This window comes from Haloterrigena gelatinilytica, from assembly GCF_013342145.1.
Classification (GTDB): Archaea; Halobacteriota; Halobacteria; order Halobacteriales; family Natrialbaceae; genus Haloterrigena; species Haloterrigena gelatinilytica.
In genome coordinates this window covers 3,740,681-3,797,518 of record NZ_JABUQZ010000001.1, presented here as the reverse complement: position 1 = coordinate 3,797,518, position 56,838 = coordinate 3,740,681, and the positions used below count along the sequence as shown (strand labels likewise).

Here is a 56,838-nt window from a genome sequence, read left to right as displayed (position 1 = left end):
GCCGACGTTCGAGAGCGAGTGCGACGGCGACCTGAGATCGCTACCCGCATCAGCTACATCGAGTCGAGCGACCGCCGAACGGCCTCGAGCGGAGCGCGCCACTCGCCCGGCGGTCGGGACGCGCTCGCGTGCATGCATTCGCGACCGGACATGTTTTCTCCCTCGCACGCGAGGGTCAGGATATGCAGGCTTCTATCGACGCGGTTCGCGTCGCGGGAACTCCGGAGGGACCGGTTCCGGTAGTGGTCCTCGCCGTCGAGGGCGAGGACGACGTGGTTCCGATCTTCATCGGCTTCAACGAGGCGACGAGCATCGCCCGCGGCCTCGAGGCCGACGATATCGGTCGTCCGCTGACCCACGACCTCCTCCTGGACGTGATGGAGGAACTGGGCAGCCGAATCGATCGCGTCGTCATCAACGAGATCGAGCAACGCGAGGACGGCCAGGGCGGGACCTACATCGCCGACCTCCACGTCCAGACGCCCCGCGGCGAGACCGTCATCGACGCCAGACCGAGCGATTCGCTGGCGCTTGCAGCCCGAACCAACGCGTCCATCGAGGTCACCGAGGACGTCTTCGCCGACGGCCGCGACGAGAGCGAAAAGTTCGAGCAACTCGAGGATATTCGCAACGTATCTACACCGCCTCGCTGTTCACCCACGAGAAGGGCGAGAACGCGGTGCTGGAGAAACTCGGCGAGGAGTCGACCGAACTCGTGCTCGCGGCGAAAGACGACGACCGCGAGGAGGTCGCCTACGAGGCCGCCGACATCGTCTACCACTTGCTCGTCTTGCTCTCGATGAAGGAGATGAGCCTCGAGGACCTCGAGGCCGAACTCGAGGCCCGACGGTAAGGACTCGAACGTCGATCCGACGTTCATAGACCGTTTCGATCGTCTCTTTCATCGCGGTCATCTCACCGGCGCCGTTCGGCCCGAGAACGTTCGACGAGATACTTCGGTGGAAAATCGAGCGCGATCGGGCGCGGTGGATACCTTAATGAACCGGCAGGTTCCACCGTTCCGTTGTGAACGCGACCGGTCGGTCCGCCCCTCCGCGGGCCGGCCGCTTCGACGCCGAATCGATCCCGCCCTGAACCGACCGCCGCCGGCGATCCAGCAACTCGAGGTGTTACGACGTGCCAGATCCCCCCGACGAACCGACGGACGACGGCCCCGACTATCGACAGCTCTCGGTCGTCGCGCTCGCGGCGCTGGCGATCGTGCTCGCGGCGTTTCTCGCCCCGGCCGGCAGCGGGATCACGAGTCCCGACGCCAACGTCGATCCCGATGCCGACCCGGACACGAACCCGAACGTCGATCCGGGATCGGCCCCGGCCGAGCCGGAGGGCGACGGCCCCGACAGCATCCCGAATCTCGACATCAACTGGGACGGACTGCTCGAGTGGACCGAGTTCGACTGGCTCGAGAACGGCGACCGCGACGCCGAACCCGACGACAGCGTCGACCGCGGGATCGAGCGGGGCGACGGGCCCTCCACATCGGCGTGTGCGATCTGGCTGGACCGCGAACCGACGCCCGGCAGCGAGGTGACGGCGCGGGTCCAGTACGAGGGAGAGCCCGTCGCCGGCGCCGACGTCTGGTACGACGACGACTACGTCGGGAAAACGGACGAGCAGGGGCGCGTGACGGGAACGGTCCCCTACGTCGAGAACCTGAACGTCCGCATCGAGTCGGACGAGTATCCGGCGTGTTCGGGGACCGCGGAGACGGCGAGCGCGACGGCGTCCGCGACCGCGCTACTCGGCGCCGGCCCGGGAACGAGTCCGAGCCCGTTGCCGACCGACTCGACGGCGAACGCGCCGGCGCTCGCGAGCGCTCAGGAAGTCGACGAGGTCGACAACGGCAGCGTCGAGTACGAGGTCGAAGGAGAGGTCGAAATCGCCGTTCGCGGACAGCCGGACCCGGGCGAGTCAGTGACCGTCGAGGCGTCCATCGAGGGCGTCCCGATGGCCGACGCGAGCGTGACGATCGACGGCGAGGAGGTCGGCGAGACGAACGCGGACGGACTCGCGGTCATCGACGTCCCCGACGACGGCACCGAATCGTTCGAACTCGGCGTCGCCCGCGGCGATTTCGCCGGAACGACGACCGTCGACGTCCGACTGCTCGAGGTGGCGCTCTCCCCCGAGGGGCTGGCGCCGATCCCCGGAAGCCCCGGCGTCCTCGAGGCGACCGTCGACGACGAGCCGGTCGCGGACGCCGAGGTGCGGGTCGGCGGCGAGAGAATCGGCACGACGGACGACGACGGCCGTCTCGCCCTCGCGTTACCCGTCGACCCGACGACGGCGATCACGGTCAGCACGGCCGATCGGACAGAGACCGTGAGTCTCGCCGGCCAGTACGGCAGCGTCGCGGTCGTTCTCGGCGTCGCCGTCGTCGGACTGACCGTCGTCGCCGCCCGGACTCACGGCAGGCGCGGCGCGGCCGGCGTCCTCGGCGCGACGGGGGCGACCCTGGTCGTCCTCGCCGTCGAGGCGTTCTACGGACGGGCCGCCGGCACCCTCGCCCTCTTGACTCTCGGTGCGCTGGCGCTCGGCGTCACCTCCGTCCGGAGCGGTCGAACGATCCTCGACGCGCGGCCGTCCCCCGGCGACGCCGCGGACGACGCCCTCGAGTGGATCGTCAACCGACTCCTCGGGCTGGTCGCCCGCCTCGAGCGCGTCGTCGACTGGCTCCGCGCGCGGCTCGCGGCCGCTCGAGCGTGGGCCTCGTCGCTGCCCGATCCGGCAGGGCGCTGGCCGCGGCGTTCGGCGGCTGGCTGGCCGCGCTCCCGGCGCGGGGCTCGCGATCGGCCGTCGCCGGCTCGAGACGCTTCGACGGGTTCCGTCGACGGCGGTCATCGGCGTCCTCGCCGCCGGTCCCGCCGTCGCCGCCGGCTACGTCGTCGACGGGCCGCGGGGAGCCGCCGTCGTCGCGGCCGCGCTCGGAGTCGCGGCGCTGCTCTATCGGGGTCGCGGCGAAGACGAGCCTGAGAAGTTCGAGGACGACGGCGACGGGGACGAATTCGTCGAACGGACGGGCGCCGCGCCCGACACCGCGCCGGAGACCGACGAACGCCTCACGTTCCGCGAGCTGTGGCGGGCCTTCGCCCGACGGGTCGCCCCCCGCCGGTGGCGCCACTACACGCCCGGCGAGGTCCAGCGCGCCGCCCGCCAGCAGGGGTACCCCGACCGGCCGGTCGACGAACTGACGACGCTGTTTCGGGAGGTCGAGTACGGCCGCCGCCCGCTCTCGAGCGGCGTCCGGGATCGGGCCGATACAGCCTACGCGGCGCTCCTCGAGACGGAGTCTGACGACGGTGGTGACGACGCGGACACCGAGGGCGGCGCAGCCGAGACGGACAACGCAGGCACCACGACCAGCGCAGCCGACGGAGGCGGCACGGATGAAACGAATAACGCGGATGATTTGAACGGATCGACGGTCGACGACGCGACCGATCGCGATCCAGGGGGTGAACGGCCGTGACGCGCCGCGAGTGGCTGCTCGTGGTCCTCGGGATCGCGTTCGTCGCGGCCGGCCTCCTGTTCGGCCTCGAGGCGCAGCCGGTGTGGGCGTGGACGGCGAGCGTCGCGTTCGGGGTCTTCGTGCTCGCGCTCGTCGCGATCGCGGTCGGCGGCGCGAAGATCCGCGGCGCGCTCGATACGACGGCCGACGTACCGCCCGTCTCGTGGGCGCCCGGCGACTCGTTCGCCGCGCCGACCCCCGAGCGGAGCGATCGGACCCCCGAACTCTCGAGCGACGAGCTCGCGTCGGTGATCGAGCGAGCCGGCGAGCGAGCGCGCCACCGCGAGACCGTCGAAGACGGCCTCGAGGTGGTTCGCCCGCCGCTCCGGGAGGCGTTGGGCGAGGCCCTCGTTGCGGGCGGCCAGTCGCGGGAGGCGGCGAAAGCGACGCTCGCGGACGGCTCGTGGACCGACGACCGACTGGCCGCGAGCGTCCTCGAGCCGTCGATCGACCCCCCTGATCGACCGCTGCGCGAGCGGTTCCGAGCGTGGCTCTTCCCCGAGCGAGTCGCCCGCGAGCGCAGTCGGCGGGCGATGAGTGCCGTCGCCGGGGCCGCCGACGAGGTCCTCCCGTCGGTCCCCGGCCAGTCGGCCCCCCGGACGAAGCCCGTCTTGCAACCGCGACTCGAGGAACTCCGGCGCGGTGCCGACGGCCGACTCCAGCGGGCCGTCGATCCGGCGGCGACCGTCCGCGGGCCGCGACCGCCGCGGCCGCGGTTCGCGTCCGAGGACGCCGACAGTAGTAACGAGAGCGGCGCGGATCCTCCCGAAACGGACGGGCCAGACGGGCAACGCGAGGTGGCGGACCGATGAGCAGACGGCTGCGCTGGCGCGGTGCGATCGCGGCGACGGTGGTACTCGTCCTCGCCGGCCTGCTCGACGCCAGCCCCGTCCTGTTGCTCGCGGCGATCGTCCCGCTCGTTTACGTGGCCTACGGCTCGCTGTCGACCGTCTCGGTGCCCGAGGGACTCGCGGCGGTCCGCGAGGTCTCGCCGACGCCGGCGGCGCCCGGCCGCCCCGTCACCGTGACGCTGACGGTTCGAAACGAGTCGGATCGGACGGTCACCGACTGTCGACTCGTCGACGGGGTCCCCGAGGAACTCGCCGTCCTCGAGGGATCGCCGCGGGCCGGCGCGACCCTCGAGCCCGGCGAGGAACGCCGCCTCGAGTACATAGTCGTCGCCCGGCGCGGCGAGTACGAGTTCGACGCGCCGGAGTGTCGCGTTCGCGGGCTCGGCGCGAGCGCGGTCGCGACGACGCGGCTGTCGACCGCGGGCGCGGACCGGCTGGTGTGTCGGCTCGACGCCGACGCGCCGCCGATCGAGGAGGTCGGGCGCGGCCGGATCGGACAGCTGACGACCGACCGACCCGGCGAGGGGCTCTCCTTCCACTCCGTTCGCGAGCACCGGCCGGACGATCCGGCCGACCGGATCGACTGGCGTCACTACGCGAAACGCGGGACGCTCGCGACGATCGACTACGAGCGTCAGGTCGCGGCGACCGTCGTGCTGGTCGTCGACGCCCGCCCGTCCAACGCGGTCGTCGCAGGGCCCGGCCGCCCGACCGCCGTCGAGTTCGCGGCCTACGCGGCGATCCGGACGCTGACCGATCTGCTCGGCCACGGCCACGACGTCGGCGTCGCCGTCATCGGTCGCGACGGCGACGGGCCCGCGGGCCTCCACTGGATCGAACCCGCGAGCGGCCGCGAGCAGCGCACGCGCGCACTCGAGGTCGTCCGCTCGGCGACGGCGGACGAGTCCTCGAGCGGGCGGTTCTCGCGAACGTCCTCGGGGAGACAGGACCGCGGGCAACTGCCCCGCCAGGTCCGCAAGGTGCTCGAACTCGCGCCGGCGGGAGCGCAGGTGGCGCTGTTCTCGCCGGTGCTCGACGACCGGTCGGTCACGGCGGTCGAGCGCTGGCGCGGGGGCGGTCTCCCGGTCGTCGTGCTCTCGCCCGACGTCGTCCCGGCCAACACCGTCAGCGGCCAGTACGAACAGCTCCGGCGGCGGACCCGGCTGGCCCGCTGCCAGGCGCTGGGCGCCCGGACCTTCGACTGGCGCCGCGGGACGCCGCTGCCCGTCCTCATCGAACACGCCTTCACGGCCGACGCGCGGCTCTCGAGCGCTCGCCTCTCGGGCGGATCCGGCGGCGGTGGCCGGAACGGCGGCGAAGCCGGCAGCGAGGGCGAGTTCGGGGCAGATAGCGAGACCGCACCCGAGCCCGAGAGCGTAGATTCGACGGGGTCCGCAACGGGCGAGTCGGAATCGGCGACGGCCGAGTACGCGTGGCGGTCGCCGGCCGACGACTCCGCGGGAGCCGAACGCGAGGGAGCGGTCTCGGCCGACGGCGACGGCGCCTCGCCGCGACGGGGAGGTGATCGGTAGATGGCCATCGCCGGCCCGCGCCTCGACAGTCCGTCGGCGATCGGCGACGAGGGCAGACCGCGAGCGGCGAGCCTCTGGGTGGCCACGCTCGTCGTCGTCGCCGTCGTCGGCGGGATCGGTATCCGGACCGGCGAGCCGTCGCTGTTGCCGACGCTGGCCCTCGTCGCCGGCGGCGCCGTCGCCGGCGTCGCCCTGCTCGAGCGCGACTCCTTCGCCCGGCTGTTCGTCGGCCACCTCCTGCTGGTGACCGCCGGCTCGGCGCTCGCGGTGCTCGTCGTCGTCGGACCGTTCCTCGACCGGGCGCTGTTCGTCGTGGCCGCCTGCGCGCTCTCGCTGGTCGGCGTCGCGGCGGCCTGGGCCGACGTCGGGAGCGACGACGTCGCGCGGGCGGTCAAGAGCGCGGCCGCGACCTACGTCTCGATGCTCGTCAGCGCGATCGTCGTCGCGGTGCTGCTCGCCGTCGCCCTGGTCGGCCGAGTCGCCCTGCAGTGGGTCACCGGGCCGGCGGCGCCGCTGATGTCCGTTCTCGGCTTCCTGGCGGTCGTGTGGGCGACCGCCGCCGCGATCCTGGTCGGCTACCGACGGCTTCCGCTCCGACAGTTGACGCCCCGGTCCCGACGCGAGCGCCTCGGGGCGCGACTGGAGCTCGTCCACCGGGGCCTCCGGTGGACGCTCTTCGGGCTCCCCGTGCTGGGGATCGTCCTGACGGCGCTCTGGACCTGGGGCGGGCTCGGCGGCGTCGTCCGAGAGCTCGGCCTCGGGGCGCTGTTCCGGCGGCTGTCGTCGCCGTTCGTCGTCTGGCCGCTCGTCGCCGTCGGGTTCGGAACCGCACTCGCCGGAACGCTGGCCGGCGCCGCGCGGCGCCTGACCCGTCAGATCAGCGTCGAGTCGACCCGGAGCGCCGTCGCGATGACCGTCGGCGTCGCCATCACGGTCGTCGGCGTCGTCTGGGCCGTCCTCCTGTTCTTCGGGCTGGTCCGGGGCGTCCCGCGGCTGGCCTGGGGACTGACGACCTCCGGTGCGCCGGTCGCCGCGCTGTTGCTGGCCGGACCGCTGGCGCTGTTCGTCGTCGGCGGTGCCGCCGTCCTCGCCGACGGGCTGGAGTTGCTCCCGACTCGAGCGACCGGCCCGGCCGTCGCCGCGACGGGGCTGCTGTTCGTCGCGATCGGGCTGGGCGGGGGCGAACCCGTCCTGACGTTCGCGACCGTCGCCGGCGCCTTGCTCGTCTGGGACGTCTCGACGTTCGGTCTCGGGCTGACCGCCGAGCTCGGCCACCTCCCCGACACCCGCCGCCTCGAGCTGTTCCACGCCGCGGTCGCCGTCGGCGTGGCGCTGGGCGCCGTCCTGCTTGCGGCCGGCCTCGAGGCGCTGCGGTCGGGCGCGTTCGCGGGGATCGGCACCGCCGGGGGCGCCGTCGTGATCGCGTTCGGCGCGGTGCTGTTGCTGGTGCCGTTGCGCGGGTAGCGGTTGGGCTCCGACGGGACCGATCAGGGGATTGATGTTCACCGAGTATCACGTTCGCGTATGGACGAGTCGAACGTGACGCCCGCCGACGCCGAAGCCACCGTCCGCGACGTCGTCGGGCGCATCGAGGAAGCCGCCGTGGTCGATCACGGCGTGCTCTACGCCGTGCTCTCGGCCGTGTTCGCCCGCGGCCACGTCCTGCTCGAGGACGTGCCGGGGACGGGCAAGTCGGTCATCGCCCGGACGATCGCCGAGTCGATGGGCCTGGAGTTTACGCGCATCCAGTTTACCCCCGACCTGCTGCCCTCCGACGTGAGCGGGTCGACGGTCTACGACGAACACAGCGGCGAGTTCGAGTTCTCGGAGGGACCGGTGTTCGCCAACGTCGTGCTGGCCGACGAGATCAACCGCGCGCCCCCCAAAACGCAGGCCGCGCTGCTCGAGGCCATGGAGGAACGCCAGGTCAGCGTCGACGGGACGACCTACGACCTGCCCGAGCCCTTCGTCGTGATCGCGACCCAGAACCCGATCGAACAGGGGGGAACCTTCCGCCTCCCGGAGGCCCAGCGCGACCGCTTCAGCGTCAAGACCTCGCTCGGCTACCCCGACGTCGACGGGGAGATGGGACTGCTCGAGCGGCGGGCGAACCGCCGGACGCTGTCGCCGAGCGTCGAGCCGGTTATCGATCCGGACGCGGTCCTGGCGATCCAGGACCTGACCGAAGACGTGACCGTCGACGAGAAGCTCCGGCGCTACATCATCGACCTCGCGCGGGCGAAAAACGCAGGCCGCGCTGCTCGAGGCCATGGAGGAACGCCAGGTCAGCGTCGACAGGACGACCTACGACCTGCCCGAGCCCTTCGTCGTGTCGCGACCCAGAACCCGATCGAACAGGGGGAACCTTCCGCCTCCGGAGCCCAGCGCGACCGCTTCAGCGTCAAGACCTCGCTCAGCTACCCCGACGTCGACGGGGGATGGGACTGCTCGAGCGGCGGGCGAACCGCCGGACGCTGTCGCCGAGCGTCGAGCCGGTTATCGATCCGGACGCGGTCCTGGCGATCCAGGACCTGACCGAAGACGTGACCGTCGACGAGAAGCTCCGGCGCTACATCATCGACCTCGCGCGGGCGACCCGCCGGGACGGCCACGCCGAGATCGGCGTCTCGCCGCGGGGCGTCCAGCGAGTCTTCGAGGCGGCCCGCGCCGCGGCGGTCATCGACGGCCGATCCTACGTCACGCCCGACGACGTGAAACGGCTCGCCGAGCCGACGATGGCCCACCGGATCGTGCTCACGACCGAGGCCAGCGTCGAGGGCGTCGCGGGCGGCGATATCGTGCGGCGCGCCCTGCGGTCGGTCGACGTGCCGGCGGTGTCGCCGGACGCGAGCGAGCCCGACGCTGCCGACGGCGACGACCTCGAGTCCACAGCCGAACCCGACGCTGTCGCCGACCCCCGGTCGACCGCTGACGGCGCGTCCCCTACTACCCCGTCGTCCGACGACTCGAGCGACGAATCGGACGCTTCGTGGACCGACTCGGGCCAGAACCGCGATTCCGACGGTGCGACCGACGAGGCGACTCAAGGGGACGACGACTCGCCGTGGCCGTGAGAGCGATCGGGCCGGACGGGTACCGCTCTCGATAGCGAACTTTTCCGCCGTATACGAGCGTTCGCGGCCGTGCTGCGGAATTCACCCTTGCAAACGCCCGTCATAGCTTGATGGCTATCCTCGGCATCGGTTCGCGTGATGGCGCTTCAACAGATCGACCACGCGGACGACCACATGCAGGAGTGTATCGACAACTGTCTCGAGGCCGCGCAGGTCTGCGAGTGGTGTGCCGACGCCTGCGCGGACGAGGACGGGATGGCCCGCTGTATCCGGCTCTGCCGGGACGTGGCGGACGTCGCGTCGCTGCACGCGCGCTTTATGGCCCGCAACTCGGGCTACCACGAGGAACTGGGCGAGATCTGCGCCGACCTCTGCGAGGAGTGCGCCGAGGAGTGCGAACAGCACGACCACGACCACTGTCAGGCCTGCGCGGAGATCCTGCCGGAGTGTGCCGAGAGCTGTCGGGAGATGGCGTCGGCCTGATCCGGAACCGGGAGGCGGCAACCGACGCTCTCGTGACAGGCTCGGGTCAGGAGCACTGCGCTTACGTTTCAGCGGGTTGTCGATACTGTGCCGCGTTCTTTTGTACGTCGAGGATCTTCCTCTGATACGATTCCGGTGAGACCGATTGCCCTCCACTCTCGATTGACGGTCCGACCACGCGACAGTACTCGGACCGGTCCGGATTCCAACCCGATCTACCAGATTCTATGAGTGAAACAACGCGGAACCCCGGCGACGACGAAGAACCGGCGCTCGATTGCGAGCTCGAGCGGCCGAGCGACCGAACTGACTTCCCCGACTTCCGCGGTCCGGTCGCGCCCCTCGAGGGCCACGAGACGGTCGACCACTTCGGACTGATCTACGAGACGCACGCCGAACGGTTCGCGGCGGTCGGTCCCTACGTCGCACAGGGACTCGAGCGCGGCGAACGCTGCATGTACATCCGCGCGGACAGTTCGCGCGAGGAGGTACTCGACGCGCTGCGAAACGGTGGAATCGACGTCGACGCCGCACTCGAGTCGGGACAGCTCACCGTCCACACCGTCGAGGAGACGTATCTCGACGGCGGCGCGTTCGACGTCGACGAGGGGTACGACCTCCTCGAGCGCGCCATGGAAGAGGCGCACGCGGAGTACGAGGGGTTCCGCGTGACCGCCGAGGAGACGTGGCTCGCCGACGACGAGCGCGCACAGGAAGCGTTCATGAGCTGCGAGGCGCACGTAAACGACCTCGTCGACGGCGAGGAGAGCACGGCCCTGTGTCAGTACGACCGCACCGAGTTGCCTCCGGAAATCATCGAGGACGTCATCCAGACGCACCCCTATCTCATCTACGACGGCACGGTCTGCCAGAACGTCTTCTACACCCCGCCCGAGGAGTACTTCGGTCCCGACCGTCCCGCCCGGGAGAACGAACGCAAACTGCAGACGCTGGTCGATCGCACCGACGCGGAGGCGACTCTCGAGACCGAGGAGTGGGCCCAGCGGCAGCTGTACGCGATCGCCGCGGATCCCCACCAGTCGTTCGAGGAGAAGATCGACGACCTCCTCGCGTTCGGCCGCGAAGTGTTCGACCTCGAGATCGGCGGCATGGCCCGCGTCGATCCGGCGACCGACTACTATCGGATCGAAGCGATCAGCGGCGACCACGACGGGCTGGAGGTCGATACGGAGATCCCGCTGTCGGAAACGTACTGCCACGAGGTCGTCGAGAACGGGCCGGCCGACACCGTCCCCATGCCGACCGAACTGTCGACGGTCACCGGCGAACTGCCGGAACAGAAGTCCCGCGCGTCCGACGACGTGCGGGCGTATCTCGGCACCTGCATCCCGATCGAGGGCGATCTCGATCGGACGTTCTTCTTCACCTCCTCGGATCCGTCGGACGGCGCGTTCTCCGATCGGGAGCGGACCTTCCTGCGGTTGATGGGCCAGTGGGTCAAGTACGAACTCGAGCAGCGCCGCCACGAGCGGCTCCTGCGGGACCTCAGGTCGGCTGGACCGACGACCCCGCCTACGAGCGGTTCGGCCTCGACGCCTACTTCGCGACGACCGTCCACGCTGGCGGCGAGGAGTACGGGACGCTGTGTTTCGGCTCCGAATCGCCGCGGGACCGATCCTACAGCGACGGCGAGCGCACGTTCCTCGACCTGATGGGACAGTGGTTGAGTTACGAACTGGAACAGCAGCGACGCGTTCGCTACCTGCAGGAGAGCTACGAGATCACGTCCGATCCCGCGCGCACCTTCGAGGAGAAGTTACAGGCGTTGTTCGACCTCGGGAGCGAGCAGTTCGGCCTCGACGTCGGCGGCATGGCCAAGGTCTTCCCCGACGACGACCGGCTCGAAGTCGAATACACGAGCGAGGAGTGCGGTCCGTTTCGGCCCGGGCTCGAACCGCCGCTATCGGGAACGTATTGCGGGGCGGCGTACGGCGCGGACGGCCCCGTGACCATCACCGATCCCGTCGCGGAAGGCTACGACGGATACGCGTACGAGGAGCTCGGGTTCGAAGCGTATCTCGGCACGCACATCGAGGTCGATAACGGGCACGACCGCTTGTTCTTCTTCACGACCACCGAGCCGCGCACCCGCCCGTTCACGGACGCCGAGCGCACCTTCCTCGACCTGATGGGACAGTGGGTGAACTACGAGCTCGAGCGACGGAAACACAGGCGATCGCAGGAGAAGCTGTACGAGATCACCGCCGACAGCGATCTCTCGTTCGACGAGAAGACCGAGCGCCTGCTCGATCTGGGTCGCGAGCGGTTCGACCTCGAGATGGGATTCCTCCTCGAGAAACGGGGCGACGAGTTCCGCGTCGTCAAGACCCAGGGGACGGCCCTCGAGGAGGGCACCGCGCGGGTCTCGGCGAACCCGGGTAACTACTGTAAGCGAACGATCACGATGGAGACGCCGCTGGGCGTCGAGGACGTCACGGCGGTCGGCTGGGACGACGATCCGCTCTACCGCGAGTACGATCTGGGCTGCTATCTCGGCACGAAGGTGACCGACGGCGACGGCGTCTACGGATCGGTGTGCTTCTCCGATACCGACGGTCGAGACCGGGAGTTCACCGACGCCGACTACGCCTTTCTCGACCTGATCGGCCAGTGGGTCAGCTACGAACTCGAGCGCGACGAGCGCGAACGCCGACTCGAGCGGTCCAACGACCGTCTCGAGGAGTCGAACAAGCGACTGGAACAGTTCGCCTACGCCGCCTCCCACGACCTGCAGGAACCGCTCCGGATGGTCTCGAGCTATCTCCAGTTGCTCGAGCACCGATACGAGGACGCCCTCGACGCGGAGGGCGAGGAGTTCCTCGCGTTCGCCGTCGACGGCGCCGATCGGATGCGCGAGATGATCGACGCCCTGCTGGCGTACTCCCGCGTCGAGACGCAGGGCGATCCGCTGGAACCGGTCGCCCTCGAGGACGTCTTCGAGAGCGTCCGCGAGGACCTCCGCATGCGGATCGAGGGGTCCGACGCGACGATCACCGCCGATTCGCTGCCCCGCGTCCAGGGCGACGCCAGTCAGTTGCGACAGGTGTTCCAGAACCTGCTGTCGAACGCGATCACGTACAGCGGCGACGAACCGCCCCGCGTCCACGTCGACGCCGAACGACGCGACCGGGAGTGGGTGATCACGGTCGAAGACGACGGAATCGGCATCCCGGCCGACGAACAGAACCGCATCTTCGACATCTTCGATCGTCTCCACAGTCGCGAGGAGTACGACGGGACGGGAATCGGCCTCGCGCTGTGCGAGCGCATCGTCGAGCGCCACGGCGGCGAAATTTGGGTCGAGTCCGAGCCCGGCGAGGGGTCGGCGTTCTCATTTTCGCTGCAGCCCACGGCCGCCGGAAGCTCGTAGGCCATCGCTTCGAGTCCATTCTCGGTCCGCGACTGACGATCATCGCGACGAACGGAACGATCCCGCTCAGCCTCTGACGCCGTCGAACACTGCGACAGTGGAGAACTCGACGTTCTGCACCGGATTCCGTTGGTATGCGCGTTAAGGAGGACCGTTTTGAACGTCCGGACGATCTCGAAACGTCGGTATCAGTCGCCTCCACAGTCGGCGAGAGTGCCGCCGTCCGGCGACCGATTCAGGAGGACAGGGTCGTCACCCACTCGTCGTCGAACGGGGCGAGTCGGTACGTGTACTCGCCGCTCGAACTGCTCTCGTTCGTGACACGGATCTCGCGACTCTCGCCGGCGGCGATACCGACGTCGAGTCGCGATTTCGTCGCCGACGTCAGTTCCCACCACTCGTCGTCGTTTTCGTACTGGAAGACGCCTCGGAATCGGCCGTCGACGTCGCTCGTGTTCCGAATCGTCGCGGTGATATCGTAGGCACCCGACGCCTCGGCCGGCGCGTCGACGGACTCGAGTTCGAACGTGGGGAAGGCCGGCCCGTCCTCGCCCTCGAGCGGTAGTTCCCACTGGAGATCCGCTGCCGACTCCGACGTGCGGTGGTAGTCGAGGGTCGCCGTCCCGGCGGCGGCCGTCGACTCGAGCTGACCCAGCAGCCAGAAGTCGACGGTGACGCCCGTTCCGAGCAGCGTTTCGCCGCTCCCGACCAGTGGGTCGTCATCGATGACCGCGCTCTCGAGGGACTGATCCGCCAGCGACGTGTAGAACTCGCTCTCGCTGAACGCGAACTCCGCCGGCGAGAGCGATACGGAGCTCGTACCGACGTTCTCGAGTTCGAGTTCGAAGACGACGAGCGTTGCATCGTCGGGCGAGGTGAAGACGCGTCCCGCGTTCTGGGTCGCGAACAGCTCGGAGACGTACTCCTCGTAGAAGAGGCTCGATTGGTAGCGGACGTCCGTCAGCGTCGCTCGAAGCCCGTCGCCGAGCGAGAGCGTCTCACCGACCGCGGCGGTCAGCGGTTCGATCGACAGTTCGTGGTCGACGTCGGCCTCGGAGAGTTCGAACGCGCACTCGGTGACGTGGTCGACGGAGAACGGACCGAAATCCGCCGTCGCCGTCTCGTCGGGGGCGACATCGGTGAGTTCGACCGACTCCTCGAGGTCGATCGGCCCCTCGGTAGCGACCAGTTCGTCCTCGTAGTCGCCGGCCGCACCGCCCTCGTTGGTCGCGGATACCGTCACCGTGAACTCGCCGTCGACGGTCGTCGACCCCGCCGTCGAGATTCCGATATCGGTGAACGACGGCTCTCCCGACTCCTCGCCGTTGCCTCCGTCCTCGGTATCGTCAGGATCGTCCGCGCTGGTTTCGCTACAGCCGGCGAGCGTGCCGCTCACCACGATACCTCCCATCGCGAGATACTCGCGTCGATTCATACACCTTCCTGTCTATTGTCGAGATATAACTGTTATCATTAAACTCACTTATTCTGACTATAGGGCGTTCGAGGAGAGATGAACGTTCGACCTCGAGACTCCGACTGAACTGCCGGCGAGCAGAAAACAGAAGCTATCGGATACGGTAATAGCGGAAATATTGTCAGTTATCTACCTCATTTCGGTACCGTGACTGCTGCCCGTATCGATGACCGTCCCGATGACGGTCACGGGTTGAGAACGCCGCCGACGGCCCCCGCGAGCGCGCTCTCGAGGGCCATCACCAGCGAGATCGCGACGGCGAGCGCGAAGATACCGAGGCCGGCGGCGCCGGAGATCGCGCCCCCGATTGGGCCGAGCGCGAGTCCGGCGAGGCCGACGGCGACGCCGATCAGGAGGCCGCCGATGATGCCGCCGAGCGAGCCCGCGAGCAGTCCGTGCCAGAGGCCGCTGCCGAGGCCGCCGCCGGCCACGTAGCCGGCGACGAAGCCGCCGATCAGCCCCGCGGCGAGTTGGCCGATGCCGGGGACGACGAGGCCGACGATTCCGAGGACGGTCGCGAGCAGGAAGCCGATAAACACGGCGCGCCAGTTGGTCATACAGAGAGAGAGGGGCCGAGCGACGATAAGGAGACGGCGCGTATACTGCGACCGTTCATCAGTGGCCCGGGTTCGCAGGACGACCGCGGCGAATCCGCCGACCGGAACCGGTCGCGCGATAACGAACGACCTTTTAAGAGCGCGCGTCGTACGTATCGCTATGATTTTCGAAGACCTTCCGACGACGCCCACGTCGGAAGAGCTGATCGACAAGGCATTTTCGCGGGCGGCGCGGGCCGGCAAGGCCAAACGCGGCCTCGAAGCCCAGCAGTCGATGCTCCAGACGGCGGCCAACATCATCTCGGACAACTTAGAGAACGTCGTGACGGCGTGGCCGGACTTCGAGTACGACGCCCACCCGTTCTACTACGAACTCGCGGACGCGATCGTCGACGTCGACAAACTCCGCCAGAGCCTCTCCGAAGTGATGTGGGCCAGCCGTAAGGCCCGCGAAATCCACGAGGAGTACCAGCCCCGCCTGCGCAAGACCGACGTGGACACCGCGCGCAAGCACCGCAAGCAGGCCTTCGCTCGGCTCGCGGACATCGTCGAGCAGATCGACGACCACCTCCTGTACATCAACGAGTCGCGAAACGACCTGCGGGATCTGCCGGAGATCGACCCCGACGAGCCGACCATCGTCGTCGCCGGCTACCCCAACGTCGGCAAGTCCTCGTTCGTCAACGACGTCACCAGCGCCCGCGGCGAGACCGCCTCCTACCCCTTCACCACGAAGGGGATCGGCCTCGGACACTTCGAGCACGAGCACCTCCGGTACCAGCTCGTCGACACGCCGGGGCTGCTCGACCGTCCGCCGGCCGAGCGCAACGAGATCGAGTCCCAGGCGGTCAGCGCCATCGAGCACCTCGCGGACTGCATGCTCGTGATGATCGATCCCAGCGGCGAGTGCGGCTATCCCCTCGAGTCCCAGCTCGAGCTTCGGGACTCGATCGTCGACCAGTTCGAGTCCGTTCCGGTCCTCACCGTCGCGAACAAGATCGACCGCCGGGAGGTCTGGGACGAGGACCTGCTCGAGGAACTGGACGCCGACTACACCATGAGCGTCGAGACCGGGGAGGACGTCGAGACGGTGCTCGAGGCGGCCATCGAGGCGGTCGACTACGAGCCCGAACTCCCCTTCGAGGAGTGACCCGACGGCTCCCGCACCGATGAGAGGCCCCGGACTCCTCTGGATGCTCCAGACCGCCGCCGGCTTCTCGATGGCCGGCCCGATGTTCTTTCTGGGCCTCGAGTCGGTCCGAACGGGGCAGTACGAGTGGGCCGCGTTCTACCTGACGCTGGGCGCGCTGGTCTGCTACTTCCCGACGTACCTCGTGAACCGGATCGGCGGGCCGCGAGCCTGGATTCGACGCCGGCTCGAGCGGCGCGGACGGAAAACGGAGACGGACGGCGGCGACGACGACCGGTCGGACTCGAACGCGGACGACGCCGCGGAAAGCTCGCCGTTGAGCCGCCTCGAGCGCCTCCGCGATCGGTGAGCGGAGTCTCCGATAGCATCCCGTCGCCGCGATTCGGTTCGGCTACTCCTCGACGCGGATCAGGATCTCGTCGGTGTCCCACCCGACGTCGAGCGTGACGGTGGTCTCACCGGTTTCGTGCAAGTAGAGCGTCGTCGAGTCGGTTCCAGCCGCGTCGGTCGTCCCGTTCTCGGGGTCGACCGTCGCGACGGTCTCGTTGGAACTCGCGTACGCGACCGATTCGTTCGGCTGGTCGAGTTCCGTCGCCATCTCGAGCGTCAGTTCGCCGCCGCTCTCGCTCAGGGAGACGGTACAGTTCTCCGCGGTACAGTCGTCGGCGGTCCCGTTCTGTCCGTCCGGGCTGGTCCAGTAAGCGATTCGGTGCTCGAACTCGAGGCGATCCCGGGCGCCGTCGGCGTCGACGACCGCGCGGTGGATCCCCGGATCGAGCGACGCCGGTGCGGTCAGCTCGAGGACCGCCCCCTCGCGCCAGAGGGAGTCCCCTCGCTCGAGAACGCTGGTCTCGACGGACCGCACGTACTCGCCGTCGATCAGGAGGTCGGCGGCGTCGGCCTCGAGCGAGCCGCCGCCGACGTTCTTGGCGTATATCGTCACGTTGTCGGCGGTCTCGTTGTACGTCGTCCCGGCCTCGGGATGGTTGATGAGCGAAATTTCGCCGTCGATCGTCGCGACGTCCCGTGCGCCCTCGTCCTCGACGGATTGGGCGTACAGCCCGGCCTCCGTGGCGATGCTGCCCGCGAACAGCGTCGCGGCGCTGATCGCGGCGGTGAACAACAGTAACTGGACGACGGAGGCTCGGACCATCGGCGGAGGGTTCGACGAAACGACGGGCCGGGAACGGGATAATCCTACCGGCCGTCGACCTCCGGGTCGCCGGCGACCGGAGTCGGAGCGAGCGCGAGAGCGAAATCGATCAGAATGGGCGGCTCAGCGCTCGAGGAGCCCGACGTACCTGACCTGGACGTCGACCTCCTCGTCCGTGTGCTGGTTGATCCGCTCGTGTAACCGATCGGCCAGCTCGGGCGGCGCTTCGCCTGGCGGGCCGCCGACGGTGACGACGACGCGTTGCGGCCCGATGAAGGGATAACTCTCGTCCATAACCACGTCGAACTCGAGGAGCTGGTACTCGGCGAACTCCTCCTCGGAGAGGACGCGTTGGGCCTCGTCGTTGGCGTTTTCCTCGAACGTCGAGACGGTGTACGACGAGTAGGTGATGGCCCCGAGGAAGACGGCGAAGACGAGGACGATCACGGCCAGTCCGAGCACTCGCCTGCGAACGCGTTGTTCCGTCTCGCCGAGCGAGAACAGGTTTTCCGGGCGATAACCGGCCCACCACAGCGTCAGGAGCCCGGCGAGATTCACCGAGAGCACGTTTACCAGTACGAGCACGGTCGCGCCGATGGCGGCGGCGGGTTCGCCCCACGCGATCGCGATGCCGGCTGCCGCGGCCGGCGGGATCAACGCCGCCGCGATCATGACGCCGACCAGGGCGACGGCGGTTCCCGTCGCGATGCTGATGATCCCCGCGACGCCGGCGCCCAGCGCGATCGCCAGCGAGAGCAGGTCCGGCGCGAGCCGCTCGGAGATCTCGCCGACCGTGCTGATGTTGAGCCCCGGCGGCACGATGTTGGTTACCCTGACTAGCAGGGCGAAGATCGCCGCCGCGCCGATCGCGAGGACGATCCCGAGGATCTGGTAGACGAGGCTCTCCTTGAACAGTTCCTCGTCGTCGATCACCGAGCCGACGCTCAGCCCGAGCGCCGGCCCGATCAGCGGCGCGATCACCATCGACCCGACGACGACGGCCGGCGAGTCGAGGAACAGTCCCGCGGTGGCGACGACGGCGCTGATGACCGTCATAATCACGTAGACCGCGAACGTCGGCGTCAGCGAATCGGCCTCGGACTGCAGCTCTTGTCTCGAGATGCGGTCGGTCTCGACGTCGCCGTTCTCGTACTCCTCGCGGAGAGCCTCGAAGCGCCGCGAGACGACCGTCTCCGCGTCGACGACGACCGTGTAGGCGTCCTCGTCGACGCCCACGTCCTGGAGCTCGTCGAGCACCGGTTCGACGGCCGGATCCGGCAGCGGGAAGTAGACGACCGCGGTGTACCCCCGATTGCTCTCCTCGTCGGTCAGGACGTAGTCGATCCCCCGGTCGTCGAGCTCCTCGAGGATCGTCTCCCGCTTCCCCGTCGGTACCGTCAACTGAACGAGCCGCACGTAGGTGGGTGAGTACCCCCGGGCTCATAACTTGGGGCGCTTTCGCCGCGCAGGCGTCGGGTTTCACCACGACGGATCGATCGCAAACCGGCGCCGACCGATCGAACCGATAGCTACTTCCGCCGATCAATTCAACCCACAGACATGATTCGGCGCTTCGCTCCGTGGTTTGGCACGGGGCTGCTGGTCGTGACCGGCGGATATCTGGCCGCGTTCGGACGCGACGCGGTCGCGGACCCGATGACGGCCGTGCTGCTGGCCGGACTCGTCGTCGCCGCAGTCCTATCGATCGTCGGCGGCGTCCGCGAGGCGGTCGCGCTCGGTCCGGTAACACTCCCGTGGAACGTCCTCGTCGGCACCGCGGACGTCCTCGCAGCGCTCGTCGTCGCCGTCTCGACCGTTCGAAGCCTTTGGGACGGCGGCGCGACCACGGCCCAGTTCGCGGACGCGGCGCTGCTCGTCGGCTGTAGTTCGATCGCGTGGTTCGGCGTCCAGACCGCCCGCGACAGCCGTCACGTCGACCTCGAGGCGTCGCCGTCGCGGACCCGACTCGTCGCGACCGCCGCGCTCGCGGTCGCGTCGATGGTCGGCGGCGTCCTCGTCGTGACGGTCGTCTAGTCCGCGGGGCCGATCACGACGTATAAACCCGCGACGCCCCTACGACGGCGTATGTTCGATACGCGTCCCGACCGCGAGGCGGAAGTCGTCCTCGTCGGTCGCTCGAACGTGGGCAAGTCCACGCTCATGCGCGAGATTACGGGGCACAAGTTCGACACCGGCGGCAAACCCGGCGTCACGCGCCAACCAAACCACTACGACTGGGCGGCCGAGGACTTCGTCGTCACCGACCTCCCCGGCTTCGGCTTCATGAGCGGGGTCGACGAGGAGTACCGCGAGGCGATCAAGACCGACATCGTCCAGTACGTCGAGGAGTACGCCGACAACATCCTCGTCGGGGTTCTGGTCGTCGACGGCAAGAGCGCCGTCGATATCATCGACCGTCACTCCGGCCCCGACGAGATCCCCTACGACGTCGAGATGTTCCACTTCCTGCGGGACGTCGACGTCCCGACCGTCGTCGCCGTCAACAAGATGGACAAGGTCGACGAGAAGGACGAGCGCCTGAACGAACTCTGCGACCGGCTCGGACTCTACCCGCCGTGGAAACAGTGGCAGGAGACCATCGCGCCGATCACCGCCAAGAACGGCCAGATCAGCTCCCTCAACGAGGCCGTCCGCACCCATCTGCACGAGCAGAACCGGGACGATCTGTTCAAGTTCTTCTAACGAAATTTCACTCTGCGAGCGCGACTCCGTCGCGCTCTCGGCAAAATTCCGATCAAAAGCACTCCTCCCTCCGTTCCGAGCGCGCCGCGCTCTCCACGTCGGTCGTCGGCCCGCTCGCTCAGCCGTTGGCCTCGCTCGCGCCCGTGAATTGCGCTCACCTCCGCTACTGAACGGGTATCGTCACAACGCCGGCGCGACCTCGGTTCCGAGGCGTTCGACCGACTCGAGCAGTTCGTCCGTTCCGATGCCGGGACAGTACGACCGGAAGATGACGTGGACGTCGTCGCCTAATTCCTCGCGGTAGTCCGCGAGTTCCTCGCGAACCTGCTCGGGCGTCCCGAAGATCGCGTCCTCTTTCAGTTCCGCTTTCCGCTCGTCGGACAGGGCGTCGACCGACTCGTCTTCCATCCAGTCGGCGTACTTCCGTTGCTGGTAGAAGTAGCCGTCTCGCATCGTTTCCCACGCGTCAGCTTTCGAATCCCCGACGAACCCGTATCGAATGAGATACGTCGTGAACTCGCCGTCGATCCCCTCCTCGTCGCGGACCCGTTCGATGTCGTCCATGCGCGTTCGGACGTCCGCGAGCGACAGCATCTCGTTGGCACACCAGCCGTCGGCCAGCCGGGCCGCGCGCCTGACGGCGGGTTTCGCGAGTCCGCCGAGGACGATCGGCGGGGACTCGTCCGGCGTCGGCGTGACTTCCGTCTCGGGATCGATAGCGTGGTACTCGGGGTCGTACTCGAGCGGGCCGGGTTCCCAGGCGTTTCGCAGGACTGCGATGGCGTCTTCGGTCCGCTCTACGCGCTCGGCTTTGGGAATCCCGAAGTTCTCGAACTCGCGGTCCCAGTAGGCGATCGAGAGGCCGAGCGTCAGCCGATCGTCCGAGAGCGCGGCGATCGTCGCGGAATCTTCCGCGAGTCGGACCGAGTCGTAGAAGGGCGCGAGTGCGACGGCCGATCCGACCTCGATATCGTCCGTTCGTCCCGCGAGCGCGCCCAGCGTCGGAATCGTCCCCGACAGGTAGCCGTCGTCGGCGAAGTGATGTTCCGAGGTCCAGACGCTATCGAGTCCCGCGTCGTCGGCCGCCTCGCCGAGACGTAAGAGTTCCTCGTAGATCGCCGCGGTCGAACGGTCGTCGTCCGGTCGCTGCTGGGCGGTGAGGAGACCGAGTCCGATATCCATACGCGATCGTAGGGCCACCACGGTCGAAAAGCACCGGGTAGCATCGTCCTGCAGCGAACGACCCGGCCGAATCGGCGTCCTACACCACTGCCTTTCGCATCTCCAGACACGCCAGCGCCACGCCGTCTTCCATCTCGAGGCGAACCGTCTCGACGCCCGCGTAGCCCTGTCGCTCGTAGAACCCGACGGCGTTTCTCGAGGCGGTCAGCACGAGCGACTCGAGGCCCGCATCGCGGGCGGCCGACTCGAGCGTCTCGAGGATCGCCCGACCGATGCCCCGGCGCGCGTGATCGGGGTGGACGTAGACGGCCCCGATTTCGCCGGTCGACGGATCGCCGCGGCCGGCGGGCTCGCAGTCGAGCAGGCCGAATCCGACGACGCCGTCGGCCTCGTGGTCGGCGACGACGACGCGGAATCCGTCCTGCTCGAGCGGGTACCGCTCGGGATGGACGTTCGAGAGCCACGCCCGGACCTGCTCGTCGTCGTACCCGTCGCTGCCGAGGACGCGAATCGACGCCTCGTGGACGGCGGCGATCGACGCGGCGTCTGCGGACGTCGCCTCGCGGAGCGAGAGCCGAGGGAAAGTCATCGTCGGACGTAGAACGCGGTCGGCGAACAAATCGGGCTCGGACCGAACCCCGAATTCGCCCGTTCTACTGCACTTAACCGTATAATAATAACGGCCCGAGATCTCGAAGACGAGATCATGGACAGTCGCGTACGGACCGATCGATCTACTCCACTGCTTCGGCGGAACGAACGCACTACGGGCGACGATCGAGGTTGCCGACCATGAGCGGTTTCGGCCGACGAGACGTCTGCCGGCTCGGCGCGGCGGGCGCGTTGACGGTGGCCGGACTCGGGACCGCCGGCACCGGAGCGGTCGTCGGTTCCGCCGGATCGGACACGAACGGTCGCGTCGTGTTCGTCTACGACGATAGCTGGCGCGAGGACTGGACGGACACGTTCCCCGTCCATCAGGACGAGGGCGTCCCCGCCTGTAGTGCGGCCGTCGTCGACCACGTCGACACCTCATGGGGGCTGCTCCCGGAACACCTGCGGGAAATGGAGGACGCGGGCTGGGAGATCATGGCCCACACCGCGAGTCACGTCGCGGTCGGCAACCTCTATCTGACCGCGCCGGCCGCGGCCGGCGACGAACGGCTCTATCTCGACGGGAGCTTCCTCGCCGAATACGAGGGCGAGGAGATCGTGATCAGCGACGGCGATCGAACCGTCGAGAACGCCGTCGCCGGCGGCGACCGGGACGACACCGGCATCTACCTCGACCTCGCGGAGCCGATCGGCGAGTCGTTCGACGCGGAGACCGCGTACGTCCGCTTCACCGAGGACCGGATCCGAGACGAGGTCGTCGGCTCGAAGGACGCGCTCGAGGAGTTGGGCGTCGAGGTCGACGGGTTCGTCTCGCCGTTCGGTCGCAGCGACGGGCTGGTCGAGGACCTCGTTCGGGACCACTACGCCGCGTTCGCGAACCGCGGCGGCGACGGAGTGAACGCGCTCGAGGGACTCGATCCGCACGCGCTCGGTCGCTCGAGCATCGACGGGCACGCGGTGAGCGAAGCCGAGATCGAGGCCTTCTTCGACGACGTCGCCGCGAACGACGCCCTCGGCATCGCGGTCGGTCACAGCCAGTTCGACGAGACGACCCCCGAACGGATCCGGTTCGCGATTCGGGCGGCGAAAGAGCGCGACCTCGAGATCGTGACGCTTCGAACGGCGCTGGCCGATCTCGAGGACCGGGCGGGGGACGGCGACGGGACCGCCGCGGATCCGAGTGAGAGCGACGAGACCGACGGAGCCGGTGGAGAATCCGACGAGAGCGACGACGATTCGCTGCCGGGATTCGGGGTCGCCGGCACGCTCGCCGGCCTCGGTACCGCAGGGTATCTCCTCTCGAATCGGCGACGCGACGACGAGCGATCCTGACGAGGTCGAGCGCGGTCGCGACGGTCGGTCTCGTGGGTGCCGCCGTCTCCCGTCGGTCCACCGAGCACTGAGTCGGACGACGATCGGCCGTCACCCGAGCGCTGGTCAGACGACGCGGTTGTGGAATTCTTCGCCGGACTCGAGCCGCGAGACGTTCTCGCGGACGATGTCACCGACCGCCCGGAAGTAGTCCTCGGTGAAGGCGGCGCAGTGGGGCGTGACGATCACCTCGTCCAACTCCCACAGCGGCGACTCCTCGGGGAGCGGTTCGGTCTCGAAGACGTCCAGCGCCGCACCCTCGATGGTCTCCGACTCGAGGGCGTCGATCAGCGCCGCCTCGTCGACGACCGGGCCGCGGCCGACGTTGACGAAGTAGGCGTCCGCGCGCATGGCCTCGAAGACGTCGGCGTCGACGAGGTGGCGCGTCTCGTCGGTCAGCGGCAGCGTCACGATCACGAACTCGGCGTCGGTGACGGCCTCGAGCAGGTCGTCTGTCGCGTAGACCTCCTCGAAGCCGGGGACGGGCTCCGCGGAACGGCGGACGCCGGTGACGCGGACGCCGAGCGAACCGAGCACCTCGGCGACGCCGCTTCCGAGGGTGCCGGTGCCGAGCACGCAGGCCGTGGTCCCGGACAGCGTGAAGCCCTCGTCCCACTCGGGCTGGTCCCAGCGCCGTTCCTGTTGGTTCGCGACGTGGACGTGGAGCCGCCGCGCGAACGAGAGCAGGTAGCCCGCGACCGTCTCGCCGACCCATCGGTCGTGGATGCCCGTGCTGTTCGTCAGGATCACGTCGTCGGCTTCGAACTCGTCGAACGGAAATCGGTCGACGCCAGCCTGAATGGAGTGCACCCAGTCGACCTCGAGGAACGCCTCGCGGTGCTCTAAGGTGACCACGGCGTCGCAGGCCGCGATCTCGTCGTCGCCGATCACGCCGACCGCGATCGGCAGGTCCGAGAGATAGTCCGCGAGTTCCGACGGCGGAAACACCGCTTCGACCGAGTCGTGTACGCCGAGGCGCTCGAGTTCGAACTGCATAGCCGGCGATACGCTCGAGCCGGAGTTGAAGGTTTGGTCGAACGGCAAGATGCGCCAACGGTGCTGCGGAGATCGACTACGGCGAGATTCGAGCGGTCGCTCTCGAAGCGAATCGACACCTATCGCGACACTGCGCACTTGTCGTCGAACGAAGTGGCGGCTCGGGGAAAATCCTCGTCACAAGGGGCTCGGAGGGGGTAACACTTCGTCACGGCCGCCGGGAGTCGCTACTCCCTCGAAAGGTTTCGGTCTGTCGTTTCTCGGCCCGTCAACTCGCTATCGGTTCGCCACGTCTCGAGCCCTCGCAACTCTTCGACCACGTCCCCGACGTCCGCCGCCTCGAGCGCGCCGCGCTCGGTGACGATCTCGTCGACGCAGTCGGCGGGCGTCACGTCGAAGGTCGGGTTCAGCACGTCGACCGCCGCCTCGCCGTCGTAGACCGCCGATCGATCGCCGGACTCGAGGTTCACGCCCTCGCGCGTCGAGACCTTGTCGGTGGCGGCCACGACCGAGACCGGCACGTCCTCGCGGGCGGCGGCGATCGCCAGCCCGCGGGTGCCGGTCTTGTTCACGACGGCACCGTCGGGGAGCACCGTGTCGGCGCCGACGACGACGCGGTCGACGCCCTCGCTCGAGAGGACGTGCGCCGCTGCCGCGTCGGTGTGGACCGCTACGGGGCAGTCGACGTCGTCGCTCGCGGCCAGCGCTTCGGCCACGTCGAGCCCTTCCCGGGCCGGCCGGGACTCGGCGACGAACACGCGGGACGGGTCGCCGTCGCGGAGCGCCTCGAAGACGGTCCCGGACCGCGAGAGCGTCATGACGGAGCCGTCGATCCGCTCGCCGGCGTTCGCCGCGGCGTCTTCGTCGGCCGCCAGCGCGCGGTCGACGTTCGACAGCGCCGACTCGAGGACGCGGGGCGCACCGGCAGCGGCGTCGTCACCCTCTGCGCCGTCGGTCGCCTCGGCCATCACCCGGTTGATCCGGTTCCGAAGAACGGCCATCGAGGGGCGCGCCTCGAGCAACCGACCGGCGAGTTCGGCGAGTTCGTCCCACTCGCCCTCGGGATCGGCGTCGGACTCACGGGTTCCCCGTTCGTCGTCCCGAGGCGACGACGTCGCCTCGCCACGCTCGGCGACGAGCAGTCCCGCCCGATCGCGCAGCACCTCGAGCGCGCGGATCGACAGCGAGGCGGCGCCGTGTTCGTCGTCGGCCGCGATCGAGCGGACGGTCGGCGCGACGCGCTCGTAGGCGGTCCAGAGTTCGGGGACCGTCACGTCGATTTCGTCTCCAGCGGCGGTCTCGTGCGCGTTCTCGGCGTCCAGCCCGGACTCGAGGTCGAGCATCGCCGTCGGGGCAACCCACTCGACGGCGTCGTGTTCCTCGCTCAGTTCGATCTCGCGGGTCTCGCAGTCGAACAGGTACGGGTGGACGACCCACTCGCGTCCGAGGTCGGCGTCTTCGAACTCGACGGGGCGTCCGGACCGGACGAGCGAGACGTCGGCGGCCTCGAGGCCGGTCTCCTCGCGGATTTCGATGAGAACCTGCTCGTCCGGTTGCCCCTCCGCGAACCCCGACACGCCGCCCCATTGGCCCCGATACGTCCCGACGGCGTCGCTGCGTCGCAACAGCAGGACGTCGCCCCGGTTTCGCAGGAAGGCGGTGACGACGTGCGCTACGTCCGATTCGTCGCTGGCGGACTCGTCGCCGTCGCGATCGCGCCCGGAGCCCGGTAACTCGCTCATACGCGAGGCAACGGCCGCCCGGAGGGAATCGCTTTCGGGACCGGACGCCGTACCCTCGTCCATGGCACGGTCACGCGTCGCGATCGTCTCCGATACGCACGTCCCCACTCGAGAGCGATCGATCCCCGACTGGGTCGTCGACGAGATCGAGCGCGCCGACCACGCGATCCACGCGGGGGATTTCGACTCGAACGAGGCCTACGAGCGGCTGGTCGACCTCGCGGGCGGCCCCGCGAACCTGACGGCCGTCCGCGGCAACACCGATCCCGCGACGATCGACGTCCCGACGACGGCGACCCTCGCAGTCGACGGCGTGACGTTCGTCGTCACCCACGGCACCGGGTCGCCGCGCGGCTGGCACGAGCGCGTCGTCGAGACCGCTCGAAGCGAAAGAGACGGAGACCAGGACCCCGTCGCCGTCGCCGGCCACACCCACGAGGTGGTCGATACGACGGTCGACGGCGTTCGGGTACTCAATCCCGGGAGCGCGACCGGCGCCAGCCCCGCCGACCGCGCGACGATGCTCGTCGCGACCGTCGAGGACGGCTCGCTCGCGGTCGAAGAACGGACCGGCTGAGCGCCGCGACGGAGCGCCGAGGTAGCGGAGTGGTCGAGTGACTGTCTTCGCGCCGGCAAATCCCGTGAACTATACCCGTTTCGCGTTCTACCTCGTGGCATGACCGAACGTGTCACGGTATCTCTCGACGAAGACTCGCACGCGGCCCTCGAGACGCTGCTGTCCGAGACCAACCACGGACAGAGCGAACTCGTTCGCCGGGCGCTGACGTTCTACGCGGCGAACTTCGAGGCCGCGAGCGGCCGGCCGAGCGACAACTTAGAGCAGTACTACCGGATGCTGACCTCCGGCGAACACGTGCTGTTGGACGTCGACTTCCTCCACGCCTTCCTCGAGCACTGCTACGACGGCGGCGATCCGGATCCGGAGTTCGTGGCGGCGGCCGACCGCGTCTCCGACTACCACGCCCGCGAGTACGCCCAGCGGTTCGAGAGCGTCGGCGAGGTGCTCGAGTGGCTCTCCTTCTGTGGCTTCCTCGAGGTGCGCCGCGAGGAGGACGACGTCTACCACATCGTCTTCCCGTCGGAAGCGATCCGCTGGTTCATGACCCGGTTCCTCGAGCGCAGCACCGTCGACATGCCCACCGAAATCGAGATCGAACGGGGCGTCTCGAAGGTGATCGTCACCGAAGGCGGAGGCGACTGAGGTTCAGCGGCCTCGGCGAACGAGTTGCAGTCGTGTTCCCTCTTCCCTTCGCGTTCGGGCACCGAACGGCGGATTCGAACATCGATCGAACGGCTTCATACGATTTCATACGATGGTCGAACGGGGTCGAGCGAGTCGTCGGCTCGTGTGTGCGATTCTTAACAACCATTTTGGTCCTCTCGCCGAGGGTCATATGTGTACACGTATCATGGGCATTGTAGACCGACTCAAGGCGATCGGGCCCGGAGCGCTGGTGGCGGCGGCGTTCGTCGGACCGGGAACCGTCACGACCGCGAGCGTCATCGGCGCGGAGTACGCGTATCTGCTCGTGTGGACGATCGCGTTCTCGATCCTGGCGACGATGGTGCTCCAGGAGATGAGCGCGCGGCTCGGCCTGATCACGAAGGAGGGACTGGGGGAAGCGTTTCGAAACGAGTTCTCGAACCCGCTCGCGAGGGGCGTGACGATCGCGCTCGTCGTGAGCGCGATCGGGATCGGGACGGCGGCGTTCCAGACCGGCAATATCGTCGGCGGCGCCGCCGGCCTGGCGACGATCACGGGCATCAGCGAGAACATTTGGGGCCCGATCATGGGGCTGGTCGCCGCCGGCCTCCTGTGGACGGGCAGCTACAAGTTGATCGAGCGGGTCTTCATCGGTCTCGTCATCGTGATGGGCCTGGCGTTCGTGCTCAACGCGATTATCGTCCGTCCGGACCCGACGGCGCTCGCGGGCGGCCTCGTGCCGACGGTCCCCGAGGGCTCGGCGTACCTGATCGCCGGTCTCGTCGGGACCACCGTCGTCGGCTACAATCTGTTCCTGCACGCGAGCACCGTCCAGGAGCGGTGGGACGGCGCCGCGGACCTCGCGGAGTGTCGGACTGACACGATCGCGATGGTCGCCGTCGGCGGCGTCATCACGACGGCGATCGTCGTCACCGCGGCCGCGGTGTTCCCCGAGGGAACCCAGATCAGCGACGTCGGCGAGATGGCCGACCAACTCGAGCCGGTCTTCGGCGGCTACGCGCTGACGTTCTTCGCGATCGGCCTCTTCGCGGCCGGCTTCACGAGTTCGATGAGCGCGCCGCTGGCCGGCGCCTACGCCACCGCCGGCGCGCTCGGCTGGGAGCGCGACCTCAAATCGACCCGCTTTCGCGCGATCTGGCTGACGATCATCGGCATCGGCATCCTCTTCTCGGCGCTGGACTACAACCCCGTCGAGGTCATCGTCTTCGCGCAGGTCGCCAACGGGCTCCTGTTGCCCATCCTCGCGGTCTTCCTCATCTACGCGATGAACAACGACGAACTGCTCGGCGAGTACACGAACAGCACCCTCCAGAACGTGCTGGGCGGACTCGTCGCGGTCGTCGTGATCGGTATCGGCCTCCGAACGCTCTACGACGTCTTGCTCCTTTGAACGAATGACAGAGACGAACTCGAACCCGAAGACGGACAACGCAGACGAAACGCGAACCGCATCGACCGCCGAAACGGACCGCCGTACGCTCCGCACCGACGGCGGCGCGCCCGCCTCGAGCGACGGTGGCGGCGATAGCTCCGAATCCGCCGACGGCGCCACCCGAATCGGCGTCGACGTCGGCGGGACGTTCACCGACGTCGCTCTCTCGGTCGAGGACGACCTCGTCACCGCGAAGGTACCCTCGACCGATCCCCAGCACGTCGGCGTCCTCGAGGGCCTGCGCAAGGCCTGCGACGACGCGGGGATCGACCCCGCCGAGATCGACGAGTTCGCCCACGCGATGACCGTCTCGGTCAACGCCCTGCTCGAGCGCGGCGGCGCGAAGACCGCCCTCGTGACCACCGCGGGCTTCCGCGACGTCCTCGAGATCGGCCGGCAGGACCGCCCCGATCTGTACGACCTCGAGGCCGAGAAACCCGAGCCGCTGGTGCCCCGAGAGCGGCGCTTCGAAGTGAGCGAGCGGACGACGGCCGACGGCGTCGAGGAGGCGGTCGATCCCGACGAGGTCCGAGACCTCGCGGCGACGCTGCGCGAACGGGACGTCGAGGCCGTCGCGATCTCGCTGCTGCACGCCTACGCCGACCCCGAAAACGAGGAGCGCGTCGTCGAGACGCTGCGGGAGGAACTCGACGTCCCCGTCTCCGCGTCCCACGAGGTGCTCGCGGAGTTCCGCGAGTTCGAGCGCACGTCGACGACGGCCGTCGACGCCTACGTGCGGCCCGCGATCGACCGCTACGTCGGTCGGCTGGTCGAGGAATCCGAGGACGCCGGCGTGCCGGCGCCGCGGATCATGCAGGCCAACGGCGGCATCGCCGACCCCGAGACGGTTCGGGACCACGCCGTGACGACGACGCTCTCCGGTCCGGCCGCGGGCGTCGTCGGCGCCGCGGCGACCGTCGACGACGAGGACGTCGAGGGGCTGGTCACCTTCGACATGGGCGGCACCTCGAGCGACGTGAGCCTCGTCCGGGACGGCCGCGCGGAGCGGACGACCGACGCCGAGATCGACGGCCTCCCGATCCGAACGCCGATGGTCGACGTCAACACGGTCGGCGCGGGCGGCGGCTCGATCGCCTGGGTCGACGCCGGCGGCGCGCTCCGCGTCGGGCCCCGCTCCTCGGGCGCCGACCCGGGCCCCGCCTGTTACGGCAAGGGCGGCACCGAACCCACCGTCACCGATGCCAACGTCGTGCTGGGCTACATCGGCCCCGAGACCGCGCTGGGCGGCGAGATGACCCTCGACGTCGAGGCGGCCCGCGAGGCCCTCGAGCGACTGGCCGACGAGGCCGGTCTCGAGAGCGCGCTCGAGGCGGCCCGCGGCGTCTACCGCGTCGCGAACGCGACGATGACGCGGACGATCCGCTCGGTGACCGTCGAGCGCGGTCACGACCCCCGCGAGTTCGCGCTCGTCGCGTTCGGCGGCGCGGGTCCGATGCACGCCGCGACGCTGGCCGACTCGCTCGAGGTCGACCGCGTCGTCGTCCCGCGACCGGGCGGGGTCCTCTCGGCCTTCGGCCTGCTCGCGGCCGACGAGAGCTACGACGCCGTTCGGACGGTGGGCGCGGATCTCGCGACCGCCGATCCCGCGAATATCGAGGCCGTCTACGACGACCTCGTCGCGGACGTCCTCGCCGACGCCTCCGACCCCGACGCGGCGCGGGTCGAACGCGCGGCCGACTGCCGCTACGCGGGCCAGAGCTTCGAACTGACCGTCCCCGCCGACGAGGAGTTCGACGCGGAGACCGTCGCAGAGCGGTTCCACGAGGCCCACGAGCGCGCGTACGGCTACGCGTTAGACGAGGCCGTCGAGGTCGTCAACCTCCGCGCGACGGCGACCGTGCCGGGATCGGAGCCGACCGTCCGCCACGAGGGGCCGGGCGACGCGCGCGTCGGGACGCGGGAGGCCCACTTCCCCGGCGCCGGCACCGAGCCGCGGCAGGCGACGGTGTACGACCGAGACCGCCTCGCGGCCGGGTCGACGGTCTCCGGTCCGGCGATCCTCGAGCAGGCCGAGAGCACGACCGTCGTCCCGCCGACCTGGGCGGGCGAGATCCTCGCGGACGGCACCCTCGTCATGACGCGAGGGGGTGATTCCCAATGACGCCAGATACCAACGAGACCGCGGACGCGACGACCGAACCTGACGAATCGAACGCGACGGACGCCGACGGCATCGATCCGGTGACCCTCGAGGTGCTGCGCAACCAGCTCGAGAGCGTCGCCGAAGAGATGGGCCAGACGCTGATCCGCGGCGCCTACTCGCCGAACATCAAGGAGCGCCGGGACTGCTCGACCGCCCTGTTCGACGCCGAAGGGCGGATGATCGCGCAGGCCGAGCACATTCCCGTCCACCTGGGCGCGATGCCCGCGGCCGTCGACGCCGTCCTCGAGTACGACCCCCAACCCGGCGACGTGTTCATCCTGAACGACCCCTTCCGAGGGGGGACGCACCTGCCGGACGTGACGATGGTGTCGCCGATCGCGCCCGGCGTCGACGGCGCGGACGGTGCGGGCGACGAGAGCGATATCGTCGGCTACGCGGTCTCGCGGGCCCACCACGCCGACGTCGGCGGGATGACCCCCGGCAGCATGCCCGCCGGCGCCCAGGAGATCTACCAGGAGGGGCTTCGCCTGCCGCCGACGCGGATCGTCGAGGGCGGCGAGCCCCGGGAAGAGGTCCGCTCGCTCGTGCTCGCGAACGTCCGCAACCCCGGCGAGCGCCGCGCCGACCTCCGGGCCCAGCAGGCGGCCAACGAGCGCGCCGAGGAACGCCTCGCCGCGCTGTTCGACGAGCACGGCCGCGAGACGGTCCTCGAGGGATTCGACGCCGTCATCGACTACTCGCGCGAGCGGATCGAAGACGAAATCCGGAAGCTTCCGGACGGCACCTACGAGGCGACCGATGTCCTCGAGGGCGACGGCGTCACCGACGAGGACGTCGAGATCACGGTCGCGGTCACGATCGACGGCGCGACGATCGACGTCGACTTCGCGGGCACCGACGGCCAACTCGACGGGAACCTGAACGCGCCGCTGGCCGTCGCGAAGAGCGCGGTCTACTTCGTCGTCCGCTGTATCACCGATCCCGAGATCCCGCCGAACCACGGCTGTTACGAGCCGGTCGACGTCCGCGCGCCCGCAGGGACGCTCTTGAACCCCGAGTCGCCCGCCGCCGTCGTCGGCGGCAACGTCGAGACCAGCCAGCGCGTGACCGACGTGGTCTTCACCGCGTTCGCCGAGGCGGCGCCCGACCGCGTGCCGGCCCAGGGACAGGGGACGATGAACAACCTGACCATCGGCGCCCGCGACGGCTCCTTCACCTACTACGAGACGATCGGCGGCGGCTTCGGCGCGCGAGCGGATCGCGACGGGATGGACGGCGTCCAGGTCGGCATGACCAACACCCTGAACACGCCCGTCGAGTCCCTCGAGACCGAGTATCCGCTCCGGGTCGAGCGCTACGCGCTCCGGCCCGAAAGCGGCGGTCGCGGCCGCCAGCGCGGCGGGCTGGGCCTCGAGCGCACCGTCACCGTCGAGCAGCCGGCGACGGTGTCGCTGCTGACCGAGCGCCGCCGTCACGCGCCAAAGGGCGTCGCCGGCGGCGAGAGCGGCGCGACCGGCGAGAACCTGATCGACGGCGAGGAAGTCGCCGCGAAGACGACCGTCGACGTGGCGGCGGGAACGACCGTGACCGTCCGAACGCCCGGCGGGGGCGGCCACGGCGATCCCGCCGAGCGCGACGCGGACGCGCTCGAGGCGGATCGCGCGGCCGGGAAGACGACCGACGCGGACGGCGAGGGAGACGGGGGGTGAGTGACCGATGACCGACGCCGACGCTCCCGACACCGCCGACGTGCGCGGCCGACTGGGACTGATCGTCCCCTCCTCGAACACGACGGCCGAACCGGAGTTCCGCCGTTCGCTCCCCGACGACGTCACCGTCCACGGCGCGCGCATGGCGCTCGAGGCGGTGACCGTCGGCGAACTCGACGCGATGAGCGACGACGCGGCGCGGGCGGCCGAACTGCTCGGCCACGCCGACGTCGACGCCGTCGCCTACGCCTGCACGACCGGCAGCCTGCTCCACGGGCCGGGGTTCGACGCCGAACTCGAGGACCGCCTCTCGGAAGCGGCCGGCGTCCCCGCGGTCGCGACCGCCCGCTCGGTCGTCCGCGCCCTCGAGGCCCTCGACGCCGAGCGGATCGCGGTCGTCACGCCCTACACCGCCGATCTCGACGCGAAGGAGCGAGAGTTCTTCGAGGCCGCGGGGTTCGCGGTCGCCTCGATCGACGGCCGCGGCCTCGAGGCGAACACGGAGATCGGCGCGCTGACCCCCGACGACGCGGTCCGGCAGGTGCTCGAGTGCGTCGACGGCGGTGGTGACGGCGACGAACTCGACGCCGTCTTCGTCTCCTGTACGAACTACCGCTCGCTCGCGGCCGTCGGCGAACTCGAGTCGAAACTGGGGGTACCGGTACTCACGAGCAACGGCGCGACCCTGTGGGACGTCTGCGGCGCCGCGGGGCTCGAGGTGGACGGCATCGAGGGCGGGTCGCTGGTCGAACGCGACCGTCACTGACCGGCCGAAACCGGCGGCCTGGAGTGCGGTAGCGGGGCACGACGGCGACGGCGAACGAGCGCGTGCGGCGCGTCACGGTCGCGGCACCGATACGTTTAATCACCCTTTTGTCGTCGCTTTCCCACCCTCGAGTATGGAACTCGAACCAGTGACGGGCCTGCCCGAGGTCCGTCCCGGCGACGATATCGCCGAACTCGTCGCGGAGCGGGCCGATCTCGAGCCCGGCGACGTGCTCACCGTCGCGAGCACGATCGTCTCGAAGGCCGAGGGACGACTAGCGGACCTCGAGGACTACCCCGTCAGCGGCCGCGCACAGGAGATCGCCGACCGGATCGAGGAGATCGCCGGCGAGGAGAAGGACCCGCGGTTCGCGCAGGCCGTCTTAGACGAGAGCGCGGAGCTGTTGATCGACGTCCCGTTCCTGCTGGCCGAGACGCGATTCGGCCACATCTGCCCGAACGCGGGGATCGATCGGTCGAACGTACCGGACCACGACATCCTCCTCCTGCCCAGAAAGCCCAGCGAGAGCGCCGAGCGCATCCGCGCGGGACTCGAGGAACGGGGCTACGAGGACGTCCCTGTGATCGTCACGGACACCTGCGGGCGGCCGTTCCGACACGGCCAGACCGGTGTCGCGATCGGCTGGGCCGGCATGCCCGCGAGCCGGGACTGGCGGGGCGAAGAGGACCGCGACGGCCACGAACTCGGCGTCACCGTCCAGTCGGTGGTCGACGAACTCGCGGCCGCCGCAAATCTCGTCACCGGCGAGGGCGCGGGCGGGGTTCCCGCGGTGACCGTCCGCGACTGGGAGTTCGGCGACCACGGCGGCAGCGACGAACTGTTCAGAGGGGTCGAGGACGACCTCGTCCGCGAGGCGCTTCGGGAGTGGGAGTTCGACGGCTGAGAGGCGAGATCCGATCGAAGCGAAGATCTCGGTACGGCGAGCGGGGAGCGGGCGTGACCCGCGAGCGCTGAGCGGAGCGACGGTCTCGAGACGCCGGCGGGGAGACTCAAGGCCGACGCGGCCGTAGATCGCGGCGATGGACGCGACCGATTCGGCGTACGTCTGCCGACGCTGCGGCCAGGGGTTGTCGCGACGGGACGGCGAGTTGGCCTGTCCGAACTGCGGCGTGACGGTTCCGATCGCGGACGGGATTCCGCGCTTTCCGGTCCCTGCTGCTGTGGACAACGCAGCACATGAGACGTTCTTCGACCGGCTGGCACCCGTCTACGAGACGCCGGTCTGGTTCCAGCCGCTGTACCGCTTCGTCGGCGGCGCGACCGCGCCGCGAGACGACCGCTCGACGATCGCGTCGATGCTCGCCCTCGAGGCCGAATTCGCGACCGAACCCGCGGCTGAAGGAGACACGGAAGCACCGAGCGTGCTCGACGTCGCCTGCGGCACGGGCCGGATCACCCGCCGCGTCGCCCGCGACGCCGCGTCAGTGCTGGGAGTCGACATCTCCGGTGGCATGCTCGAGCGGGCACGGCGGTACGCCGTCCGCGAGGGGCTCGGGAACGTCGCGTTCGCGCGGATGAGCGCCGACGAACTGTGGATTGACGACGGCGCGTTCGACCGGGTCGCCTGCTGCTGGGCGCTGCACCTCTTCCCCGACGTCGACGCGGCGCTGGCCGAACTGCGGCGCGTCCTCCGGCCCGGCGGCCGGCTCGTCGGGACGACGATCGTCGACGAGTACGTGCTCGGCGCGGCGCCCGTGCGAGCGGTCGCGCGACTGACGGTCGGCGCCGAACCGTTCGACGTCGACTCGTTTCGCGACCGCCTCCGCGAGGCGGGGTTCTCGCACCTCGAGTTCGACCGCCGCGGGGCGGCGCTGTTCTTCCGGGCGCGCGCCGAGTAGTCGGCGGCGCTCGGTTCTCTCGCACTCCGGTTTCCGACGGCGGCCACCGTCTCCGGTGACGGTGGGCTTTTCACCGCGCTGGCCGACCCTGCGGACATGAACCGACAGGCAGGATCGGCGCCGCTCGCCCGGACGGCGAGCGACCGGCAGCGCGGACGGACGCGGAGGATCGACGGATGAGCGAGGGCGGAACCGAGGACGCGACCTGGGCGATCGAACTCACCCCCGAGCATCCGCCCGACCGCATCGCCGGCCTAGCGGCGCGCGCGGAGGCCGTCGGGTTCGACGCCGCCTTCGCGAGCAGCCACTACTTCAACCGCGACCCGTTCGTCGTGCTCTCGCGGATGGCGTCGGCGACCGACGACCTGCGCCTCGGACCGGGGGTCGTCAACCCCTACGAGACCCACCCCGTCAAACTCGCCGCGCAGACGGCGACGATCGACGAGGTCAGCGACGGGCGGGCCGTCTTCGGCGTCGGCGCCGGCGACCGCTCCTCGCTGGCCAATCTCGGCGTCGAGCGCGACCGGCCGCTCCGGCGCGTCCTCGAGACGTTCGACCTCGCGCGGGACCTCTGGGACGGCGAGACCGTCACCCACGAGGGAACGTTCACCGCGCGCGACGCGTCGCTGAACCTCGAGCCCGCGGGCGAGATTCCGGTCTACGTCGGCGCCCAGGGACCCCACATGCTCCGGATGAGCGCGAAACACGCCGACGGCGTGTTGATCAACGCGGCCCACCCCCGGGACCTCGAGTGGGCCGCGGACGAACTCGAAAAAGGCCTGGCGGACCGCCCGGACGATCGTGGCGCCTTCGAGTCGCTGGCCTTCGCCAGCGTCAGCGTCGCGGGCGAGGAAGCGGCGGCCCGCGAGGCGGCCCGACCGCCCGTGGCCTTCATCGCCGGCGGCGCGGCCGACCCCGTCCTCGAGCGCCACGATATCGACCGCGACGCGGCCGAAGACGTGGGCGCAGCATTGGAGCGCGGCGACCTGAACGAGGCCTTCGGCCGCGTGACGCCCGAGATGATCGACGCATTCTGTATCGCCGGGACGACCGAGACGGTCGCCGAGCGCTTCGAAGCGGCCTTAGAGCACGTCGACGGCATCGTCGTCGGCTCGCCGCTGGGCCCCGACCTCGAGGACGCGATCGAGCGCGCGAGCGAGGCGCTGGCGACGGCGACGGACGGCGAAAACGACTGACGTCGGCGCCGATCGCCGGCGCCGGGATTAGTTCGCGGAGAAGAGGCTCCCGACGGCGCCGAGAGTGAGCGCGCCGAAGACGCCCATCGAGAAGACGATCAGGAGGCCGCCGAAGAGGACGAGCAGCGGCGCGAGCCCCTGGCCCATCGCGACGTCGCCGAAGAGGTCGATCATCTCGGTGAGGTTGTCCACGATAACGTTCATCGGAGTGACGGTGTCCATGTCCGGGGGTTGTCACCGATGCTACTTGGCCGTGCCGGTACGCCGTCGCACGGTGGCGGTCCGCACGACCGAACCCGGTCCCATCGGGCGGCGAGCGGAGCCACTAAGCCGGCGCCGGCCGTACGGCTACCCGTGACCGACGACGCGACACTCACGGATTTTTTCGAGTCCGAAGGCACCGAGGACGACGCTCGAGAGGACGAGGTGGACGCGAACGCGGACGCTGATCCGGATCCGGACCCGGACTCGAGCGACGCCGACGCATCGCAGTCGGGATTCGAAGACGGAAGCCCGGAGCAGCGGCGGTCAGCGGACGGCGATCGGGAACAGCGGGACGGGACCGAGTCCACTGACGGCGTAGTTGACGTCGAGACCGCCGCGACCGACGAAGACGCGACCGACGACAAAGCGACCGACGACGACCCAATCGACGAGGGACCGATCGGCGATACCGGCCTCTCGACGTACGGCTGGGGCGAGTACACCTGTCACCGCTGTGCGAGCGACACCGACCGCGTCTGGCGCGAGGACGGCGTCCTCGTCTGCCCGGACTGCAAAAACTGGTAGCCCCCCGCGAATCGCTCTCTGAACCCGGTACAGGTCCGATATCTCAGAGGTGCCTGCGAGTGTGCTCCCGAAGCTTTATATTTCCGTCGTGGTTCTATAGAGGTGCAATGGCGCAAGGTACGGTCGCATTCTTCAACGACACTGGCGGCTACGGATTCATCGAAACTGACGACGCGGACGAGGACGTGTTCTTCCACATGGAGGACGTCGGCGGCCCCGACCTCGAGGAGGGTCAGGAGGTCGAGTTCGAGATCGAGGAGGCCGAAAAGGGCCCCCGAGCGACGAACCTCGAACGCCTGTAAGCCGGTTCGGTGTAGTGGTATCGTTCTCTGATCGTTAGCCGGGTAGCGACGGGAGTACCGTCCGCTGTCCGGCCCGATCTTCGGTTCTTTGGGCTGTTATCGACACGGCGACGGCGACGCGGCCGGTCAGCGACCGCCAGGAGGCTGCGGCCACGGGGAACAAACCGCGACGGACGCGTTCTCGCGATCTGGAGCAACTCGAGAGATGTCGACGCAAAGCATATGTTTCAGAGCCACTACTGACGTACTGATGAGCGGTTTAACTGGGTCCTCGCCGTGTCCGTACTCGAGCCATGAATGACGCGAACCCGCCGTCTCGGACCGGAACCGATCGCCTCGCCGTCTCGACGGTCGCCGACCTCTGTGCCGAACTCGAGGCGAACGTCGCCGAGGTGATCGTCGGCCACGAGGACGTGGTCGAACACGTCGTGACGGCGATGCTCGGCCGCGGCCACGTCCTGCTCGACGACGTCCCCGGCGTCGGCAAGACGATGCTGGCCCGCTCGATCGCCACCTCGATCGACTGCGAGTTCCGCCGGATCCAGTTCACGCCCGATCTCCTCCCGACGGACGTCACCGGCGTGAACGTCTTCAACCAGCAGAGCCGCGAGTTCGAGTTCCAGCCCGGTCCCGTCTTCGGCAACGTCGTGCTCGGCGACGAGATCAACCGCGCGCCGCCGAAGACCCAGTCGGCGCTACTCGAGGCCATGGAGGAAGAGCAGGTGACCGTCGACGGCGACACCCGCGAGCTGCCGGATCCGTTCACGGTCATCGCGACCCAGAACGCGATCGAACCGAACCGGACCTACGACCTGCCCTTCGCGGAGCTCGACCGCTTCATGAAGAAGCTCCACCTGGGCTATCCCGATCCCGACGAGGAGGCCGAACTGCTCGGCCGGACCGTCGGGCACCACCCCATCGAGTCGCTCGAGCCGGTGACCGACCGCGCGACGATCGTCGCGGCCCGCGAGACCGTCGCGGAAACGCGCGTCGAGCGGCCGGTCCGGGAGTACGCGACGCGGCTGGCGGGCTACACCCGCGAGCACGCCCGCGTCGGCGTCAGCCCCCGCGGGACGATCGCCCTCCTGCGGGCGGCCCAGGCGCGCGCGGTGACCGACGGCCGCGACTACGTCATCCCCGACGACGTCCAGACGGAGGCGCCCGTCGTCCTCCCCCACCGGATCAAGGCGGGCGATCGCGAGCGCGACGGCGCGACGGTCGTCGAAAACGCCCTCGAGCGCGTGCCGGTCGAGTGACGATGCGGTTGACGATCCGCGGCTGGACGGCGCTGTTCGTCGTGGTCGTCTCGCTGGCGATGGGGTGGAAGTTCGGCCCGCGGGCGCTCAACGCCGTCGTGGTGCCGTTGGCGGTAGTTCTGCTCGCCGGACTGGTCGCGGTCGGCCGGGCCGACCGCCCCGGGATCAGACGCGCGCCCGTCCCCGAGGGGTTCCCCGGCGATCGACGGACGATCGAACTCGAGTTCGAGACGTCGTCGGCGGTTTCGGCGACCGTCCGCGACGACGTCGGCGAGGGCGTCACGGTCCTCGCGGGCGACGACGGGACGACCGCGATCGATGACGGCGCGCCCGTCGTCGACACGACCCTCGAGGGCGACGGCGGCGTCGGGTACGAGATCCGACTCGAGGAGCGGGGCGAACACCGACTGGGGCCGGCGACGATCACCGTCAGCGACCTCTTCGGCCTCGTCCGGCGTCGGTTCGCCGACGAGGGGACGACGACCGTCCTCGTCTACCCGCGCGTCTACGAGGTTCGGTCCGGCCCGGGCAGCGCCATCCGAGCGGTCACCGACGCGCTCGCGGGACAGGATCGCGAGGCGTTCGACCACCTCCGAGAGTACCAGCGCGGCGACTCGCTGCGGGACGTCCACTGGAAGTCGGCCGCCAAGCGGCCCGACGCCGACCTCGTCGTCACGGAGTACGCGGACACCGAGGAGACCGGGTCGGCGACGATCGCCGCCGAGTGCGCGCCCGACCGGGGCGACGAGCTGGCGACGGCCGTCGCGAGCGTCGCGGTACACCTCCTCGAGACCGACGTCGACGTCGGTCTCGCGCTCCCGAACGGCGACTGCGAGCCGGGATCGGGCCGCGACCACTCCCGGCGGCTGCTGGCGGCGGCGGCCCGCCTCGAGGCCGGCGAACTCGAGGCGAGTCGGCGAGCGGAGGCGGACGTGGTGATCCGGAGCGACGCCGACGGGACGCGGGTCGTGATCGACGATCGATCGATCCCGTTCGAGCGGCTCGTCGGGGATCCCGACCGAACGACGACCCCGTACGACGGGCCCGGCGCGTCCGATCGGCGGGGGCGAGACGGGACCGACGGCGGTCCAGACGAACCGGAGGTGACGTCGTGAGTACGAAATCCGATTCCCGGACGATCGAAATCGCGCCGGACGCGGACGGATCGGTCGGTCCCGGAACGTTCCGGCTGCTCGCGTGCTGTTGCGTGCTGGTGTTGACGGCGTCGTACGTGAGCGTCTTGCGCGACGTGACGCGGGTCGTCGGCGGGACCGAGACGCTGTTGGCCCTCGTCGGGGCGATGCTGGTCGCGGCGACGGTCCTCGCGTGGGCGATCCGCCCGCGGACCGCGACGGTCGCCGCGGTCGTCGCGGGCGCGCTCGGCTTCGCCTACTACCTCGAGTACACCGGCCTCGGCGTCGAGGTGCTGCTCTCGGCGGGCGACGTGTTGCTCTCGGACGCCGCCGCGCTCGCGACCGGCCTCCCCCTGCTCCGGATGGTCGAAGCGGGCGTCTGGACCCTCGCGTTCGTCCCCGCGCCCGTCTTCCTCTCGTGGTATCTCGCCGTCCGGGGACGGTACGCGCTCGGCGTCGTTCCCGGCGGCATCGCGCTGCTCTTTCTCGTCCTGACCGGCGACGCGGGGACGGTGCCCACGCTGGTGGGAACGCTGGCCGCGATCGGCGCCGTCGGCTGCGGCGAACTCGAGCGCCGCGGCGGCTCGATCGCTCAGGCAAATCTGCTCGCGGCCCTGTTCGCGCTGATCGTCGTGCTCTCGCTGACCGTCACGGTCGTCCCCGGCGGCTCGGGGACGCCGGGCCACTTCGCCGGGACCGAGGCCGGGACGCTCGAGGGAACCATCGATCACGCATCGGATCGCTCGCGCATCGGCGGCTCGGTCGATCTCTCGCCGGAGGTCCGGTTTACGGTCGAAGCCGACCGGGCCTCCTACTGGCGGACGGGCGTCTACGATCGCTTCGCCGGCGACGAGTGGGTTCGGACCGGCGACCGCAGCGACTACGGGGGCCCCATCGGGGAGCCGCCGGGCGAGACCGAACGCGTGCGCCAGCTCGTCACGGCCGAAACCACGCTCGGCGTCATGCCCGCCGCCCCGCAGCCGGTCACCGTCGGCGGGGAGTTCACCCAGCACACCCAGGTCTCGAGCCACGGGCAGATCCATCCGAACAACCCCCTCGTGGAGGGCGACACGTACGCCGTCGAGAGCGCGGTGATCGATCCCGACGCCGCCACCCTCCAGCGGGCGGGAACGGACTACCCCGACCCGATCGCCGAGCGGTACCTCCAGACGCCCGAGGACACCTCCGACGAGTTCGAGGCCCGAACGGCCGAGATCACCGCCGACGCCGACACGCCCTACGAGAAAGCCGTCGCGATCGAGGACTACCTCCGGTCGACGAAGGGCTACTCCCTCGAGGTCGATCGGCCGAGCGGCAACGTCGCCGAGGCGTTCCTCCTCGAGATGGACGAGGGCTACTGCGTCTACTTCGCGACGACGATGGCCCAGATGCTGCGGGCCGAGGACGTGCCGACCCGCTACGTCACCGGCTACACGAGCGGCCAGCAGGTCGACGACGACGAGTACGTCGTCCGCGGGACCGACGCCCACGCCTGGGTCGAGGTCTACTTCCCCGACCACGGCTGGGTCGCCTTCGAACCGACGCCGTCCGGTCCCCGCAACGCGGCTCACAACGAGCAGGTCGAGCAGGCCCGCGAGGACGGCGCCGAGGACGTCGACACCGACTCGAGCGAGGACGTGCCGCTCTCCGAGGAGGAACCGGAGGACGAACCCGACGAGCCTCCGTCGGAGATCGTCGGCAACAACGAGAGCGAGGACTGGAACGACTCCGACCCCGACACCGGGAACGGGCCGGACAACGAGACCGACGGAAACGACTCGTCTCCGGAGCCCGATCCGGTCGAGCCGGCGGCGAACGACAGTTCGGCCGCCGACGAGGAGGACGACGACGGCTGGCTCGCGGCGCTCGTCGAGCGACTTTCGATCTCCCGCGAGGCGGCCACCGTCGCCCTCGTGGCCCTCACCGGACTGGTCGCGAGCGTCCACCGCACCGGCGCGGTCGCGCGGCTCCGCCGGACCGTCGGCCTCTACTGGCAACGGCGCAGCGACGATCCCGACCGAGACGCCGAACGCGCCTACCGGCGCCTCGAGCGCCTGCTGGCCGTCTCCCATCGCCCCCGCGAGCGCTCGGAATCCGCGCGCGGCTACCTCGAGGCGCTGGCCGAGGAAGCCGACGCGGGAGTCGATCCGCGGGCGGAGACCGTCCTCGAGCGGTACGAACGGGCGGTGTACGGCGGCGGCGTCGATCGCGAGGGGGCCGACGAGGCGATGGCGATCGTCGACGAACTCGCGCGGGAACGCCTCCCTGGCGGCGATCAACGGGGGAATTGAGCGTCCGCTCACTCAAAAAGAACCGCGAGACGGCATACGGGTCCCGATAGTGTTTAATATGGCCGATTCGTACCAGTGAACGTAATGTCGGAAGTCTGCTCGACGTGCGGGCTGCCCGAGGAACTCTGCGTCTGCGAGGACGTGGCCAAGGGACAACAGCAACTCAACATCCGCATTGACGAGCGCAGATACGGTAAAGAGGTAACGATCGTCGAAGGATTCGATCCGAAGGACGTCGATCTGGACAGTCTCTCGTCGGATCTCAAATCGAAGTTCGCCTGTGGCGGGACCGTCGAAGACGACCAGATCGAGCTACAAGGCAACCACACCGGCCGCATCGAAGAGTTCCTTCGGGACCGCGGCTTCAACGTCGCATAATGCCCGCGATGCTCTGAGACGACTTCCGAACGCCGCGGCTGCCTCCCGTATCGCTTCTTCACCGACTTCGGTTTTCACCTACACCAGCGATCGGTCTCGCGTTGCTTTCGCCGTCGGTCCATCCTCGATCCTCGCGGAGAACCGTCTTTGGCATCGATACCGTCGATACGAAAAAGCGAAGCCGCGGGAGAAACGCGGTCGCGAGATCAGAAGGGGGATTCGGCGTTCGCCGATTCGTCCGCCTCGTCCTCGTTGCCGACGAGGCCGAACTTCAGCCCGTACTTCTCGAGGCCGCCCGCCATGCTCTCGACGGTCGCGTCGGCGGTCCCCTCGTAGGAGCCGATGAGTTGGGCCGCCTGCACGCTGGCTTTGCCGTGGGGACAGACCGTCACGATGCGGTCCTCGCCCTCGAGTTCCTCGACGCGGCTCGTGAGTTCGTGAAACGGGATGTTCTCGCTGTCGGGAATGCGGCTGTGCTCGAAGCTCTGCTCGTCGCGAATGTCGATGACGCGGACGTCCGCGTCGTCCTCGAGGAGTTCCTTGACCTCGTCGGGGGAGATTTCGCCGTCCATTACGCCCGGATTGGGACGCGGACAGAATAAGCCCACGGGTCGAGTCCCGCTCGCGAGCAACGGGCCGTCCCGACTCGTCGTTCCCGTACGACGCGTTCGAGACCGCCCGCGTTCGACCACGCGATCGCTCCCGGCGAGCGTCAGAGCAGGCCGTCTTCTTTCGCCAGCAACAGCGCCGACAGCGTCGAGTCGTTCGCCGGCAGTTCGCGGGCGCGCTCTACGGCCTCGTCGACGGGCACCGTCGTCACCTCGAGGAACTCGTTGCTGTCGAGTTCGCGCTCGCCGGGCTCGAGCCCCTCGGCGAAGACGACGCCCCGATCGTGGCGGAGGACGCCGGTCGCGACCGCGTACTCCTGAAGCAAGGCGGTGCTCGAGGGTTTGAAGCCGGTCTCCTCCTCGAGTTCGCGGGCGGCCGCGTGCGTGTAGGATTCGCCGTCCTCGACGATGCCCGCGGGGAGTTCGAGGTGCGTCTCGCGGATCGTCGGCCGGTACTGCTCGACGAACAGGAGGTGCTCGCCCTCGGTCCCGTCGGCCGTCTCGCCGTCGAGAGCCGCCACGGCGGTGCCGTCTATCTTGGCGACGACGATTACCGCGTCCGGCAGATCCGCCCAGTAGTAGCGCTTCTCGGTGCCGTCGGGCTGCTCGAGCAGATCGTACCCGCCGTCGTACCAGGGCGTCTCGTACTCGGTGACCTCCTCGCGGAGCGTCCACTCGTCGGGTGCAGTCATCGACCGGTGTGTCGGCCTCGAACGGGTAATAGGTGCCGTTCGGCGATCGGGAGAGAAGAGACCGGGACCGGTTTTGCGGCGACCGACGCTCAGTTCGCCTCAACTAGGTCCCGATAGAGCCGGCCGAACGCCTGTCGCCGGAGGGTCGCGACCGCCGCCTCCTCCTCGTTCTGGAAGGTCGCGGCGACGGCGTCGTCCTCGGGACCGGCGTGCCAGACGACGGAGTCGACGTTCTCGCTCCCGACGACCGTCACCTCGCCGTCGTACTCCTCGTGCCAGTCCTCGAACTCCTCGCGCGTGCCGACGCGGACCTCGAGCAGGCTGGCGAACAGGGCGTCGCGGGCGGTCTCGACGACGTCGCCGGTGACGCGGTCGTCGTACTCCTCGCGGTCGAACTCCATGGCCTTGGCGACCTCGCGTACGACGGTCTGGGCCGCGGGACCGACCTCCTCGTAGCGGTCCCGGGCCTCCTCGGCCGACGCCGGCGCAAACGTCCCGTCAGTGTGCATACCTCGACGTGCTCGCGGTAGTCAGTTACCAGTTTCGCGTTCCGACGACCCGTCGTCGTCAGCGGCCGTGCCGTCGTCGGTCGTTTCGGCGGCTCCCGTCTCGTCGCCCGACGCGGCCCCCTCTTCGCCCGCGTCCGCCGGTTCCTGCATCCGCCGGGTCAGCTCCCGCGCCTCCTCGAGGGCGCTCTCGGCTTCGGCGCTCATGCCGTCCCGGCCCGACCGGCCGCCGAGCTGGTCGCCTCGACCCGGTTGGCGGCTCTGGCGGGCCAGTCCCTCCTCGAGGCCGCCCGGTCGGCCGTGGTCGTGTCCGTGGCTCGCCGATTCGAACTCCGGCGTGTCGATCTCGGGCGCGTACTGGCCGACGATCTCGCCCAGTTCCTCGGGGCTGCAGTCGCTCCAGTCGGGCGCGTGCTCCTCGAGCCAGGCGCGGTGGTCCTCGCGGCCAAGCGAGGCGGTAATCGCGAGGTGGTTCGCGAGGTGCTCCGCGTCGGCCTGTTCGGCGTCGCAGACGGGGCAGGCGTATCCCATGCTCGCGGGTAGGAACGCCGGCGGTAAAACGGCCACGTCCGCGGTCGCTGGCGCTGGCGACTCTCGGACGGCACGTCCGTTCTCATACCGGGTCTCGCCCGCCTACTCGAGTTTCCGCAGCATGATGATCGCGTCCTCGCCGTTCCCGTAGTAGCCCGGCACGCGTCGGAGCGGCTCGAAGCCGAACTGGCGGTAGAGCCGCTTCGCGCCGTCGTTGGTCCGGCGAACCTCGAGTTTGACCGAGTCGGCACCGCGGGCGGTGAGCACGGCCATTCCCCGGGTGAGCAAGGCGGTTCCGATCCCCGAGTCGCGGTGGTCCGGATGGACGGCGATGTCCTTAACGTGGCCGAGTTCCCGGCCGAACTGCGTGCCCACGTCGGCGACGATATAGCCGGCGATCGTGCCCCCCTCGACGGCGACGAGAAACCCGTCGTCGCCGAGAAACCGCTCGAAGGCGTCGTAGGGCCACGGCTGGGAAAACGACTCGTTCTCGATACGGACGATCGCGAGCAGATCCGCCCGCTCCGCTGGACGGATCGAGAGCCCGCCGTCACCGTCGGCCGCTCCGGACGCCGGCGTTGTCACAGCTATCGGTAGCACGCCCAGCGGTAAAAGAAGTAGCGGCGCGCGGTCAGCGACGCTCGAGGCTCGCGATCTCCTCGTCCGACCAGTCGTAGAAGTGCCGGTCGGTCCGTCGCAGGGTCTCGACGCACTCGTTGTACCGGTCGCGCGCGTCGTCGACCAGCGGATCGTCGGGGTTCGCTTCGATCCACTCGCCGAGTTCCGCGAGCGCCCGCGGCGAGTAGGTGTCCATGCGGTCCTGATGACGGAGGATCTCGACCTTGCGGCCCTCCTGACGCAGGGTCCGGACGAGCGCCCACCCGGCGACGCCCCAGAACGCCAACAGCGTAAAGGCGAGCATGCCGAGCACCTCGGTAGACAGTCCGAACGCCATCAGTCGTCACCTCCGGTGACCCCGGCCGTGTCGGGTCGACCGCCCCGGCCCTCGAGGACCGACATGATCGCGTAGCCGATGATCGGGAACAACGCGATCACGAGCATGCCGCCGATCATCTCGGGAGTGCCGAAGTTCTCCCACGCGAAGTACGCCATGATGAAGATCATGACGGTGGGGATGACGTACTTGATCAGCGGATCCCACCAGCGGCCGACGTAGACGCCCGCGTTTCGGTTGACCGCGAGCAGGCGGAGCCGTCTCGGACCGACGACCCAGCCGATGACGCCGATGATAGCCAGCGTCGCCAGCGGGAGCCCCCAGTTCCCGAAGACGAAGTCGAGGTAGTCGAGGACGTCGACGGAGTAGGCGCTGGGAAGGCCGAGCAGCCAGATCGCGCCGCAGACGACCAGCGTCGTCTGGGTCCGATCGAGGCGCGTCTCCTCGCTGACCGTCGTCACGCCGACCTCGGTGATGAGCAGCCCCGACGTGAACGTCGCGAGGAAGAAGCCGACGAAGAAGAGGATCGCGACGAGACCGCCGAACGGGATCTCGGGGAAGACCTGCACGAGCGAGACGAACGCCAGCCCGGCACCGACGTCCGGCTCGACGCCGACCGCGAAGACCACGGGGAAGATCGCCAGCGCCGCGAGGATGCCGACGCTCGACTCACCGATCGCCGTGAAGACGCCCCCGCCGAGCGGGACGTCGTCGTACTCCCGGAGGTAGCTGCCGATCGTCAGCGCGATCCCCCAGCCGAGCCCGGTCGAGAACAGCGCCTGTCCCAGCGCTGCGATCCACGTGTCGCTGTAGGTCAGGTACTCCCACTGGACGTCGAACGCGAAGGCGATCCCCTCGCTGGCGCCCGGCAGCGTGAGTCCCCGGATCGTCATGATCACGAGCGCGGTCACCAGCGCCGGGACGGCGTAGACGACGATCCGCTCGACGCCGCGACGGATCCCCAGTGCGAGGATCGCCGCGATCGAGCCCATCACGACCGTGTGGAGGCCGATCATCAGCGCCGAGTTCTCGAAGAGCCCGGTCATGAACGCCTCGGCCTCGAAGCCCGCCGCCGTGAACGTGAACAGCAGCGAGTGGATCGCGTAGTAAAGCGTCCACGCGATCACCGGCGAGTAGTACGACATCAGGGCGACGTTGACCAGCAGGACCACGACCCCGAGTCCGACCATTCCACCTCGGCCGACGACGTCCCGGAAGGCACCGATGACGCCCTTCTCGGTGTACCGGCCGAGCGCGACTTCGGCCATCAGTCCCGGTGCCGCGAGGAGGAACAGCAGCGAGAGGAAGGCGAGCACGAACGCCCCGCCGCCGTTGTTCCCCATCACGTACGGGAACCGCCAGATGTTCCCGGCGCCGACCATCGCGCCGATCATCGCCATCAGGAAGCCGAAGCGCGTTCCCCACTCCGCTCGAGCCGTCTTGGATGGAACGTCCGACATCGTTCGATCACCCGCGATACCACCACGCGCAGCCACCTATTTGTTTGCTGTGTGCCAACAATTAACATCCCATTGCGCGATACTAAGCGCTCAGTTATCGACCGTTTCCGTCCACAGCACGCGAACGCGCCCCGCCGGCTCGCCGAACGGGTCCGAGACTGAAGCGAACGGAATCCAGCGGCTCCCCGACGCGCGAGACGATGAGAGAAGCGACGGACGGGACGGCTACTTGTCGACGCCCTCGTTGTCCGTCTCGGCGCGCTCGTCCTCATCCTCGTCCTCGTCTTCGATATCGGTCGTCGGCTCCTGGTCTTCGGTCCCGCCGTACTGGGTCTGTTCCTCGTCGTCGGTGTCGTCGTCGTTCTCGTCAGCCATCGGAATCACTCCGCCGGAATGGCGTCCATCTCGAACTCCTCGGTGAGTTCTTTCAGTTCGTCCAGCGCATCTTGCTCCTCACGGAGGTTTTCTTCGAGCAGGTCCGCGGCCTCGTCCATCCCGAGCTGGTCGGCCAGCGGGATCAGATTGCCGTAGGCGGCGATCTCGTAGTGTTCGGTCTTCTCGGCGGCCGCCATGTTGTGGTAGTCCATGACCTCCTGGGAGGGGTCCATCGATTCGAACTCCTCGTACTCCTCGATCAGGCCCTCGATCCCTTCGCACTCCTCTTTCTCCGGGGGCTCGCCGAACATGTCGAAGACCTCCTCGAGTCGGTCGATCTGGTCCTGCGTCTCCTCGCGGTGCTCCGAGAACGCCTGCGCGATCTCCTCGCGCTCGGTGTTGCTCTCTAAATCCTCGAGCGCGTCGAGCAGCTGGTGCTCGGCGTGGTAGATGTCTTCGAGGCCGTGCTCGAACAAGTCCTGAATCGTGTCCATGCTCATGATCCAGCCGGCGATTCACCGGCGCCGTGAAAAAATCGCCAGCCTGCGACGGCAGGCGCCTGCGAGCGGCCGATTTCCCCGATCGCGAGGGCGTCCTCTCACTCGTCGGTCCGCGCGTCGTCGACCCGATCGGCGTGTTTCTCGAGGTCGGCCGCCAGCGCCCGCGCCTGATCGGGCGTCAACTCGAGGTCTTCCATGTGTTTGGGCAGGTGTTCCTCAGCGAGGTTGTCCAACTCGAGTTGGAGGCGGACGCAGTCGGGATCCTCCGTGTCGGCGGTCGCGTTCACGACGGCGACCGATTCCCACTCGAACGCCACTCCCTTCGCGACGGCCTCGACGTAGTCTAAGGTCGTGTACGCGTTAACCGTCATCAGTCGATCTGACATACGAGAACGCTCACGGCGAACTCACTTAGGCGCCGCGAGAGCGCGCTCGCGAACCGATCGGGAAGAACGTCTTGATACAGCGACGACTGTCGGCCGAAACGCGTCGACGCCGATTACATCCGTCGCCGCGGACTCGAGACAGCGGACTGTGTTCCAACAGACCCGAACCGCGCGTCGGATCGACGGATCCGATCGATATCGTCCCGCACCCGATCAATCTCTGTTGCCTGTTCACACTGCACAATAATCTCCGATTCGGTGCCTCATCTACCGGATTATTTTGCCTGCGATGTGCGACTCGGCGGCCGGTATCCGTCACTCCCTCCAGAGAGGGCGCTTTGCCTTTCCGTACGGCCTGCGACATCCGCCGTCAGTCTCTGTCGACCGTCACCACCCGCGGATTCTCGATGCGGCGCGGTCGGTTTTCGTCGGTCGACTCTCGACAACCGACGGGAAAACGAGTCTTCACGAGACCCACTACGCCGCCCGTACGGCCCCCCTACCGTCTCGATACCCGCTATCTGCCCGCTCTCGCTCGAGTCGTCGACGGCCGGATCGGACTCGTTTCCTCAAACTGGACGCTCGGTCGCTCTAACTGGTTTCTTTCTCGAGCGTTCGCTCTCACGGCGCCGGTCCGTGACGCGCGTTTCGAACGAAATCACCCGCCGGCATCACGATTCGAAACGGTGGGGCGTCGGAGATAGCGGCATAACTGACCTGTAAGACCGAGCACGGGTATCGCTTGCAGTCGAGGTGGTACTTATGCCCGCTGCGTTCGAAAAGGCATCCATGACTGACGCGGCCGAATGCAAACCGGAGACAATTGAACCCGAGCAGGACGACGAAGAGCGCGACGATGCCCACCTCGACGACATCGAGGAAGGGGCCGGCTGCACGGAAATCTGGGAGCATCTCGCCGAAAAACGCGACGAGTGAGAGATTCGCCACGGCAGCGGCTTTTTTAGCGTTCAAGTCCTTATCGGGAGGCATGACCGACAATCGGCCCGGTGACAGCTCACATCGCCGTCGTGCGGATGGTCGTTCGATCCCGACGGACCGTGAATCACCCGTCGGTGCACCAGTTATCCGGGGCGACGAATCGGTCGCCGGCACGCGCGCCCGCGAAGCCGTCCAGTTCGATCCCGACGATCCCGAGAGCCTCGCCGACGCCGCCGAAACCGTCCGCGAGTTCGCCAGCGGCTCGACGAACGACGACCACCTCTACATGCTGCGCGGCGCCGCCGCCTGCGCCGCGCTCGTCCGCGGCGAAGGCTCCTACAAGGCCGCAGCCGAACGCGCCGGTGGCGACGCGACGGTCTCGTTTATCCGCAAGTGGGCTCGCGTCCACGACCTCCCGCGGTCGGTCCGCAAACAGGTTGCGCTCGGCCGCATCGCACCCACCGCCGCCAAACACATCGCTCGCGTCGGCGGCGAAGCGCGACTCCTTCTCGCCTGGGCGACCCTCGACGGCAACCTCACCGTCCGCGAGGTCCGGAGCGTCGCCAGCACCATCAACGACGGCACTCCGATCGAGCAGGCGCTGGCCGATCACGGCGTCACACTGGGCCAACTCGAACTCACGCTCTCGCCGTCGACGTATCGGGACCTCCGCCGCCGCGCCTCCGTCGACGGCGTTCTCCCCGGCGAAATCGTCACCGACGCACTCGAAGAGTACTTCGACTGAGCGAAGGTTGCTCGAGTGCGCCCAACACCCCCACCCGCACCCGGTCGTCGGGTGAGCAGAGAAAGAAACGTTTAACCATCACTCCCCGAAAGTAGCATCCACAGGGCCGGTAGCTCAGTTTGGCAGAGCGTCTGGCTTTTAACCAGACGGTCGCGTGTTCAAATCGCGCCCGGCCCGCTTTTGCGACGACCAATTACAAAGCGACCAGAGCAATTTGAACAGAGAAGAGAACACAGGGAGCAGTCTCTCAAACGACGTGAGCGAGGAAGTGCTCAACGTGTGTTCAGATTTCGACGGATGAGGAATCTGCAGCAGACCAAGGTTCTGCAAGTGACGCGAGCAGGGATGACTCTGCCGAGACATCCCTGTGCTCGTCCTTCTTTTTCGACGGCCGATTCCACAAGAGCAACGCGGCAATGGAGAAGACCGTGACCAGCCGACTGGTCGATCGCCGTTGTCGAACCACCAGCTGATCCCGGATTCCTCACGTGGTACGCACGAAGCCATCACAGCATGAAACTGGTATTCGGATCTACTCTGCGAAACAGTGCCTCGATACCAGCTTAGAGCGACCGCTCTTCAAGTCGATTACGACAGAAAGCCAAGGGCCGGATTTGAACCGGCGGTGGGCGGCTCTGCAGGCCGCTGCGTTCGGCCGGACTCTGCCACCTTGGCGCATTTGTCCCTTGTCACTGCGGTCGTTTAAGCATAGCGGTACGGCACAGTCGTTACTGTGCGACAGTACCCGCTATAAATACGAGTAGCCCCGCACAGCCGGTGCTGTGCGGGGCGTAATGATGAAGTATGAGTGGTGGCGGCGAATCGGGTCTCCCAGAGGCTCGCGCACTCCAGTACTCGCCGAAACGCAGGCGGGCTTAACGTCCGTGTTCGGGATGGGTACGGGTGGAACCCCGCCGCTGTGGCCGCCGAACGCCGATCAGCGGAATCGAACCGCCGCAATACCAATATCGGTGGTGTGACCGTGTTAGTACGTGTAGTCCAGTTAGCGCCTGGACCCGTTTCCGGGTCTGATCCAGATGCGATATGAGTGTGTGGCTCGATCGGTTAGTGCTCGCGGACTCAACACCTCGTTGCCTTGGTGCGTACATCCCGAGTCTATCGAACTCGTCTTCTACGAGTGATCTCAGTGGTTCCTCTTTTCCAGGTGGGTTTCGAGCTTAGATGCGTTCAGCTCTTACCCCGTGGTGCGTCGCTGCCCGGCACGTGCCCTCTCGGACAGCCGGTACACGAGTGGCACCCATTCGTAGTTCCTCTCGTACTATACGAACGTTCCTGTCAGGAACCGTAACACCCCCAATAGATAGCAGCCGACCTGTCTCACGACGGTCTAAACCCAGCTCACGACCTCCTTTAATAGGCGAACAACCTCACCCTTGCCTGCTTCTGCACAGGCAGGATGGAGGAACCGACATCGAGGTAGCACCCGGTCGATATGTGCTCTTGCGGGTGACGACTCTGTTATCCCTAAGGTAGCTTTTCTGTCAGCAATGGGCCGCATCAAGCAGCCGCATTGGTTCGCAGACCACGCTCGCGTCAGCGTCCGTCGTTGTGCCGGACACTGTCAGACTTCCTTATGCTTTCAGGTTTTTCCGCGTCTCCGACGCGGGTGAGGAAATCTTGGGGCGCGCTCGATATCTTTTCAAGCGCGTACCGCCCCAGTCAAACTGCCCGGCTACCAGTGTCCTCCGCCAGGAGTGAGAGTCGCAGTCACCATCGGGTAGTATTTCAATGTTGGCTCGGTGGCCCGCTAGCGCGGGTACCTGTGTAACGCCTCCTACCTATGCTGCACAATGGCGACCACGTCTCAGTGACAGCCTGCAGTAAAGCTCTATAGGGTCTTCGCTTCCCCTTGGGGGTCTCCAGACTCCGCACTGGAACGTACAGTTCACCGGGCCCAACGTTGGGACAGTGGCGCTCTCATTGATCCATTCATGCAAGCCGCTACTGAAGCGGCAAGGTACTACGCTACCTTAAGAGGGTCATAGTTACCCCCGCCGTTAACAGGTCCTTCGTCCCCTTGTACGGGGTGTTCAGATACCTGCACTGGGCAGGATTCAGTGACCGTACGAGTCCTTACGGATTTGCGGTCACCTATGTTGTTACTAGACAGTTGGAGCGCCCGAGTCACTGCGACCTGCCTCGTTGCGAGGCAGGCATCCCTTATTGCGAACGTACGGGACTAACTTGCCGAATTCCCTAACGTCGGTTGATCCCGACAGACCTTGGCTTTCGCCGCCACGAGTACCTGTGTCGGATCTCGGTACGGACAGTGTGCTTGCCTTTTCACGGGCTCTAGGTTGACCTCTCTTGCGCTATCCAGCCATTCGTTCGCTTCCTGCCATTACGGCTTCCACGAACTTCGACTGTTCGCCCGAGCGAAAACTCGGGAGAGGCGGCCCCAAAGCGTCGGCTTTGAGTGCACACTGGCATAGGAATATTAACCTATTTCCCTGTTGTCTGCTTCGACTTACGGGCAGACTTAGGACCGGCTAACCCTCAGCTGATCAGCATTGCTGAGGAACCCTTACTCGTTCGGCCGTCGGGGTTCTCACCCGACTAACGCTGCTACTATGACCAGGATTTTCGTTACTGAACGGTCCACACGACTTCTCAGCCGTGCTTCCACCCGAACAGAACGCCAACCTACGGGATCACTCGATCAAGAGTGCCGCTAGGTCTCGGTGGTAGACTTGAGCCCCGATCATTTTGGGCGCCGCAAACCTCGGCCGGTAAGCTGTTACGCTTTTCTTAGAGGGTAGCTGCTTCTAAGCTCACCTCCCGGCTGTTCAGGCTTGCGACCACCTTCGATCGCACTTAGTCTACACTTGGGGACCTTAACCCAGCTCTGGGTTGTCTCCCTCACGGTACACAGGCTTACCCCGTGCACCGGACTCCCTGCGTCGAACGGCGTTCATAGGTTCGGAGTTGGACAGGGGGGCGCACTCCTCTCGGAGTGCGGTCCCCCAATCCGTCGCTCTACCCCATGAACTACCTCGGCAGAGGTGATGCTTCGACATCTTTCGGTTGGAACCAGCTGTTTCCGGATTCGATGGGCCTTTCACCCCTAGACGTAGGTCACGCGAGGGTATTGTAGGACACCAACGCTATCGGGCCTCCACGTGCCTTTCGGCACGCTTCACCCTGCCCACGTCTAGATCATCCGGTTTCGGGTCGTGCCCGTTTGACTCCCCGCGCTTGAACACGGCGGCCCTCGTCGTAAGACTGCGGCCATGTCGGTTTCCCTACGCCTTCCCCGATGATCGGGTTAGACTCGTCAAACAGGCACACTCCCTGGTTCGTTTTTCAAAACGTACGACAGAACACCGGCTTCCCGGACGGCTTACTACAGGTTTGCACCTGAGTCATTGTGTCCGGGACCTTGTATGCCCTGTCGCTCCATCGCCAACTGATTTCACGCCCTATTGCACCTCCCTTCGTGGGGTGCTTTTCAGCGTTCGCTCACGCTACTTGTTCGCTATCGGTCTTGAGGAGTGTTTAGTCTTCGCGGTCGATGCCCGCGATCTTCACGAGGGATATCCAACCCCCAATACTCTGGAGCTGACTCGTCTCTTACTCCACGACAGTACGGGACTGTCACCCTGTCTCGTGCTCTGTTCCAAGAGACTTCGTGTCATGTTTCGGAGAGTGATTGTCAGTCCGAACACCACATTGCCCGTGAGGGCTTCGGTTTGGACTGTGTCGCGTTCTTTCGCCAATACTAACGACATCGCGTTTGCTTTCTTTTCCTGTCGGTACTAAGATGTTTCAATTCTCGACGTTCCCCATTGCGCGAAGCAATTGCGGTGGGGATTCCCATTCGGAGATCCTATGTTCTTTGCCTCCGTGCGGCTCCCATAGGCTTATCGCAGCTTGGCACGTCCTTCTTCAGCTCTCAAGCCGAGCGATCCACCAGCTGGCACAGTAGCCACGTTCATCGGATCGGCATTGCACAGAGTGCAATGGTATGTGACCCGGGAACGGGTCCAGTGGACGCCTGGACTACACGTACACACGGTCTCATCTGCACGCCGTAGACGCGGCATGCATTAACCCTTCCCAGCCACGTTTACACGGACTGGTGCATCGGTTCGTTCGGATTAGATCGAAATCGCCTGCCCCACTTAAGGGGCACGATTCGATCCGCTCCGAGTCATGGACCCACAGGGATTCGAACCCTGGGCATCCTCCTTGCAAAGGAGGCACTCTACCACTGAGCTATGGGCCCACGTCCGCCCCAGTGGGGCGGACAGAGCGCGAAAGTGTTAGCCTTGGTAGTTCTAAGGTGCCCGATCGGCCAAACGCTGGTCGATCGAACGTGGAAACCGCTAGTGAGCCAGGCCGTCGGCCTGGTCTCGGTCTGTGGAGGTGATCCAGCCGCAGATTCCCCTACGGCTACCACGATTTAAGCCCCTTCAGGAGCCCAGATTCGACCACTGTTGCAGTGGCCTCATCCGGACCCCACTCGGGTGCTTTGACGGGCGGTGTGCAAGGAGCAGGGACGTATTCACCGCGCCCTTCTGAGGCGCGATTACTACCGAATCCAGCTTCATGAGGGCGAGTTTCAGCCCTCAATCCGAACTACGACCAAGTTTCGAGATTAGCGCCCCTTTCGGGGTTGCATCCCACTGTCTTGGCCATTGTAGCCCGCGTGTCGCCCAGCACATTCGGGGCATACTGACCTACCGTTGCCCGTTCCTTCCTCCAGTTTGGCACTGGCAGTCCTCCTAATGTACCCAACCACCACAAGGGTGTTGCTGGCAATTAGGAGTGCGGGTCTCGCTCGTTGCCTGACTTAACAGGACGCCTCACGGTACGAGCTGACGGCGGCCATGCACCTCCTCTCAACGGCTCCAGTAAGCTCATCACACTGACCTTCACGGCACGTTGTCGATGCTGGTGAGATGTCCGGCGTTGAGTCCAATTAAACCGCAGGCTCCTCCGGTTGTAGTGCTCCCCCGCCAATTCCTTTAAGTTTCATCCTTGCGGACGTACTTCCCAGGCGGTCTGCTTCACGGCTTCCCTACGGCACAACACAGGCTCGTAGCCTGTGTCACACCTAGCAGACATCGTTTACAGCTCGGACTACCCGGGTATCTAATCCGGTTCGTGACCCGAGCTTTCGTCCCTCACCGTCGGATCCGTCTTCCTGAGGCGCTTTCGCCACCGGTGGTCCGTCCAGGATTACGGGATTTCACTCCTACCCCGGACGTACCCCTCAGGTCTTCCGGTCCCAAGCCATCCAGTTTCCACCGGACGCCCGCGCGTTAAGCGCGCGGATTTCCCGATGGACTTGGATGGCCAGCTACGGACGCTTTAGGCCCAATAATAGCGGTCATCACTCGTGCTGCCGGTATTACCGCGGCGGCTGGCACCGGTCTTGCCCAGCACTTATTCTGCGACCACCTTACGGTCGCGAAAAGCGAGGACGATATGCCCTCGCACTTGGAGTCCCCTTATCGCACTCGCGTGCAGTGTAAAGGTTTCGCGCCTGCTGCGCCCCGTAGGGCCCGGTATCTTGTCTCAGATACCGTCTCCGGGCTCTTGCTCTCACAACCCGTACCGATTATTGGCACGGTGGGCCGTTACCCCACCGTCTACCTAATCGGCCGCAGCCACATCCTATGGCGCCGTAACGTTTCGGATTCCCCGCAACTCCAGCGTGGGAATCGTATTCCGGATTAGCCTCAGTTTCCCGAGGTTGTCCGGATCCATAGGGTAGTTTGGCCACGTGTTACTGAGCTATCTGCTACGAGTCTAAACTCGTGCAACTAGCATGGCTAAATCGGACTCCAATAGCAATGACCTCCGGCAGGATCAACCGGAATGCTATCTGTTCTCCCCAGTTGGGGAGGGTTTGTTGGCGGTGAATGTTAAGATACACACTCACACATGGGTCCACGTTCGGTGACCGTTGATCGTCGACCGATCGGGCGTCACCGAACTACCAAGGCTAACATCAGATCCCATCTGTACGGCGGACCGCAGGGGTGGAATCCTCATCTCCTTCGGACCTACTCGTAAGCCACGAAGGGTACTTAACCCCTTCGGACTCGAGTGGTCCGAGATGACGGGACGAGTTGAACGTCCCGTCGATCACATGTTCTTTGCAATCCATCCGAATCCCCGTATACACTTAAGGGCGTCGGATCGCTCCTCGCCGGAATCCGCATCCGGCGAGACGGTTGCGATCCAATCTGAGCGCCCGATTACGTATAAGGGCATCGGATCGCCGTAGCCGGCGACGCCGGCCACGAGCACATCACGTTCGAAATGCCCTGATACGGATAAGACCATCGGACCAGTCCGACGGTCGCGTACGGGGTGGATGCAGTGCCTACCTCCGTGCCGGAACGCGGCCGGAGGGGACGTGGCGATGTGCACCACGTCGTTCGCATTAGTATGAATGCCCGGGTTACTATATAAGGCCGTCGAACCGAAGACGGTTCGGAACCCGCTACCGTGCCACGGTTTTCCCACATTCAGTCGCGATAGCAACAGGTATAAACGCACGTCGTTTTCGAGCACGAGCTCCGATAATCGACGATTGCGCTAGAATATCACGCGGGCGGAGGTCGGTCGGTCATCCCGTCCTCGCAGACGCGGTCGGACCGAATGAGACCCGCGTGCCCGTACTCGAGCGTGGACGCGCAAGAAGGTGTCGCGATGGAGTTCGGCTCGAGGCGCGAGTGAAAGCGTCTCCGAGCGACCGACCCGCATCGGGAGCCACGCATTGGGCGTTGCAAGCGGGGACGCGCATCGATGCCGATAAACCACGTGCGTCGTAACGGGTATACGAATGGTCCGGGACCCGATCGCTTCGGAGTCGACGCCG

The 56,838-nt window shown here is 67.6% G+C and carries 50 protein-coding genes, 3 tRNA genes, 3 rRNA genes and 4 pseudogenes (1 of these 60 running past the window's edge); 36 read left to right on the top strand and 24 right to left on the bottom strand.

Annotation, left to right across the window (positions count from 1 at the left end; all coding sequences use genetic code 11):
• Positions 1-182 precede the first annotated feature (182 nt).
• From HTZ84_RS18820 to HTZ84_RS22930, 12 genes and pseudogenes are all read left to right on the top strand, one after another.
• Positions 183-638, top strand: a pseudogene (locus HTZ84_RS18820) (bifunctional nuclease family protein); the annotation flags it as partial.
• Positions 638-853, top strand: a pseudogene (gene hisE / locus HTZ84_RS18815) (phosphoribosyl-ATP diphosphatase); the annotation flags it as partial. The pseudogenes HTZ84_RS18820 and hisE, both read left to right, overlap by 1 nt.
• 284 nt (positions 854-1,137) lie before the next feature.
• Positions 1,138-2,994, top strand: coding sequence for a DUF4198 domain-containing protein (locus tag HTZ84_RS18810; RefSeq protein WP_254611779.1), 1,857 nt, complete (start codon positions 1,138-1,140; stop codon positions 2,992-2,994).
• Positions 2,960-3,490 (top strand): DUF4129 domain-containing protein, encoded by a 531-nt coding sequence (locus tag HTZ84_RS22940; protein WP_309138892.1) that lies wholly within the window; start codon positions 2,960-2,962, stop codon positions 3,488-3,490. Before HTZ84_RS18810 ends, HTZ84_RS22940 begins: the two co-directional genes overlap by 35 nt.
• Positions 3,487-4,341: a phage holin family protein gene (locus HTZ84_RS18805; RefSeq protein WP_174682072.1), complete on the top strand. Its 855-nt coding sequence runs from the start codon at positions 3,487-3,489 to the stop codon at positions 4,339-4,341. The genes HTZ84_RS22940 and HTZ84_RS18805 overlap by 4 nt, the downstream gene beginning before the upstream one ends.
• The gene (locus HTZ84_RS18800; protein ID WP_174682071.1) at positions 4,338-5,912 is read left to right on the top strand and encodes a DUF58 domain-containing protein; all 1,575 of its coding nucleotides are present in this window, start codon (positions 4,338-4,340) and stop codon (positions 5,910-5,912) included. Before HTZ84_RS18805 ends, HTZ84_RS18800 begins: the two co-directional genes overlap by 4 nt.
• Positions 5,913-7,376 carry a hypothetical protein gene (locus HTZ84_RS18795; protein WP_174682070.1) on the top strand — a complete coding sequence of 488 codons (1,464 nt, stop codon included), beginning with the start codon at positions 5,913-5,915 and terminating at the stop codon, positions 7,374-7,376.
• Between the two features lie 60 nt (positions 7,377-7,436).
• Positions 7,437-8,153, top strand: a pseudogene (locus HTZ84_RS18790) (AAA family ATPase); the annotation flags it as partial.
• Positions 8,154-8,350: 197 nt separating this feature from the next.
• The gene (locus HTZ84_RS18785; protein ID WP_217468244.1) at positions 8,351-8,986 is read left to right on the top strand and encodes an AAA family ATPase; all 636 of its coding nucleotides are present in this window, start codon (positions 8,351-8,353) and stop codon (positions 8,984-8,986) included.
• Positions 8,987-9,124: 138 nt separating this feature from the next.
• Entirely contained in the window at positions 9,125-9,469 is a 345-nt protein-coding gene (locus tag HTZ84_RS18780; RefSeq protein ID WP_174682069.1) for a four-helix bundle copper-binding protein, read from the top strand.
• Positions 9,470-9,696: 227 nt separating this feature from the next.
• Positions 9,697-10,299 (top strand): annotated as a pseudogene (locus HTZ84_RS23220) (MEDS domain-containing protein); the annotation flags it as partial.
• Positions 10,300-10,922: 623 nt separating this feature from the next.
• On the top strand, positions 10,923-12,860 hold the full coding sequence (locus HTZ84_RS22930; protein WP_174682068.1) for a GAF domain-containing sensor histidine kinase: 1,938 nt from the start codon (positions 10,923-10,925) through the stop codon (positions 12,858-12,860).
• A 235-nt stretch (positions 12,861-13,095) separates the two neighbouring features.
• Here the strand turns inward: HTZ84_RS22930 and HTZ84_RS18770 are convergent, their stop codons facing one another.
• The gene (locus HTZ84_RS18770) at positions 13,096-14,295 is read right to left on the bottom strand and encodes a hypothetical protein (protein WP_174682067.1); all 1,200 of its coding nucleotides are present in this window, start codon (positions 14,293-14,295) and stop codon (positions 13,096-13,098) included.
• Positions 14,296-14,522: 227 nt separating this feature from the next.
• Positions 14,523-14,894, bottom strand: a complete 372-nt coding sequence (locus HTZ84_RS18765) for a DUF5518 domain-containing protein (protein ID WP_174682066.1) — start codon at positions 14,892-14,894, stop codon at positions 14,523-14,525.
• A gap of 160 nt (positions 14,895-15,054) precedes the next feature.
• Here HTZ84_RS18765 and HTZ84_RS18760 point away from each other — a divergent pair, with 160 nt between their 5' ends.
• Both HTZ84_RS18760 and HTZ84_RS18755 read left to right on the top strand, forming a co-directional pair.
• The gene (locus HTZ84_RS18760; RefSeq protein ID WP_174682065.1) at positions 15,055-16,044 is read left to right on the top strand and encodes an NOG1 family protein; all 990 of its coding nucleotides are present in this window, start codon (positions 15,055-15,057) and stop codon (positions 16,042-16,044) included.
• A gap of 19 nt (positions 16,045-16,063) precedes the next feature.
• Complete coding sequence (locus HTZ84_RS18755) at positions 16,064-16,393, top strand: hypothetical protein (RefSeq protein ID WP_174682064.1); 330 nt, start codon at positions 16,064-16,066, stop codon at positions 16,391-16,393.
• A 42-nt stretch (positions 16,394-16,435) separates the two neighbouring features.
• Here the strand turns inward: HTZ84_RS18755 and HTZ84_RS18750 are convergent, their stop codons facing one another.
• Both HTZ84_RS18750 and HTZ84_RS18745 read right to left on the bottom strand, forming a co-directional pair.
• Positions 16,436-17,197: a flagellin gene (locus HTZ84_RS18750; RefSeq protein WP_174682063.1), complete on the bottom strand. Its 762-nt coding sequence runs from the start codon at positions 17,195-17,197 to the stop codon at positions 16,436-16,438.
• Between the two features lie 123 nt (positions 17,198-17,320).
• Positions 17,321-18,613: a TIGR00341 family protein gene (locus HTZ84_RS18745; protein ID WP_174682062.1), complete on the bottom strand. Its 1,293-nt coding sequence runs from the start codon at positions 18,611-18,613 to the stop codon at positions 17,321-17,323.
• 144 nt (positions 18,614-18,757) lie between these two features.
• On the opposite strand from HTZ84_RS18745, the gene HTZ84_RS18740 reads away from it, so the two are divergent.
• Entirely contained in the window at positions 18,758-19,231 is a 474-nt protein-coding gene (locus HTZ84_RS18740; protein WP_174682061.1) for a hypothetical protein, read from the top strand.
• A gap of 51 nt (positions 19,232-19,282) precedes the next feature.
• The gene (gene engB / locus HTZ84_RS18735; RefSeq protein WP_174682060.1) at positions 19,283-19,900 is read left to right on the top strand and encodes a GTP-binding protein EngB; all 618 of its coding nucleotides are present in this window, start codon (positions 19,283-19,285) and stop codon (positions 19,898-19,900) included.
• Between the two features lie 180 nt (positions 19,901-20,080).
• On the opposite strand, the gene HTZ84_RS18730 is transcribed toward engB, so the two are convergent.
• Both HTZ84_RS18730 and HTZ84_RS18725 read right to left on the bottom strand, forming a co-directional pair.
• A complete protein-coding gene (locus HTZ84_RS18730; protein ID WP_174682059.1) occupies positions 20,081-21,082 on the bottom strand; it encodes an LLM class flavin-dependent oxidoreductase in 1,002 nt (333 codons plus the stop codon).
• 79 nt (positions 21,083-21,161) lie between these two features.
• Entirely contained in the window at positions 21,162-21,671 is a 510-nt protein-coding gene (locus HTZ84_RS18725) for a GNAT family N-acetyltransferase (RefSeq protein WP_174682058.1), read from the bottom strand.
• Positions 21,672-21,874: 203 nt separating this feature from the next.
• On the opposite strand from HTZ84_RS18725, the gene HTZ84_RS18720 reads away from it, so the two are divergent.
• On the top strand, positions 21,875-23,029 hold the full coding sequence (locus tag HTZ84_RS18720; RefSeq protein ID WP_174682057.1) for a polysaccharide deacetylase family protein: 1,155 nt from the start codon (positions 21,875-21,877) through the stop codon (positions 23,027-23,029).
• Positions 23,030-23,134: 105 nt separating this feature from the next.
• Here the strand turns inward: HTZ84_RS18720 and ddh are convergent, their stop codons facing one another.
• Positions 23,135-24,064 (bottom strand): D-2-hydroxyacid dehydrogenase, encoded by a 930-nt coding sequence (ddh, locus tag HTZ84_RS18715; RefSeq protein WP_174682056.1) that lies wholly within the window; start codon positions 24,062-24,064, stop codon positions 23,135-23,137.
• 227 nt (positions 24,065-24,291) lie between these two features.
• Positions 24,292-25,869, bottom strand: coding sequence for an NUDIX domain-containing protein (locus HTZ84_RS18710; RefSeq protein ID WP_174682055.1), 1,578 nt, complete (start codon positions 25,867-25,869; stop codon positions 24,292-24,294).
• Here HTZ84_RS18710 and HTZ84_RS18705 point away from each other — a divergent pair.
• From HTZ84_RS18705 to HTZ84_RS18665, 9 genes are all read left to right on the top strand, one after another.
• Entirely contained in the window at positions 25,868-26,383 is a 516-nt protein-coding gene (locus tag HTZ84_RS18705) for a metallophosphoesterase family protein (RefSeq protein ID WP_174682054.1), read from the top strand. The genes HTZ84_RS18710 and HTZ84_RS18705 overlap by 2 nt on opposite strands.
• A gap of 99 nt (positions 26,384-26,482) precedes the next feature.
• Positions 26,483-27,028 (top strand): ribbon-helix-helix protein, CopG family, encoded by a 546-nt coding sequence (locus tag HTZ84_RS18700; protein ID WP_174682053.1) that lies wholly within the window; start codon positions 26,483-26,485, stop codon positions 27,026-27,028.
• Positions 27,029-27,236: 208 nt separating this feature from the next.
• On the top strand, positions 27,237-28,442 hold the full coding sequence (locus HTZ84_RS18695) for an Nramp family divalent metal transporter (protein WP_174682626.1): 1,206 nt from the start codon (positions 27,237-27,239) through the stop codon (positions 28,440-28,442).
• Positions 28,443-28,446: 4 nt separating this feature from the next.
• The gene (locus HTZ84_RS18690) at positions 28,447-30,606 is read left to right on the top strand and encodes a hydantoinase/oxoprolinase family protein (RefSeq protein WP_217468243.1); all 2,160 of its coding nucleotides are present in this window, start codon (positions 28,447-28,449) and stop codon (positions 30,604-30,606) included.
• Positions 30,603-32,318 (top strand): hydantoinase B/oxoprolinase family protein, encoded by a 1,716-nt coding sequence (locus tag HTZ84_RS18685; protein WP_174682052.1) that lies wholly within the window; start codon positions 30,603-30,605, stop codon positions 32,316-32,318. The genes HTZ84_RS18690 and HTZ84_RS18685 overlap by 4 nt, the downstream gene beginning before the upstream one ends.
• Positions 32,319-32,325: 7 nt before the next feature.
• On the top strand, positions 32,326-33,084 hold the full coding sequence (locus tag HTZ84_RS18680; protein WP_174682051.1) for a maleate cis-trans isomerase family protein: 759 nt from the start codon (positions 32,326-32,328) through the stop codon (positions 33,082-33,084).
• A 133-nt stretch (positions 33,085-33,217) separates the two neighbouring features.
• A complete protein-coding gene (locus HTZ84_RS18675; RefSeq protein WP_174682050.1) occupies positions 33,218-33,988 on the top strand; it encodes a coenzyme F420-0:L-glutamate ligase in 771 nt (256 codons plus the stop codon).
• Between the two features lie 136 nt (positions 33,989-34,124).
• Positions 34,125-34,943 carry a class I SAM-dependent methyltransferase gene (locus HTZ84_RS18670; RefSeq protein WP_174682049.1) on the top strand — a complete coding sequence of 273 codons (819 nt, stop codon included), beginning with the start codon at positions 34,125-34,127 and terminating at the stop codon, positions 34,941-34,943.
• 176 nt (positions 34,944-35,119) lie between these two features.
• Entirely contained in the window at positions 35,120-36,139 is a 1,020-nt protein-coding gene (locus HTZ84_RS18665) for a 5,10-methylenetetrahydromethanopterin reductase (RefSeq protein WP_174682048.1), read from the top strand.
• 27 nt (positions 36,140-36,166) lie between these two features.
• Here the strand turns inward: HTZ84_RS18665 and HTZ84_RS18660 are convergent, their stop codons facing one another.
• Positions 36,167-36,361 carry a hypothetical protein gene (locus tag HTZ84_RS18660; RefSeq protein WP_174682047.1) on the bottom strand — a complete coding sequence of 65 codons (195 nt, stop codon included), beginning with the start codon at positions 36,359-36,361 and terminating at the stop codon, positions 36,167-36,169.
• A 132-nt stretch (positions 36,362-36,493) separates the two neighbouring features.
• Here HTZ84_RS18660 and HTZ84_RS18655 point away from each other — a divergent pair, with 132 nt between their 5' ends.
• The 6 genes from HTZ84_RS18655 to yciH all read left to right on the top strand — a co-directional run bounded on the left by HTZ84_RS18655 (position 36,494) and on the right by yciH (position 42,288).
• Positions 36,494-36,928: a DUF7573 domain-containing protein gene (locus HTZ84_RS18655; RefSeq protein ID WP_217468242.1), complete on the top strand. Its 435-nt coding sequence runs from the start codon at positions 36,494-36,496 to the stop codon at positions 36,926-36,928.
• Positions 36,929-37,035: 107 nt separating this feature from the next.
• Entirely contained in the window at positions 37,036-37,230 is a 195-nt protein-coding gene (locus tag HTZ84_RS18650; RefSeq protein WP_008893525.1) for a cold-shock protein, read from the top strand.
• 293 nt (positions 37,231-37,523) lie between these two features.
• The gene (locus HTZ84_RS18645; RefSeq protein ID WP_174682046.1) at positions 37,524-38,486 is read left to right on the top strand and encodes an AAA family ATPase; all 963 of its coding nucleotides are present in this window, start codon (positions 37,524-37,526) and stop codon (positions 38,484-38,486) included.
• Positions 38,487-38,488: 2 nt separating this feature from the next.
• Positions 38,489-39,601: a DUF58 domain-containing protein gene (locus tag HTZ84_RS18640; protein ID WP_174682045.1), complete on the top strand. Its 1,113-nt coding sequence runs from the start codon at positions 38,489-38,491 to the stop codon at positions 39,599-39,601.
• Positions 39,598-41,910, top strand: coding sequence for a transglutaminase TgpA family protein (locus HTZ84_RS18635; protein ID WP_174682044.1), 2,313 nt, complete (start codon positions 39,598-39,600; stop codon positions 41,908-41,910). Before HTZ84_RS18640 ends, HTZ84_RS18635 begins: the two co-directional genes overlap by 4 nt.
• Positions 41,911-41,994: 84 nt before the next feature.
• A complete protein-coding gene (gene yciH, locus HTZ84_RS18630; protein ID WP_006180453.1) occupies positions 41,995-42,288 on the top strand; it encodes a stress response translation initiation inhibitor YciH in 294 nt (97 codons plus the stop codon).
• 206 nt (positions 42,289-42,494) lie between these two features.
• Here the strand turns inward: yciH and HTZ84_RS18625 are convergent, their stop codons facing one another.
• From HTZ84_RS18625 to HTZ84_RS18580, 10 genes are all read right to left on the bottom strand, one after another.
• Entirely contained in the window at positions 42,495-42,860 is a 366-nt protein-coding gene (locus tag HTZ84_RS18625) for a rhodanese-like domain-containing protein (RefSeq protein WP_174682043.1), read from the bottom strand.
• A gap of 140 nt (positions 42,861-43,000) precedes the next feature.
• On the bottom strand, positions 43,001-43,588 hold the full coding sequence (locus HTZ84_RS18620) for an NUDIX hydrolase (protein WP_174682042.1): 588 nt from the start codon (positions 43,586-43,588) through the stop codon (positions 43,001-43,003).
• 89 nt (positions 43,589-43,677) lie between these two features.
• Positions 43,678-44,097 carry a DUF5809 family protein gene (locus tag HTZ84_RS18615; RefSeq protein ID WP_174682041.1) on the bottom strand — a complete coding sequence of 140 codons (420 nt, stop codon included), beginning with the start codon at positions 44,095-44,097 and terminating at the stop codon, positions 43,678-43,680.
• A 21-nt stretch (positions 44,098-44,118) separates the two neighbouring features.
• Positions 44,119-44,625 carry a DUF5810 domain-containing protein gene (locus tag HTZ84_RS18610; RefSeq protein ID WP_174682040.1) on the bottom strand — a complete coding sequence of 169 codons (507 nt, stop codon included), beginning with the start codon at positions 44,623-44,625 and terminating at the stop codon, positions 44,119-44,121.
• 102 nt (positions 44,626-44,727) lie between these two features.
• The gene (gene rimI / locus HTZ84_RS18605) at positions 44,728-45,210 is read right to left on the bottom strand and encodes a ribosomal protein S18-alanine N-acetyltransferase (protein WP_174682039.1); all 483 of its coding nucleotides are present in this window, start codon (positions 45,208-45,210) and stop codon (positions 44,728-44,730) included.
• Between the two features lie 46 nt (positions 45,211-45,256).
• A complete protein-coding gene (locus HTZ84_RS18600) occupies positions 45,257-45,580 on the bottom strand; it encodes a hypothetical protein (RefSeq protein ID WP_174682038.1) in 324 nt (107 codons plus the stop codon).
• Positions 45,580-47,040 carry a sodium-dependent transporter gene (locus tag HTZ84_RS18595; protein WP_174682037.1) on the bottom strand — a complete coding sequence of 487 codons (1,461 nt, stop codon included), beginning with the start codon at positions 47,038-47,040 and terminating at the stop codon, positions 45,580-45,582. Before HTZ84_RS18595 ends, HTZ84_RS18600 begins: the two co-directional genes overlap by 1 nt.
• A gap of 225 nt (positions 47,041-47,265) precedes the next feature.
• A complete protein-coding gene (locus HTZ84_RS18590; protein WP_174682036.1) occupies positions 47,266-47,415 on the bottom strand; it encodes a hypothetical protein in 150 nt (49 codons plus the stop codon).
• 5 nt (positions 47,416-47,420) lie between these two features.
• Positions 47,421-47,915: a ferritin-like domain-containing protein gene (locus tag HTZ84_RS18585; protein WP_174682035.1), complete on the bottom strand. Its 495-nt coding sequence runs from the start codon at positions 47,913-47,915 to the stop codon at positions 47,421-47,423.
• Between the two features lie 98 nt (positions 47,916-48,013).
• Entirely contained in the window at positions 48,014-48,301 is a 288-nt protein-coding gene (locus tag HTZ84_RS18580) for a DUF6360 family protein (protein WP_174682034.1), read from the bottom strand.
• A gap of 789 nt (positions 48,302-49,090) precedes the next feature.
• Between HTZ84_RS18580 and HTZ84_RS18575 the strand changes: the two genes are divergently transcribed.
• From HTZ84_RS18575 to HTZ84_RS18565, 3 genes are all read left to right on the top strand, one after another.
• Positions 49,091-49,237 (top strand): hypothetical protein, encoded by a 147-nt coding sequence (locus tag HTZ84_RS18575; protein ID WP_008893512.1) that lies wholly within the window; start codon positions 49,091-49,093, stop codon positions 49,235-49,237.
• A 52-nt stretch (positions 49,238-49,289) separates the two neighbouring features.
• A complete protein-coding gene (locus HTZ84_RS18570) occupies positions 49,290-49,985 on the top strand; it encodes a DUF7119 family protein (RefSeq protein WP_174682033.1) in 696 nt (231 codons plus the stop codon).
• A gap of 103 nt (positions 49,986-50,088) precedes the next feature.
• A tRNA-Lys gene (locus tag HTZ84_RS18565) sits at positions 50,089-50,162 on the top strand.
• Positions 50,163-50,584: 422 nt separating this feature from the next.
• Here HTZ84_RS18565 and HTZ84_RS18560 read toward each other — a convergent pair.
• The 5 genes from HTZ84_RS18560 to HTZ84_RS18540 form a co-directional block, all read right to left on the bottom strand.
• Positions 50,585-50,660: transfer RNA gene (locus HTZ84_RS18560), tRNA-Cys, on the bottom strand.
• A gap of 134 nt (positions 50,661-50,794) precedes the next feature.
• Positions 50,795-50,916, bottom strand: a 5S ribosomal RNA gene (rrf, locus tag HTZ84_RS18555).
• A 116-nt stretch (positions 50,917-51,032) separates the two neighbouring features.
• Positions 51,033-53,940: ribosomal RNA gene (locus HTZ84_RS18550) — 23S ribosomal RNA — on the bottom strand.
• A gap of 219 nt (positions 53,941-54,159) precedes the next feature.
• Positions 54,160-54,231, bottom strand: a tRNA-Ala gene (locus HTZ84_RS18545).
• Between the two features lie 135 nt (positions 54,232-54,366).
• Positions 54,367-55,831: ribosomal RNA gene (locus HTZ84_RS18540) — 16S ribosomal RNA — on the bottom strand.
• Together the 16S, 23S and 5S rRNA genes with 2 tRNA genes alongside form the textbook arrangement of a ribosomal RNA operon.
• Before the next feature lie 971 nt (positions 55,832-56,802).
• Between HTZ84_RS18540 and HTZ84_RS18535 the strand changes: the two genes are divergently transcribed.
• Positions 56,803-56,838, top strand: the 5' end (the start) of a protein-coding gene (locus HTZ84_RS18535; RefSeq protein ID WP_008893481.1) for a winged helix-turn-helix domain-containing protein. The gene runs 342 nt beyond the window's last position; the window shows 36 of its 378 coding nt (coding positions 1-36); it begins with the start codon at positions 56,803-56,805; the stop codon falls past the right edge of the window.

Bases quoted from the DNA above. Each gene is read 5' to 3' on its own strand.
- engB (WP_174682060.1), top strand. From the start codon at position 19,283: ATGTTCGATACGCGTCCCGACCGCGAGGCGGAAGTCGTCCTCGTCGGT.
- HTZ84_RS18570 (WP_174682033.1), top strand. From the start codon at position 49,290: ATGACCGACAATCGGCCCGGTGACAGCTCACATCGCCGTCGTGCGGAT.
- HTZ84_RS18585 (WP_174682035.1), bottom strand. From the start codon at position 47,915: ATGAGCATGGACACGATTCAGGACTTGTTCGAGCACGGCCTCGAAGAC.
- HTZ84_RS18580 (WP_174682034.1), bottom strand. From the start codon at position 48,301: ATGTCAGATCGACTGATGACGGTTAACGCGTACACGACCTTAGACTAC.
- HTZ84_RS18760 (WP_174682065.1), top strand. From the start codon at position 15,055: ATGATTTTCGAAGACCTTCCGACGACGCCCACGTCGGAAGAGCTGATC.
- HTZ84_RS18800 (WP_174682071.1), top strand. From the start codon at position 4,338: ATGAGCAGACGGCTGCGCTGGCGCGGTGCGATCGCGGCGACGGTGGTA.
- HTZ84_RS18650 (WP_008893525.1), top strand. From the start codon at position 37,036: ATGGCGCAAGGTACGGTCGCATTCTTCAACGACACTGGCGGCTACGGA.
- HTZ84_RS18640 (WP_174682045.1), top strand. From the start codon at position 38,489: ATGCGGTTGACGATCCGCGGCTGGACGGCGCTGTTCGTCGTGGTCGTC.
- HTZ84_RS18705 (WP_174682054.1), top strand. From the start codon at position 25,868: ATGGCACGGTCACGCGTCGCGATCGTCTCCGATACGCACGTCCCCACT.
- HTZ84_RS18610 (WP_174682040.1), bottom strand. From the start codon at position 44,625: ATGGGATACGCCTGCCCCGTCTGCGACGCCGAACAGGCCGACGCGGAG.
- HTZ84_RS18710 (WP_174682055.1), bottom strand. From the start codon at position 25,869: ATGGACGAGGGTACGGCGTCCGGTCCCGAAAGCGATTCCCTCCGGGCG.
- HTZ84_RS18730 (WP_174682059.1), bottom strand. From the start codon at position 21,082: ATGGATATCGGACTCGGTCTCCTCACCGCCCAGCAGCGACCGGACGAC.
- HTZ84_RS18690 (WP_217468243.1), top strand. From the start codon at position 28,447: ATGACAGAGACGAACTCGAACCCGAAGACGGACAACGCAGACGAAACG.
- HTZ84_RS18645 (WP_174682046.1), top strand. From the start codon at position 37,524: ATGAATGACGCGAACCCGCCGTCTCGGACCGGAACCGATCGCCTCGCC.
- HTZ84_RS18600 (WP_174682038.1), bottom strand. From the start codon at position 45,580: ATGGCGTTCGGACTGTCTACCGAGGTGCTCGGCATGCTCGCCTTTACG.
- HTZ84_RS18750 (WP_174682063.1), bottom strand. From the start codon at position 17,197: ATGGTCCGAGCCTCCGTCGTCCAGTTACTGTTGTTCACCGCCGCGATC.
- HTZ84_RS18615 (WP_174682041.1), bottom strand. From the start codon at position 44,097: ATGCACACTGACGGGACGTTTGCGCCGGCGTCGGCCGAGGAGGCCCGG.
- HTZ84_RS18575 (WP_008893512.1), top strand. From the start codon at position 49,091: ATGACTGACGCGGCCGAATGCAAACCGGAGACAATTGAACCCGAGCAG.
- HTZ84_RS18675 (WP_174682050.1), top strand. From the start codon at position 33,218: ATGGAACTCGAACCAGTGACGGGCCTGCCCGAGGTCCGTCCCGGCGAC.
- HTZ84_RS18765 (WP_174682066.1), bottom strand. From the start codon at position 14,894: ATGACCAACTGGCGCGCCGTGTTTATCGGCTTCCTGCTCGCGACCGTC.
- HTZ84_RS18725 (WP_174682058.1), bottom strand. From the start codon at position 21,671: ATGACTTTCCCTCGGCTCTCGCTCCGCGAGGCGACGTCCGCAGACGCC.
- HTZ84_RS18700 (WP_174682053.1), top strand. From the start codon at position 26,483: ATGACCGAACGTGTCACGGTATCTCTCGACGAAGACTCGCACGCGGCC.
- HTZ84_RS18620 (WP_174682042.1), bottom strand. From the start codon at position 43,588: ATGACTGCACCCGACGAGTGGACGCTCCGCGAGGAGGTCACCGAGTAC.
- HTZ84_RS18740 (WP_174682061.1), top strand. From the start codon at position 18,758: ATGATTCGGCGCTTCGCTCCGTGGTTTGGCACGGGGCTGCTGGTCGTG.
- HTZ84_RS18680 (WP_174682051.1), top strand. From the start codon at position 32,326: ATGACCGACGCCGACGCTCCCGACACCGCCGACGTGCGCGGCCGACTG.
- HTZ84_RS18795 (WP_174682070.1), top strand. From the start codon at position 5,913: ATGGCCATCGCCGGCCCGCGCCTCGACAGTCCGTCGGCGATCGGCGAC.
- HTZ84_RS18720 (WP_174682057.1), top strand. From the start codon at position 21,875: ATGAGCGGTTTCGGCCGACGAGACGTCTGCCGGCTCGGCGCGGCGGGC.
- HTZ84_RS18590 (WP_174682036.1), bottom strand. From the start codon at position 47,415: ATGGCTGACGAGAACGACGACGACACCGACGACGAGGAACAGACCCAG.
- HTZ84_RS18695 (WP_174682626.1), top strand. From the start codon at position 27,237: ATGGGCATTGTAGACCGACTCAAGGCGATCGGGCCCGGAGCGCTGGTG.
- HTZ84_RS18625 (WP_174682043.1), bottom strand. From the start codon at position 42,860: ATGGACGGCGAAATCTCCCCCGACGAGGTCAAGGAACTCCTCGAGGAC.
- HTZ84_RS18665 (WP_174682048.1), top strand. From the start codon at position 35,120: ATGAGCGAGGGCGGAACCGAGGACGCGACCTGGGCGATCGAACTCACC.
- HTZ84_RS18770 (WP_174682067.1), bottom strand. From the start codon at position 14,295: ATGAATCGACGCGAGTATCTCGCGATGGGAGGTATCGTGGTGAGCGGC.
- HTZ84_RS18785 (WP_217468244.1), top strand. From the start codon at position 8,351: ATGGGACTGCTCGAGCGGCGGGCGAACCGCCGGACGCTGTCGCCGAGC.
- HTZ84_RS18660 (WP_174682047.1), bottom strand. From the start codon at position 36,361: ATGGACACCGTCACTCCGATGAACGTTATCGTGGACAACCTCACCGAG.
- yciH (WP_006180453.1), top strand. From the start codon at position 41,995: ATGTCGGAAGTCTGCTCGACGTGCGGGCTGCCCGAGGAACTCTGCGTC.
- HTZ84_RS18685 (WP_174682052.1), top strand. From the start codon at position 30,603: ATGACGCCAGATACCAACGAGACCGCGGACGCGACGACCGAACCTGAC.
- HTZ84_RS18670 (WP_174682049.1), top strand. From the start codon at position 34,125: ATGGACGCGACCGATTCGGCGTACGTCTGCCGACGCTGCGGCCAGGGG.
- ddh (WP_174682056.1), bottom strand. From the start codon at position 24,064: ATGCAGTTCGAACTCGAGCGCCTCGGCGTACACGACTCGGTCGAAGCG.
- HTZ84_RS18780 (WP_174682069.1), top strand. From the start codon at position 9,125: ATGGCGCTTCAACAGATCGACCACGCGGACGACCACATGCAGGAGTGT.
- HTZ84_RS18595 (WP_174682037.1), bottom strand. From the start codon at position 47,040: ATGTCGGACGTTCCATCCAAGACGGCTCGAGCGGAGTGGGGAACGCGC.
- HTZ84_RS18755 (WP_174682064.1), top strand. From the start codon at position 16,064: ATGAGAGGCCCCGGACTCCTCTGGATGCTCCAGACCGCCGCCGGCTTC.